Genomic DNA, 55620 nt, shown 5'->3' on the forward strand with positions numbered 1-55620 from the left:
GGTGTCCGGGTCGGCCTTGAGCAGGGTCGAGCGCACCACCGTCTTGCGATCTTCGCTGAACAGGCCGACGGTCCAGTTGAGCGGGCCATCCCCGGTCGAACTCAGGCGGATTTCGTTGAGCCAGTTCTTGACCGATTGCGGCTGGTACAGGCTGGACGACAGCAAGGCGCGGGTGTCGGACAGATAATCGGCCAGCACGTCGGCGGAGCAGGCCGCGCCATTGCCGCGATAGGTCTGGCAGCGGGCGGCGGTGTCGCGGCCGTTGAACGTATCGCTGACATCGCCGACGACGATGCGGTCGCGGTCGGTGTAAGTGGTGATGGCGGTCAGCACGACCGGGCCGAAATCATAGTTGAGCGTCGCATTATAGATGCGGTTGGTGTCGTAATTGCCCGATTCCGATCGCGCGTCGGTGGTCCAGCGCTTGCCGGTTTCGGCATACCAGCGCGGCGATTCACCGGCAGCCTTCTCGTAATTGGCGCTCAAGTCCAGCGTCAGCGCCTCGGTCGGCGTGAAGCGCAGCATGATGCGGCCGCCATAGGTGTAGGGATCGTTGATATTCTTGTAGCCATAATAGCTGTTGTCGACATAGCCCGCGACCTGGGTGGCGTTGCCGACGATGCGGATGGCCAGCTTGTCCTCGATCAGCGGGACGTTCAGCATCCCGTCGAAGGACGCGCCCATCGATCCGCCCTCGACCGCCGACATGGTGCTGGCAAAGGCCGCCTCAATCTTGTCGGTCTTGGGCTTGTTGAAGATGATGCGCAGCGTGCCGCCCATCGAACCGGAACCGTAGAGCGTGCCCTGGGGGCCGCGCAGCACTTCGGCGCGCTCCACGTCGAAGATGCGGAAATCGGGCGTGGCGCCGGCAGCATCGCTGGTGGTGCCGACCGATCCGGATACGGGCGCTTCGTCATAATAGACGCCGACCGTGGGTTCGCCGGCCGCCGTGACACCGCGCAGGATGACGCGGCGATTGCCGGGGCCGCCATCGACGATGCGCAGGCTGGGCGTATCGCGGGTCAGTTCGGTAAAGCTGCTGGTGCCGGCCGCTTCCAGGCTGGCGCCGGTGACTGCGGTGATGGCGATCGGCGTGTCCTGAACGCGGGTGTTGCGCTTGAGCGCGGTGACGACGATTTCGCCCTGATCCTGTTCCTGGGCCTGTGCGACGCCGCCAGCCATGGCGACCATGCAGGATAATGCACTGCCGGCCTGCAACAGCTTGAAAAGGCGACCCTTGTGAGATGACAACATAAAAACCCCCTGTTTTTATTTGTTTTCCTCGCCACATTTCTGTTCTTTTCTGGAGGAAACGGTATCAAGGGGGCGGCCGAATGTGTTTCGTAACATTTGACGATTTTGGAAATAATACGCAGATTATTCGGCGATTACGGTAAAATGCCGATAATCTTGCGAACGGGAATCGCGGACGCCGATCCGGCAACGGACATCATGGCCTGATCGCGATTTGTGCCATGACGCCCCGCCCCCGTTCAAGGGCGCAACACCCATCCGCCATCGACATGGATCGTCTGGCCTGTAATCCAGCGCCCCGCATCCGAACAGAGCAGCAGGGCCGTGCCGACCAGTTCATCCGGCTCGCCGCGCGGGCGCAGGGCACAGCTCATCTGCAGGAACTGGATGAACGGGGAATCGTCGGGCACCAGCATCTTGCCGGCATCCGACGTGACATTGCCCGGCGCGATCGCGTTGCTGGTGATATTGTCCTTGCCCAGTTGCTTTGCGAGCGTCGTCGTGAGGCCCACCAGCGCCAGCTTGGAAATGCCGTAGAGGCCCGTCGCTGGAAATGCCCCGCCCGACGTCTGGTTGATGATCCGTCCGCCACCACGCGCCCGCATCGAAGGGATCACCGCGCGGGCACAGAGCAGCGCACCATTGAGATTGACCGCAAAGGCCCGGTTCCAGGCGTCGAGGCTGACGGCTTCGATATTGTCGTAGCTGATATCGACCATCAGCGCGGCATTGTTGATGAGGATGTCGACGCCGCCAAAGGCATCACTGGCCGCCGTCGCCATGGCCAGCGTTGATGCCTCATCAGCCACATCGACCTTGACGGCAATGGCGCGGCTGCCGCTGGCGATGATCTCGTCAGCCACCGCCTGGGCGCCTTCCCCATTGAGGTCAGCAACGACGATGGCGGCACCGGCCGCCGCCAGCCCCAGTGCATAGGCCCGGCCGATGGAATTGCCGCGTCCGCCGGCGCCCGTGACGATCGCGACTTTATCGTCGAGGCGGAACTGGTCGAGAGTGAAGGACATGGATCGGTCTCCTGAAAAGTCAGTCGCCGCAGGCGGCGGAGAGAAGGGGCGTGGCGGCGCGGGACAAGGCTTCGGCACTGGCATCATCAGGCAGGCTGGCCATCAGCAGACCGACATCCTTGCGCAGCAGCGGCGCGCCATGGGCAAAGGCGCCGGGCGTCGGCAGGCGGGCATAAACCTCGAAACCGAAGCTGCGGCCGCTGCTCGCCTTGATGAGGTCGCGCAGGGCCGTGCCATCCAGATCCAGCGCCCTGCCCGCCTCCATCGCGGCGTGGGCCAGACCCATATTGGCCGCCATCAGCGCATTGTTGACGATCTTGGCGCGCTGCCCCGCGCCGACATCACCCATTCGCACGATCAGGCCGCCAAAGCTTTCCAGCACCGGCCGGGCCGCCTTGAAGACATCGACCGCACCGCCACACATCAGGGTCAAGGTGCCGGCCGCCGCGGCCGGGCCACCGCCACTGACCGGCGCATCGAGGAAGGCAATGCCGCGTTCCCCGCAGCGTTCGGCCAATGCGACGCATTGGTCGGGCAATATCGTCGAATGGATGACGATCCGGCTGCCCGGTCGCATCGCCGGCAGCAATTGCCCGACGATCTCGGCCACGCCGGCGTCATCGACGACGCAGATGCCGACATGATCGCAGGTCGCCCCCAAAGTCGCGATGTCCGGCGCTGCCGTGGCGCCCTTTTCGAGGAAGGGCGCCAGCGCATCCGCACGGCGGGCCCAGAGCATGAGCGGATAGCCAGCGGCAGCGATCCGTTCAGCCATGGGACCACCCTGGCTACCCAGGCCGATGAAGCCGATCCGTTCCATCCCGCTCATCCTGCGGTGATCCCGGCATCGATCGAGATGCAATTGCCGTGGAAGCCACGCCCGGCCGGCGAGGCGAGCAGCGCGACCATGTCGGCGACATCATCGACCTCGACCGTGCCGCGCATCCCGGAAAAACGCTTGAGCAATTCGAAGTCGCAACCTGCGGGCGGCCGGAAATTGGTGGCGATATTGGTCATCATGCCACCGGGCGCAACGGCGTTGATGCGGATCGGCTGCTTCTGATACTCCATCGCCATGGCCTTGGTGAGGTTGAGAAGGCCGGCTTTCGACGCGCAATAGGCGGCGGCATAGGCCTCGCCGATGAACGCGGCCGAAGAGACGACATTCACGATCGCGCCATTGACCTTCAGCAGATGCGGGATTGCCGCCTGTGACAGCAGGAAGGGCGCGGTAAGGTTGACCGCCAGCGTCTTGTCCCAAAGCAGCCGGGGCATGTCGGGCGAATTGGCGAGATAGATGAGGCCAGCGACATTGCACAGCGCATCGAGCTGGCTGAAATGGGCGACAGCCGCATCGACGGTGGCACGGCAAGCGTCAGGATCGGCCAGATCGACAACCGCCGTCTGATGCTCGCCCTCAGCAAGCAGGCTCAGCGTTTCGGCCAACCCTTGTGCATTGACGTCTACCAAACACAGCCCGGCGCCGGCCTGTGCCAGTTTCACCGCCGTCGCGCGGCCAAGGCCTGAAGCCGCGCCAGTCACCAACGCCACCTTGCCGCGCATGTCGATCGCGATGCTCATCGCCCTTCCTCCCGCGCGTTCCAGGCCAGGCCCTTGGCGACCTTCCCGGCCATTTCCAGCACCACGCCCTGGATCACCGACGCCTTGGGCCAGCCGGCATGGACCGCATATTGGAGGACGAATTCGTTGAGTTCGGCGGCGGTGCAATTGCCGCTCGCCATGGCTGCGTGGAAATGGCTGGCGATCGGCACGGTGGCCGCGGAATCTGCGACGCCCACCAGCGTGAGGAAGCGGCGCGACCGCTGATCGATGCCTGGCCGGCACCACATTTCGCCGAACACGAAGTTCAATATGCCATCCTGCAGATAGGGGAGGCCATTGCCGACGCGCGGGCCGTCAAAAGTCATCACCGCACGAAATTCAGCAAAGCCCTGCTCCATGCGCTGCTGCGCATCCCAGGGTTCGGCCCGGATCGGTGCCAGCAGAACCGGCGCCAGCCCCTGCTCCGCTTCGACCCGATCGATCGCAGCATCGATCGCGCCCCCTTTATCCCAGCCGGAATAGACCGCGACATGCAGCGCCGCCTCGCGCAATTCGGCCTGGGTCAGCGCGCCGGTCGCCAGTGCCCCACGGACATAGCCGTCCAGCCGGTCGGCGGGCGCATCGGCGCCGGCCGCCGAAGCCAGCGCGATCAGGAAGCGCGCGCGTCGATCGAGCCCCGGACGAGACCAGATTTCGGCATAGATGAAATCGCGCCAGCTCTCCGCCACCGGTGATTGCGGCGCGGGATCATCCCGCCCCGTCAGTTCCGTCTGAAGCCCGCTGCCGAGAGCGCTGCGCGCTGCGGGATCACACAGGCTCATTGCCCACCCTCCGGCGCGGCCATGCTCATCCAGACATTCTTGGGCTGGAGGAACTCATGCAGCCCCTCGACCCCGCCCAGCCGGCCATGCCCGCTCTGCTTGAAGCCGCCGAACGGGCAATTGGGCTGCATCGCCTCACCCGAACCGTTCACATGGATCATGCCCGCCTGCAGCTCGCGCGCCATATGATGGGCGCAGCGCAAATTCTGGGTGTGGACATAGGCACCCAGGCCATAGTCGGTGCCGTTGGCGAGCGCGATCGCCTCCTCCTCATCCTCGAACGGCGTCACGACCAGCACCGGCCCGAACACCTCATTCTGGGCGATCTCGCACTGGTCGGGCACGTCCGCCAGGATCGTCACCGGCAGGAAGAAGCCATCGGAAAAATCCCCGCCCAGCCGCTGGCCGCCCGCGATGATGCGGCCGCCATCGGCGACGCCGCGCGCCACCATGCCGCTGATCCGGTCGAGCGCATTCTGGCTGATCACCGGACCCAGCACCGTTGCGGGATCGAACGGGTCGCCTGACTGGACATGGCCCGCCATCGCCCCGATCAGGTCGAGATAGCGGTCGTAAATGCCGCGCTGGACAAGCAGGCGCGTGCCATTGATGCACCCCTGCCCATTGGAGGAAATCGCCCCGGTCAGCCCCTTCTTCGCCGCGAGCATCAGGTCGGCATCATCGAACACGACCACGGCCGACTTGCCGCCCAGTTCCAGGCCGACGGGCTTGAGCGACTGGGCCGCATTGGCCAGCACCTGACGCGCGGTCGCGCCCGATCCGATGAACTCGATCTTGTCGATGCCGGGATGGCTGACCATCGCCGCCCCGACATCGGCGCCGCCCGTGACCAGATTGACGACGCCATCGGGCAGGCCCGCCTCATGCAGCAGTTCGACCAGTTGCATGACGCTGTAGGGGGCAAGTTCGGGCGCCTTGATGACCACGCAATTGCCCGCTGCCAGCACCGGCGCCAGCACCATGGTCGCGGCGAAAAGCGGCCCGTTCCACGGCACGATGATGCCGATCACGCCATAGGGATCATAGCTGACATAATCATGGGCCGGCGCGCCCCACATCGGAATGGTGCGCCCGTGCAGCTTGTCGCACCAGCCGCCGAAATAGCGGAATTTCTGGGCGGCATCATAACCCATATAGGGCGCCACCATCGCCACCGATCCATTTTCGGCGATCAGGCTGGGCGCGAAATCCGCCGACTTCGCCTCCAGCAGCGCGGCGATGCGGAACATCAGGTCGCGCCTCTTGTCGCCCGGCATCGCGCGCCATGCGGGGAAAGCCTTGCGCGCGGCGGCGGTGGCCCGGTCGACATCCTCGGCGTCCGCCAGGGCCAGTTCCTGCGTCACCTTGCCGGTGCCGGGATAGACATGGACGTGGCGCGCCGGGCCGTTCGGCACTTCGCGCTGTCCGCCGATAATGACGGGGTGACGCGGCAATGCGTCGATCACGGGATCCCTGAATGCCATGGCTCTCTCCTTCCGGCGCGGCAAGCGCAGCGGCACCGCTCCAGAACCGAGCGGCGTCTCTTGGGATCGATATTAATGTGCATATTATTAGATCATCAAGGCGATCTCATTCAGTATCGCCCTTGCGAAATTTCTATCAACATGCATATTAACTCATATGAGCCTCATGCAGCAAAATGACCTGACCGAACCGGCGGCCGGCAAGCGGCAGATCGTCCGCCATACCGCCGACGCCCTGCGCCGGCGCATCCTCGCTGCACCGGCCGGCGAGCAGATTGGTTCGCTGCAAACCCTTGCCCGCGAGTTGGAGGTCGGCATCGTCACGGTCCAGCAGGCAGCACGCATCCTGGAGCATGAGGGCTTGCTGGAGGTCCGGCGCGGGCCAGGCGGCGGCTATTATGGCCGGCGACCGCAAATGGCCGATCTGGAACGGATGCTGGGCGCCTATCTGTGCGGCGAACCGGGTTCCTGGCGCGAGATACTCGACATCACCTCGCTGTTGTTCAACCGGCTCTGCGCCGCTGCCGCGCGATGCGACGACCAGGCCCTTCACAGGGAATTACTCGATCTGCGCAGTCAGATCGATGCATGCGATAGCATGGACGGGCTCGGCCAGTTGGAAGGCCGGCTGCAGGACATATTGTTCAAAATGGTCAGCCAGCCCCTGTTCGAGCTGTTGACCCGTGTCGCGCTGGGGAGCGCGCGCGATGTGGAGCGCGACGGCACCGGGGCCGACATGTTCGACCTCGGCATATGGCGCCACGGTCGTCTGCGCATCATCGACGCGATCGCCGATCGCGACCCTGCCCTCGCCCATTTCGAGGCCGACCGCCAAAATCGGCAGGTTTTGGCCGCCTTGTGCGCATTCGACCGCGTATGAAGCGACATCGCACGCGATAAAGCAATGCCTTCGGGTGCCACTGACAGGCACGCGCCGCTGATGGGCCGTTATGATCCATATGTTGGCCATTTAGCCACTTTTCCGACTGTGCGACTTTTACATCATTTAGCAAAAAAGCATCGTCGAACAGATATCCACTCGCAATAGCATTGACAATGCGAATAGGTCGCAATAGCAGCCCCTGCAACAATCGAAAGGGGTTCTGAAACAATGGCGAAATATGGAAACACTCCATCCTTCCTTGCACTGAGCTGCGTCGGCGCAATGGCCTTCGCATCCGGCGCACACGCGCAGGATAATGGCCAGGGCCAGGCACTGGGTGGCGTCACGGTCACCGACACGGCGATCGACGACAGTTCCATCAAGGTGGAAAAGCCCGAATCGCCCAAATATGTTCGCCCCCTGCTCGACACGCCGCAGACCATCACGGTGATCGGCAACCAGACCATCCAGAAGCAGAACCTCCTCACCCTGCGCGACGTGCTGTCCACCGTTCCGGGCATCACCTTCGGCGCGGGCGAAGGCGGCGGCGGCTATGGCGACAGCATCAACCTGCGTGGCCAGAGCGCCAACACCGACATCAGCATCGATGGCGTGCGCGACAGCGCCCAATATAGCCGCACCGACCCGTTCAACCTGGAGCAGATCGAGGTCACCAACGGCGCCAACTCCGTCTATGGTGGTTCGGGCGCGATCGGCGGCAACATCAACCTGGTGACCAAGCGCCCCAAGGCCGACAGCGAAACGCTGGTGCAGGGCGGCATCGGCACGTCCGATTATTATCGCGCGACCATCGACAGCAATGTCCGCGTCAACGAGCAAATCGCCGTGCGCCTCAACGCCATGTATCATGAAAATGACGTCGCCCGGCGCGATGTCGACAGCTACAAGCGCTGGGGCGTGGCCCCCTCGGTCAAGCTGGGCGTGGAAGGGCCGACCTCGCTGACCCTGCTCTACACCCATCAGGAAGACGAGAATACGCCGCTTTACGGCATCCCCTATTACAAGAATGCGATCTATGACGGGCCACTGCCCGGCGTGCCCTATAGCGGCTATTATGGCTACAAGAATCTCGACAAGCAGGATCAGACGATCGACCAGGCGACGGCGATCTTCGACCATCGTTTCAGCGACCTGCTGTCGGTCCGCAACCTGTCGCGCTGGCAGCGCGTCGAGCAAAATCTGGTCGTCAACCCGCCACAGGGCGCCTATTGCCTCGCCAACGGCACACTGCCGACCGGTGCGGCCTGCGCCGCCGGCCAGGTGCCGGGCATGTATTATCCCAGCGGCCCGCGTGGCGGCTTCCGGGACTCGGTCAACCAGACGCTCTACAATCAGCTCGACCTGACCTTCAACATTCCGGGCGGCCATACGCTGGTCATCGGCACCTCTATGCTGCAGGAAGATTACACGCTGGACAATGGCAACGTCCTGCGCAACGCCAACGGCGCCACGCCGAACCCCACGCTCGATCCGATCAGCATCAGCGATCCGAACGGCATCTATACCGGCCCGGTCAACAAGATCCGGTCCGGCCACCAGATGGGCGACCTGTTCAACATCGCGACCTATGCCTTTGCTGCGGCCAAGATCGTCGATGGGCTCGAACTGAATGGCGGCGTCCGCTGGGAGCATAACCGCGCCCGCTTCCGCTCCGACACGATCGCGACCCTCGCCACCGGGGGCGCCTACACCACCGGCCCGCAGCAGAATGCGAGCGACGATCTCTTCTCCTACCGCATCGGCCTGGTCTACAAGCCGGCCGACAATGCCAGCCTCTATGTCGCCTATTCCAACAGCAAGACGCCGACGGCCACCACGGTGCGATCGGGCTGCGGCCTGATCATCACCGGAACCAACGGCTCCAACGACGCCTGCGACGCCAATCCGGAACAAGCAGTCAATTACGAGATCGGCGGCAAGATCGACCTGTTCGATGGCGGCCTTCAGTTGACCGCCGCCCTGTTCCGCAACGAGCGCAAAAATTATCGCGTCACCAGCAATGATCCGTTTGTCGGCACGCTGCCCGTCAATGATGGCCGCAACCGCGTGAACGGTGTCACCCTGGGCGCCAGCGGCAACATCACCGAAGCCTGGACGATCTTCGCAAACTACACCTATCTCGAAAGCAAGGTCATCCAGAGCGTGTCCAATGCATGCCTTGCGAGCCCGTGGACGGGCACTGCATCCGGGATCGGATCGGCTACGTCCAACCCGTGCGGCAACAATGTTCTGATCCCCGATGTGCAGAAGGGTCAGGACATGACCAATACGCCCAAGCATTCGGGCAGCCTGTTCACCACCTATACCCTGCCCTTCGGGCTGCAACTGGGCTATGGCCTGACCTACCAGGGCAGCTTCGCGCTCAACAATCGTGCCCTGGTCACGCCGCTGGTGGCCGGCAGCACGACGATCGTCCCGATCTATCACTCGGACGATTATCTCGTTCACCGGGCGATGCTGTCCTACACCTTCGACGAGAAGCTAACGGCGCAGCTCAACGTCCAGAACTTCACCAACGAAAAATATTATACCAGCATCCGTAACAATGGCTGGGCCAATCCGGGCGAAGGCCGCTCCTGGGTGCTGACCCTGGGCTACAAGCTCTAACCCCCCTCTCCCCGCCGGGCCGGCCATGCCCTCCTCGACATGGCCCGGTCTGGCGAACGGAACGCCCGCAGCCCGCTGCGGGCGTTCTTTTTTTGCCTGACGGGCATGGCGACGGCAGCGCCGCCTGCTAAGGGAAGCGCCATGACCGCCACCGCCGATCTTGCCATCCGCCTGCGCCGCGCCAGCTTCAACCGGGCGCTCGCCGATGCCGACCTGGCCGCCATCGGGCCGATCCTGGCGCAGGATGTGGTGATGGTGACCGGCACCGACAGCGGCGTCATCGCCGGGCGCAAGGCGCAGCTGATGGCCTGGAAGCGCGAATTTGCCGCGCCCGATCGCAGCATCTACACCCGCACGCCCGACACGATCCTCGTCTCGCCCGTCGAACCGATCGCCTTCGAACATGGCCAGTGGCAGGGCGCCGCCGCATCGTCCGGCATCCTCATCGCCTCGGGCGCCTACACCGCCAAATGGCGGCAGATTGGCAGCGAGTGGCTGATCGAGGCGGAACTTTACCTGACCCTGGCCTGAAAAGTCCGCACCTTCCCTCGCCAAGACGAGCTGCCACGCTCTTCGTGCAATAGTTAATAAAATATTGCCGCACTGGTCCGACAGGACTATGGCGCCCCCACCCTGTCCTTGGCGCTCCGGCGTCGGAGTCGGGGCCGACAATCCAGAGAGCGGAAGGGGGGGACTTCGCCACGCGTCACGCAATCCATTGTGACGACATGCGAAGACTTGGCGTTATCTATTATGAAAAAGACCGGTTTCATGGTTTCGGCGTCGCTGGCGCTGCTGGCTGCCGCCCCCGCTCATGCCTCACCCGTAACCGGCACCGACGCGCTGCGCGAATGGAATCTGATCGTGCTGGGCGACCTCAGTTCCTCTTCCGAAGTGGAGGGCCGCACCTTCGTTGGCGGCGACCTCACCGGCACATCCTCCAGCTACCAGATCAGCACCCCCGCCACGTCCACGACCGGACAGGCGGGCCTCACCGTGGTCGGCAATGTCACCGGCGGCATCAAGAATTTGAACAACGGGTCGGGCGCGCTGGTCGGCGGTAATGTCGAAAGCGGCTTCAACCTCAATGGCGCGGCCCAGACGGTGAAGGTCGGCGGCACCATCAGCAACACCAATATCAACCAGAATAGCGTCCAGTCCGGCCTGGCCACGTCGGACCCCGGCTTCGCATCCAGCCTGGCGACGCAGGGCACGGTACTGGCCGGCAGCATGAAGCAATTGTCGACCAACCTGTCGGGCCTGGCCGCCAACAGCGACATGGTGATCAGCGGCAATCGCGCAACCTTCAACGCCAGCCCCGACGCCAACGGCCTGGCCGTCTTCTCGATCAGCGCCGCCGATCTCGACAAGGTGGGCGAGATCGCCTTCAACCTGAACGGCGCCGACACCGCGATCGTCAATGTCAGCGGCAGCGCGGTCAGCCTCAACGACAATTTCCTGGGCGGCACCGCCAATCTTGGCGAACATGTGATCTGGAATTTCGGCGACGCCCAGTCGCTCGACCTCACCAATAGCTGGGGCGGATCGCTGCTCGCGCCCTGGGCCGATGCGACCACCGCCAACTATATCCAGGGATCGGCCGTGTTCGGCAACCTGACCCAGAATGGCGAGATGCATCTGGGCACCTATACGGGCGGCTATACCCCGCCGATCGATCCGCCGACCGGCAGCAGCTCGGGCGGCACGCCGGTGCCCGAAGCGCCGGGCTGGACCCTGTTCCTGCTCGGCATCGTCGGCGTGCTGCTGGGGCGCCGCCTGATCCGCAAGACCGCCTGAACCGCCCTTTATCGCGCTTTTCCGTCCCTTCAGCCTCGGCCAGACGCGGGAAACGGACGGACTGGCGCAGCGCCCTTCTGATCGCCGCCGGGCGGCGGCACAGGGAGCCATTGTTTCACAATCTTTGCAGATCGCCGCTTTCCCATGAAAATGCCCCGCTTCTTCTCCTCGACCGCCTGCGACATGGCGATCGATCTTGGCACCGTGAATACCGTCATCCACGCCCGCGACCGCGGCATCGTGCTGAACGAACCCTCCGTCATCGCGATCGAGACCATTCGTGGCATCCGCAAGGTCAAGGTGGTGGGCAATGAAGCCAAGCTGATGATGGGCAAGACCCCGGCCAATATCCAGGCGATCCGCCCGCTGCGCGACGGCGTGATCGCCGACATCGACGTGGCCGAACAGATGATCAAGCATTTCGTCGAAAAGGCGCAGGATGGCGGGCGTTTCGGCCGCCGCTATGATGTGGTGATCTGCGTGCCGACCGGCTCCACCATGGTCGAGCGCCGGGCGCTGCGCGATGCGGCTTCCAACGCCGGCGCGGCGCGGGTGCAGTTGATCGAGGAGCCGATGGCCGCGGCGATCGGCGCCGGCCTGCCCGTCACCGAACCGCGCGGCGCGATGGTGGTCGATATCGGCGGCGGCACGACCGAAGTGGCCGTGCTGTCGCTCAACGGCATCGCCTACAGCAATTCGGCGCGCGTCGGCGGCGACAAGCTGGACGACGCGATCGCCTCGCACATCCGCCGCGTCCATAATCTGATGATCGGCGAAGCCACCGCCGAACGGGTCAAATGCGCGATCGGCTGCGCCACCCCGCCCGATGGCGAGGGCGAGCGGATCATCGTCAAGGGCCGCGACCTGGTAAATGGTCGCCCGGCCGAAATGACCATCAGCGAAGCGGAAATCTGCGACGCCCTGTCCGAACCGGTCGGTCAGATCGTGATGGCGGTGATGACTGCGCTGGAACAGACCGCGCCCGAACTCTCGTCGGACATCATCGACGAGGGCATCACCCTGACCGGCGGCGGCGCGCTGCTGCGCCGGCTGGATGAGGCGTTGTCCGAAGCCACCGGCCTGCCCGTGCGGATCGCCGACACGCCCCTGATGTGCGTCGCCATGGGCGCCGGCAAGGCGCTGGAAGACCGTGCCTATGAAGGCGTTCTGACCATGTCCTGACCGGCGCGCACCGCCCCGACGATGGTTGGCGGGCATCGCTTGCCCGCCCCGCCACATCGGCGCTTGCCAGCATCGCCAAATGCCGCCAAGCAAAGCCCCGGATAAAAGAGGATGAGCGGGCGGATGAGCTATTATGACGTTCTGATCGTGGGGGCCGGCCATGCCGGCGCGCAGGCGGCGATCTCGCTGCGGCAGCACGGTTTCGAAGGCTCGGTCGGCATGATCGGCGACGAGAAGGATCCGCCCTATGAGCGCCCGCCTTTGTCCAAGGAATATTTCGCCGGCGACAAGAGCTTCGACCGTATCCTGATCCGCCCCGCCGCCTTCTGGGACGAGCGCAAGATCGACATGTTGCTGGGCAAGCGGGTCAAGAGCGTCGATCCGGTCGGCAAGTTCGTCACCGTCGGCGAGGCGGAAATCGGCTATGACAAGCTGATCTGGTGTACCGGCGGCAGCCCCCGGATGCTGACCTGCAGCGGCGCTGAAGCCGCCAATGTCCATGCCGTGCGCCGCCGCGACGATGTCGACGCGATGATGGCGAAGATCGACAGCGTGAACCATGTCACCATCATCGGCGGCGGCTATATCGGGCTGGAGGCGGCCGCCGTCCTCTCCAAATTCGGCAAGACCGTCGTCCTGCTCGAAGCGCTCGACCGGGTGCTGGCCCGCGTCGCGGGTGAGGATCTCTCGCGCTTCTACGAGGCGGAGCATCGCGCCCATGGCGTCGATCTGCGCACCGGCGCGAAGATGGACTGTATCGCGGTCGAGGATGGCCGGGCCACCGCGGTGCTGATGCAGGATGGCGAGCGGATCGAAACCGACATGGTGATCGTAGGCATCGGCATCGTGCCCGAAACCGGCCCGCTGATCGCGGCCGGCGCGGCCGGCGGCAATGGCGTCGATGTCGACGAATATTGCCGAACCTCGCTGCCCGATATCTATGCCGTGGGCGATTGTGCATCCCATGCCAACCGCTTTGCCGGCGGCGCGCAGATGCGCCTCGAATCCGTCCAGAACGCCAATGACCAGGCCAAGACCGCCGTGGCCCATATCCTCGGCAAGGAAGAGGCCTATGACGCCGTGCCCTGGTTCTGGTCGAACCAATATGATCTCAAGCTCCAGACGGTGGGCCTCTCGACCGGCTTCGACCAGACCGTGCTGCGCGGCGATCCCGCCACCCGCAGCTTCTCGGTCGTCTATTTGAAGGGCGGCAAGCTGATCGCGCTCGATTGCGTCAATGCGGTCAAGGACTATGTCCAGGGCCGCGCCCATGTGCTGTCGGGCGCCCATCTCGACCCGGCGCAACTGGCCGATGCCGGCATTCCGCTCAAGGAAGTGGGCCTCGCCTGACCGGTCGGCGACGACGCGACAGTCGGATTTTCCTACGAAGTTCACAGTGTCGTCGCCCCGTTTTGCGCCATTTTCCCGGCATAGGGTCATCGGTAAGCGACGGCAGCGCGACAATCGCGCGCCTGTGAAGCGACACCGACGCGCCAGCGAAGCGACGATCAGGCGACCATGATGCGACAGACTTGTTGCGGCAGGACGCTGCAGCAAGGTCGATATCGGGGCAATAGGAGCGGCCAATTCCATCCCACAGGGTGGACCAGAAAAATGCCGAGTAGGAAAGACGGGCGGGAAGCGAGCGAACCCCGCCATTGCAAGCGTAGCGAAGCAATGACGATATCGGGTTTTGACGGCTGACGACCAATTGTTGCCGGAAATCGGTGCTGGGCGTTTCGCCGAAAGCAGACAATAATCACCGTTCCGTGAAAATGCTAACCACCGCCCGACCAACGACCGTTAGGGATGCACTGACCGTAGCGATAAAAGAAAGCACCATTAGGCTTTCATCGCCGTCTTGAAGTCCCATTGTCATTGTTATCGGTTGGATCGCCGAACGGATGACTAAGGGGCCAAATCGTGAGCATAGCGCCAGCAACAGCATGACTGTCGATAACGCAAAAATGATAGTGGCAAAGAATGTTGCTCGCCTAACCGCAGCTCGGCCCTGATTGAACGTAGGAAGCACACTAAATCCTTATCCGGGAATGGCTGCTTTTTCGCATTGTGCCGCATTGGCAGACTGTCCGCAAACCACCCAAATCCCCTACCCGCGAAACCGGGTCTCGCTTGCCAGTTCCCATGGTCCGCCGCGATAGTGCCAGGCGGCCAGGCCCGCGATCGCCAGCGGACGGGGATGGAAATCGGCGCGCAATCGGTCGGCCAGCGCCCGCGCGACCCTGGGCTCCACCTTGTTCTGCACGGTCAGATGCGGGCGAAAGCCGGCCTGGTCCTGCGGCGTCAGCAGGCCTGTGAAGGCGTCCGCCAATTCGCCACGCAACGCCGCCAGATCGGGACTGTCGATGCGGTAGGCCACCCCCTGCCCCAACAGCAGCACATCGCCCAGCCGCGCCCGTGGCGCCGGGCCGGCGCATATCTGTTTCATCCGCATCCTGAGTTCCGGCAGCAGCGAAGGCGGCAGATGATGGAACAGGGTGACATGCGCCGGCACCTGATTGCGTTCGGGCGGAAAATGGGCGCGGCGCAAGCCATCCGCCCAGGCGAAATCGGCGGCGCCCAGCAGCGCGGTGACAATGATCGGATCAGCCAGGACCGCCTCCCTGCAACGCGATGGCGGACTTTCGCCCGGCCGGGACAGGCTATATGATGACAGATGCCGCGCCCGGCAAGCAGGCGCGGCCCAGGAGGGGAAGCATCATGCGCGCACCGGCATCCTTCGTCATCATCGCCGTCATCCTGCTGCTATGGAACCTGATGGGGGTCGCTGCCTTCGTCATGCAATATGGCGCCGACCTCGGCGAACTCGCCAAAACCGATCCCGACACCGCCCGCGCCTTTGCCCAGATGCCCGGCTGGGCCTGGGCCGTCTATGCGGTGGCGGTGGGCGCTGGCACGCTGGGCGCGATCGCCCTGCTGCTGCGCCGCCGCGTCGCGGTGCCGCTGTTCCTGCTGTCGCTGCTCGCGGTGATCGTCCAGTTCGGACACACGTTCCTTGGCACCGACCTGCTGGCGGTGAAGGGCGCGGGCGCAGCGATCTTCCCGGCCGTCATCATCCTGATCGGCATCGGCCAGTGGCTCTACGCCCGCAGTCAGGCGGCCAAGGGCCTGCTGCGCTGATCGGCGCCGATCAGGCCGCGCTCTGCAATATCTCCTGGCCGATCATGTCCACGTCGAACGGCGCGGTCTGGTAGAGATCGTTGATCCAGTTGCCGAACAGCAGATGGGCATGGCTGCGCCAGCGATTTTCCGGCGGGCGGGTCGGGTCGTCGTCGGGGAAATAATGGGCCGGCATCTGGCGGCCGCCGTCGCGCGCATATTCGTCGCCCAGTGTGCGCGTGTCATATTCGACATGGTTGAACATGTGCAGGAAGCCATGGCGCGGATCATGGACCAGGCAAGGCCCGGTCTCCGCGCTGTCGGCCAGCAATTGCAGCCCGCGATCGACCGGCAGCGATTCCCGCCGCACTTCCGACCAGCGCGACACCGGGATCGAGAAATCGTCCGAAAAGCCCCGCAGATAGGGCGAGGCCGGGGCATGGTTGCGATGGCGGAACACGCCGAACGCCTTGCGCTCCAGCGCATGTTTCTCGACCCCGTGGAAATGATGGAGCGCCGCCTGCGCCGCCCAGCAGATGCTGAGCGAACGATGCACATGGGTCTGGGTCCAGTCGAAGATGGCGCGCAGTTCCTGCCAGTAGCTCACCTCCTCGAACGGCAGATGCTCGACCGGCGCGCCGGTGATCAGGAAGCCGTCGAACCGCTCGTCGCGCACATCGGTCCAGGCGCGATAGAAGGACTGCATATGATCGGCCGAGGTGTTGCGCGACACATGGTCGCTGATCCGCACCAGCGTCAGTTCCACCTGCAACGGCGAGGCGCCAAGCAGCCGCGCAAGCTGCGTCTCGGTATCGATCTTGTTGGGCATCAGGTTCAGCAGCGCGATCCGCAGCGGGCGGATATCCTGCCGCACCGCATCCGCCTCGCCCATCACGGCAACGCCCTCGGCTTCCAGCGTGCGGCGGGCGGGCAGGTCATCGGCAATCTTGATCGGCACGTCTCGTCAGTCCTTCCTGGCGGGGCGACGATCGGTGGCTGAGGTCCGCTTTGTTGCCGGATCGGCCACATCCTCCCGGATCGGGAGTGCCACCTTGCCCGGAACGGCAGGTTGGCGTTGGGCGTCGCCCCAACTCTTGATGCTGGACTATCCCTAGCGCGCGCCGGACCATGTGGCAAGCCCGGCTATATATCGGCCAAGCCGGGCTTTACAGCTCGCCCCGCGCGCGGCGGATCTCGAACCACTTCCGCACATTCTCATTATGCTGCTGATAGGTGTCGGCAAAGATATGGCCGCCCTTCCCGTCCGCGACGAAATAGAGCGCATTCGTCTCCGCCGGGTGGAGCACCGCCAGGATCGACAGCCGGCCCGGATTGGCGATCGGCCCCTTGGGCAGGCCGGTCATCGCATAGGTGTTGTAGTCGTTGACGTCGGCGATCTCGGACTTCTTGATCCGGCGGCCGAGCGGCTTGCCCCTGGTGATCGGATAGATGATCGTCGGATCGGCCTGCAGCATCATGTTCTTGCGCAGGCGGTTGCTGTAGACGCCCGCGACCATCGGCCGCTCCTTGGCGATCGCGGTTTCCTTCTCGACGATCGAGGCGAGGATGATCGCCTCCTGGGGCGACTTGGCGATCGTATTGGGCGCGCGTTCGGCCCAGAGCTTCGCCAGCGCCTTGTCCATCGCCGCCTGCATCCGCTTCAGCACGGCGGCGCGCGGCTCGCCCTTGTCGAAGGCATAGCTGTCGGGCAGCACGCTGCCCTCTTGCGGCACCGCGACATCGCCGGTCAGCTCGTCATTGGCCATCAGCCGTTCCTGCACCAGGATCGACGGCATGCCTTCGGGGATGGTGACCAGCCGGGTCAGCGTCTTGCCGCCCTGCAGGATCGACAATATCTCGCGGTTGCTGGCGCCCTTGGGCACCACGAACTCGCCGGCCTTGATTGGCTTGGCGCCGCCAAAGACCTTCGCGCGGGTCAGGAAGGCATCGGCCGAACGCACAGCGCCAGCCGATTTCAGCAGCACCGCGGCATCGGACAGGGTCGATCCCTCCGGCACGACGATGCTGATATCCTGGGTGGCCGGCCCCGTCTCGGTCCAGCCATGGACGAAGCGGAAACCGACAAAGGCGACAACGGCCAGGCCGATCAGAAGGATGATGCAGCCCAGTCGCCGCACCGGATTTGCGCCGGATCGTCTTGCCATCATCCCAACTGCCCTATCCGCAGCAATTAACAAATCCGCCCCTGACAAGGGGAGGTGGCAGGGCGAGGCCCTGACGGAGGGGTGTCGCCTTCATGATGGCGTGACACCCCTCCACCATTCGCTTCGCGAACGGTCCCCCTCCCCTTTGCAGGGGAGGATCAGGCGTATCAGATCGCCTTCATGATGAGCGAGGCGTTGGTGCCGCCGAAGCCGAACGAGTTGTTCAGCACCGCGCGCACCTTGCGTTCCTTGGCGACGTGCGGGACCAGGTCCACGCCCTTGCAGCTTTCGCTCGGCTCGTCGAGGTTGAGCGTCGGCGGCACGATCTGGTCGCGCATGGCGAGGATGCAGAAGATGCTCTCCACCGCGCCCGCGCCGCCCAGCAGGTGGCCGATCGCCGACTTGGTCGACGACATCGACATGCTGCCCAGATGATCGCCGAACAGACGCTTGACTGCGCCCAGTTCCAGTTCGTCGCCCAGCGGGGTCGAGGTGCCATGCGCGTTCACATAGTCGATATCTTCCAGGCTGAGGCCCGAGCGCTTGAGCGCCATCTGCATCGAACGGAAACCGCCATTGCCTTCCGGGTGCGGCGCGGTGACATGATAGGCGTCGCCGGTCAGGCCATAGCCGATGACTTCGGCATAGATTTTCGCGCCGCGCGCCTTGGCCCGCTCATATTCTTCCAGCACGACCACGCCCGCGCCTTCGCCCATGACGAAGCCGTCACGGTTGACGTCATAGGGACGCGACGCCTTTTCCGGCGTGTCGTTGAAGCCGGTCGACAGCGCACGCGCCTGGGCGAAGCCGGCGATGCCGATCGGGCAGATCGCGCTTTCCGCGCCACCCGCCAGCATCACGTCAGCATCGTCCATCGCGATCATGCGCGCAGCGTCGCCGATCGAGTGGGCGCCGGTCGAGCAGGCGGTGACGACGGCATGGTTCGGACCCATCAGTCCGTATTTGATCGAGACCTGGCCCGAGATCAGGTTGATCAGGCGGCCATGGACGAAGTGCGGCGAAACCCGGTTGGGGCCCTTGTTGGCCAGCACCAGCGATTCGCTTTCGATGCCCGGCAGGCCGCCGATGCCCGAACCGATCGAGCAGCCGGCGCGCAGGCGCTCTTCTTCCGACATATTGTCCAGGCCCGCGTCGCGCAGCGCCTGGCTGGCGGCGGAAATGCCATAGACGATGAACGGATCGACCTGGCGCTGGATCTTGTGGTCGACGTCCAGCGAGGCGTCATAGCCATATTCATGATCCGCCGGCTTCACTTCGCAGGCGATGCGGCACTTGTAATCGGTGGCGTCGAAGCGGGTGATCGTCGCCGCGCCGGATTTCGACGCGATGATGTTCTTCCAGGTGGTTTCGACATCCCCGCCAAGCGGGCTTACCATGCCAAGGCCGGTTACGACGACGCGACGCATATGCTTGCTCCGAAATTCCAATTTTTGGTTCCGTGCCGCTCATCTAGGCGTTCCACACGCACTTGTGAACGGCAGGCCAGATACGAAAAGGCTCCCCAAGCTCCGGGATCACCGGACAGGAGGAGCCAATCCTTGTGCAAGGAGGGCGGCCCGCCACTGAGGGCAGGCCGCGAAGCCCTTAGGCCTTGCTGTCGATATAGTCGATCGCGTCCTTGACGGTGGCGATCTTCTCAGCCGCATCGTCCGGGATTTCGACGCCGAATTCTTCTTCGAACGCCATCACCAGTTCAACGATGTCCAGGCTGTCTGCGCCCAGATCGTCGATGAAGCTGGCGTCCTCGGTCACCTTCTCGGCTTCGACGCCCAGATGCTCGACGACGATTTTCTTTACGCGATCCGCGGTCTCACTCATGAGTGGTCCTTCTTACTGGGTATCGTTGGTGGTTCTGAATAACCGTTAAGGCATTGCCCTAGTGCCAAGCCCCGATAGAGGCAAGAGGGAAGGCCGCCAAGCCCCTAGATGGAGGGACAGGTGCGTTTCGGCAATAAAAAGCCGGAAAAAACCCGGAAACAACGGGTTGTTTACCAAAATTTCAGCCGCTTGTGCCAGTCAACAGCGATGATCGACCGCCTGTGCCCCGACCAGTTCATCACCCCCGAACGGGTCCGAATGACCGCCTGGCTGATGCTGGCTGCGACGCTGATCGGCCTCGCCTACCTGTTCGCGACGGCGCATGGCACGGTAGATTCGCTCGGCCGGCCGCTTGGCACGGACTTCTCCAACGTCTGGACGGCGGGATGGATGGCCGATCAGGGTCAGGCCGCGCAGGCATGGAACTGGCCCGCCCATTATGAAGTGCAGAAGGCGATCCATCATGATCCCGCCATCCCCTTCTATGGCTGGCACTATCCCCCGCCCTTCCTGATCCTGGCCACGTTGCTGGCGCAAATCCCCTACGTCCCCGCCCTGATCCTGTGGCAGGGATTGACGCTTGGCGGAGCATTGATGGTCATCCGTCATGTCCTGCCGGATCAACGCGACGCGCTGCTCATCGCACTCGGCGCACCTGTGGTAATGGTGTGCCTGGGCCACGGCCAGAATGCCTTCATGACCGCCGGCCTGCTGGGTGGTGGCATGGCCCTGCTCGACCGACGCCCTTGGATCGCCGGCATGCTGCTGGGCGCGCTCGTCTACAAACCGCAATTTGCGGTGCTGATCCCTGTGCTAATCATCGCACGCGGCAATGCCCGCGCCTACCTGGCCGCCGGTCTGACCTCGGCCGGCCTGTGCCTGCTGACATTGCTGATCTGGGGCTGGCCGGTGTGGCAGGCGTTCATCGATTCTCTGCCCCTGACGCAGCATATCATCATCGAAAATGGTGCCACCGGCTGGGAAAAGATCCAAAGCCCCTTTGCCGCCATTCGCCAATGGGGCGGCAGCATTCCAGCCGCCTATGTGGTGCAGGGCCTGGTGACAGCCATCGCCATCGGCATCGCCGCGCTGGTCGCCCGCCGTGGGACGATGGAAGTGCGGGGCGCCGCTGCGCTCAGCGCCGCCCTGCTCTGCACACCCTATGTGCTCGATTATGACTATGTGCTGCTGGGGATGGCGATCGCCTTCGTCGCCGCCGACATGGGCAAGCGCGGCGTGCTTGGCTGGGAACGAAGCTGGCTGGCCTATGCCTGGATGGCGCCTTTGTTCGGCCGGGCCGTGTCGGAATGGACCCATGTGCCGGTCAACCTGATCGCCGCGATCGCGGTGCTGGCGCTGGCGATGCGACGCGCCATCCTGCTGGACGGCGCGCTCGCTTATAGTCTGCCCGGCCGGACGAAGATCGCCTGACCGGGCGATCGATCAGATCATCGCCATGCCGCCGTTGACGTGCAGGGTCTGGCCGTTGACATAGCCTGCTTCCTTGCTCGCCAGATAGGCGACTGCTGCGCCGATATCGTCGCCATCGCCCAGATCGCCAGCGGGGATCTTGGCCAGGATCGTGCCCTTCTGCGCATCGTTCAGCGCATCGGTCATGGCCGACCGGATGAAGCCGGGGGCCACGCAGTTCACGGTTATGCCGCGGCTCGCCAGTTCCTGGCCCAGCGACTTCGACATGCCGATGATGCCGGCCTTCGACGCGCAATAGTTGGACTGGCCCGGATTGCCGGTGACGCCCACGACCGAGGTGATCGAGATGATGCGGCCAAAGCGCGCCTTCATCATCGGCTTGGCGGCGGCGCGGCACAGGCGGAAGGCGGCTTCCAGATTGACCGCGATCACCTGCGACCATTCCTCGTCCTTCATGCGCAGGATCAAATTGTCGCGGGTGATGCCGGCATTGTTGACCAGGATGTCGATCTTGCCGCCCAGCGCTTCCACCGCCTGCGGCACCAGCGCGTCGACGGCGGCCGGGTCGGACAGATTGCAAACCAAGGTCTTGTGGTCGCCGCCCAGTTCGGCCGCAAAGGCCTTGAGCTTTTCCTCATTGCTGCCCGACAGCGCCAGCGTGGCGCCCTGCGCGGCCAGCGCCTTGGCGATGGAGGAACCGATGCCCCCCGAAGCGCCAGTCACCAGCGCGGTCATTCCCGTCAGATCGAACATTCTAGTCTCCCTTGAAGTGTGGCGGCCGGCGGTCGAAGAAGGCGGTGATCGCCTCGTCATGATCCGCGGTCGCGTGGGCCAGCGCCTGCATGGCGCCCGCCATTTCCAAAATTTGCGAAAGTTCGGCCGTCTGCGCCGCACGCAGCAACCGTTTGGTCATCCGCGTCGCATGCGGCGGATTGGCGGCGATCGCATCAGCCTGCGCCCGCGCCACCGTCATAAGGTCCGCGTTGGGCACCACATCGCCGACCAGCCCGATCCGCAGTGCCTCGCCCGCGTCGATCGTCTCGCCGGTCAGCGAGAGTTGCGACGCCTTGGAAAAGCCGATGATGCGCGGCAGCAACCAGGCCCCGCCATCACCGGAGACGAGGCCAAGCTTCACGAAGCTTTCGGCAAAGCGCGCGCCTTGCCCCGCGATGCGCAGGTCGCACATGCAGGCCAGGTCCAGCCCCGCGCCGATCGCAGGGCCATTGACCGCCGCGATCACCGGCAGCTCGATCGCCTGGAACAGCAGAGGCAGGCGCTGGATGCCCGCGCGATAATTGCGCCGCGTCTGCGCCGGCAGGCTGGCGCGCAGCCCGCCGGCATCGGGCCGCATCGCGTTGAGATCGCCGCCCGAGGAGAAGGCACTGCCCGCCCCGGTCAGGATCGCGACATGGATGCTCGCGTCCCGGTCCGCCGCCTCGAACACGTCGCACAGCGCATCCACCATCGCCGGATCGGAGATGGGGTTGCGCCGGTCGGGCAGGTTCAGCGTGACCGTCAGGACGGCCCCGTCGCGGTGGCTAAGGACCGGGCTCTCGCTCACAGCGCGCCCAGCACCGCCTCGATATCGTCCATCGTCACCACGCTGCGCACGGTGGCGTCGGGCGCGATGCGCTTGACCATCGGGCCAAGCACCTTGCCGCCCAGTTCGACGAAATCGGTGACGCCCGCGTCCCACATCGCGCCGATCGACTCGCGCCAGCGGACGCGGCCGGTGACCTGCTCGACCAGACGCTCGCGAATGTCGGTCGTGTCGCTGATCGGCGCGGCCAGCACATTGGCATAGACCGGCAGCAGCGGCGCGTTGATCGTCGCTTTCGCCAGCGCTTCCGCCATAGCATCGGCGGCCGGCTGCATCAGCGGACAGTGGAAGGGCGCCGACACCGGCAGCAGCACGCCGCGCTTGATGCCATAATCCTTGACCAGCGCGACCGCGCGCTCGATTGCGCCCTTGTGGCCGGAAATGACGACCTGGCTGGGATCATTGTCGTTGGCGACGGTGCAGACTTCGCCCTCGGCCGCGGCATCGGCCAGCGCCTGCGCCTTTTCGATGTCGGCGCCCAACAGCGCGGCCATCGCGCCCTCGCCCACCGGCACGGCGGCCTGCATCGCCTGACCGCGCAGCTTGAGCAGGCGGGCGGTGGTGCCAAGGTCGAACGCCTCGACCGCGCAGAGCGCGCTATATTCACCCAGCGAGTGGCCCGCGACATAATCACCCTTGTCAGCCAGGCTGAAGCCGCCTTCCTTCTGCATCACGCGCAGCGTGGCGAGCGCGTTGGCCATGATCGCCGGCTGGGCGTTCTCGGTCAGGGTCAGGTCGCTCTCGGGGCCTTCCACCATGATGCGGAACAGATGCTGCGACAGGGCGTCATCGACTTCCTGGAACAGTTCCTTTGCCGCCGGGCTTGCCTCGGCCAGCGCCTTGCCCATGCCGACCGACTGGCTACCCTGGCCCGGGAAAAGAAATGCCCTCATCTTCCATCCTCTGATCTACTGGTGTCTTTCCTGGGAAAAACACGGGAATTCACGCACGTTACACTTTGAGACATATATGGCATTGAGGCGTACATTGCTTTTCGGCACGTAACGACCTGACATACCTGCCCCCTGTCTCTCCGGGGGAATATTGCTGGCCCCTTTAACGACGACGGAGTGCAAGGAAAAGGTGCGATATCGCATTGCATGGCTCACGGGATCGGTGCTTGCCCTGTCCGCCTGCGCGGCGGGACCGAACTATCACGCGCCGCAATCCGCCGCGCTGGGCGTGCCTGCCGGCTATAGCCAGGGCAGCGGCGCCGCGCTGGACGACGCCACCCTCGCCACCTGGTGGACGCGGCTCAACGATCCGACGCTGACCGGCCTGATCGATCAGGCGATCGCCGGCAACCTGGACATCGTCCAGGCGCAGGCACGGCTGCGGCAGGCGCGGGAATCCCTGCGCCAGGCCAATGCCGCCTTCCTGCCGCAGGTGAACGGATCGGCCAGCGGCGGCAAGAATTACCGCAGCCAGGCCGGCGGCACCCGTGTCGACGACAGCGGCAACGTCATCTCCACCGGCGCCAGCAACTGGTCCAGCAGCTATTCGGCCGGCGCCAATGCCAGCTGGCAGATCGACCTGTTCGGCGAATTGTCGCGATCGGCCGAAGCCGCGCGGGCCGATCTTGCCGCGTCCGGCTATGACCTCGCCAATGTGCGGATGACCATCATTTCCGAACTGGTCACCAACTATGTCCAGGCGCGCGCATCACAGGAACAGCTGCGCATCGCCCGCGAGACGCAGAAGGTGCAGCAGGACAATTACGACATCGCCCGCTGGCGGTTGCAGGCCGGGCTGGTCTCCTCGCTCGACGAGCAGCAGGCCAGAGCCCAGCTCGCCCAGACCAACGCCACCATCCCCCAGCTCGAAGCCAGCCTGAAGGGCAGCCTCAACCGCATCGCCGTGCTGACCGGCCAGGCGCCGGGCGACGCGACCCGCGCGCTCGAAACGCCGGCACCGATCCCCACCGCCGCAACCGACATCGCCACCGGCATTCCGGCTGATACGCTGCGCCAGCGGCCCGATGTGCGGTCCGCCGAACGGGCGCTGGCCGCCGCCACCGCACGGATCGGCGTCGCCCAAGCGCAGCTCTATCCCTCGCTCGGCATCAGCGGCAACATCGGCACCACGTCGAACGCCTTCAAGGATTTGTTCGACCTCATCACCGGCGGCGTCTTTGCCAATGTCGCCCAGACCATCTTCGATGGTGGCCGCCTCGCCTCGCAGGTTCGCGCGCAGAAGGCGGCGACCGACGGCGCCTTCGCCGCCTACAAGCAGAGCGTCCTCGGCGCGCTGGAGGATGTCGAAAATGGCATGGCCTCGCTCGACAGCGCCCGCCGGCGCAAGATCGAGTTCGCCACCGCTTACGAAGCGTCGAACAATGCCGCAATCCTGGCGCGCAGCCAGTATCAGTCCGGCCTGATCGACTTCCAGACCCTGTCCAGCAGCGAAACCACGTTGCTGAACGCCCGCAACAGCCTTGCCAGCGCCCAATCGGACGAGATCCTGGCCATCGCCCAGCTCTATAATGCGCTGGGTGGCGGCTGGCAGAATATGGATGACCGCCCCCATGAGCAATGACGCCAGCCCCGATCAGGATCTCAACGACTTTCTGGGCGCCAAGCCGGAAAAGCCGCATCGCAAATGGCTTATCCGCGGCGCCATCGGCGTCGTGCTGCTGATCCTCGTCCTGCTTGTCGCCCGCTGCTTTGCCGGCGATGACAAGCCCAATTATGCGACCCGCGAGGCGCGCCAGGGCGACCTGACGGTCAGCGTGTCGGCGACCGGCAACCTCAAGCCGATCAACCAGGTCGATGTGGGGTCCGAACAGTCGGGCAAGATCACCGCCGTCTATGTCGACGTCAATGATCGCGTGACCAAGGGGCAGAAGCTCGCCGAGCTGGACACCCGCCGCCTGGTCGACACGATCAACCAGACGCAGGCCCAGGTCGCCTCCTCCCAGGCCGGTGTCGCCCAGGCACAGGCGCAGGTCGCGCTGGCCAAGGCAACACTGGATCGCCAGCTCAACGTCTATCAGCTTTCCGGCGGCAAGGTGCCGGCCAAGACCGAGCTGGATTCGGCCCGCGCCGACTATAATGGCGCGCTTGCCAACCTTCGTTCGGCCCAGGCGCAGGTGAATGTCTCGCGCGCCCAGCTGTCGACCGCCCAGACCAACCTGTCGATCGCCCAGATCGTCTCGCCGGTCACCGGCGTGGTGCTGTCGCGCGACATCGAGCCGGGCCAGACCGTCGCCGCCTCGCTCAATGCGCCGGTGCTGTTCACCATCGCCGAGGATCTCACCAAGATGGAGGTCGAGGTGTCGGTGGACGAAGCCGATGTCGGCCAGGTCAAGGAAGGGCAGACCGCCAATTTCGCCGTCGACGCCTTTCCCGGCCGCACCTTCCCGGCAAAGGTCACGCGGGTGAATGTCGGATCGAACAGCTCCAGCAGCAGTTCGTCTTCCTCGTCCTCGACCAGCACAACCAGCAGCTCGACCGGCACGGTCGTCGCCTATACCGCCGTGCTGTCGGTCGATAATGCGGACGAAACCCTGCGTCCGGGCATGACCGCGACCGCCGACATCGTGACCCAGGAACTGCATGATGTGCTGCTCGTCCCCAACAGCGCGCTCCGATTCAAGCCCAGCAGCGGCGCCGGATCGGGCGGCGGCATCACCAGCGTCCTGCCCGGCCCCGGCCGCATGCGCCGCAGCGGTGCCAACCGCCAGGTCAATTTCGGCGCGGGTAGCAGCCAGACCCTCTATGTCCTCGACGAAAAGGGCGATCCCAAGGCGATCCAGGTGACCGTCGGCGCCAGCGACGGATCGCGCACCGTCATCACCGGCGGCGACCTGAAGCCCGGCATGAAGGTCATCACCGGCCAGCTCGCCGCTGGGGCGCAGCAGCCCGCCGAGGACCAGAAGGCAGACCCCGCCGCTGGCGACACGAAGGACCGCCCGCGCAATCCCGCCGCCGACGGCAGCCCCGCCAGCGTCAAGTCGCTGGGCAATTCGGGCGACGCCGCGCCCCAGACCGCCCCGGTCGCCCCGACGCCCGCCGCCCCCCAGGGCGGCAACGGCGCGGAAAGCCGAGGCACCGGCCGGCAGAGCGGAACCTGATCCCATGGCCGCCGATCCCATCATCTCGCTGCGGGGGATCACCAAGATCTTCGGCAGCGGCCCCACCGCCTTTCAGGCCTTGAAGGGCATCGACCTCGACATCGAGCAGGGTGATTTCGTCGCCGTCATGGGGCCTTCAGGCTCGGGCAAGTCGACCACGATGAACATATTGGGCTGCCTCGACGTGCCATCGGGCGGGCAGTTCCTGTTCAAGGGCCGCCACGTCGAGACGCTGGACCGCGATCAGCGCGCGCTGCTGCGCCGCCGCTATCTCGGCTTTGTCTTCCAGGGCTTCAACCTGCTCGCCCGCACCAGTGCGCTCGAAAATGTCGAGTTGCCCCTGCTCTATCGCGGCGAGGACAAGAAGACCCGCTATGACATGGGCATGGCCGCGCTCGACAAGGTGGGCCTGAAGGACTGGTGGGACCATACGCCCGCCGAATTGTCCGGCGGCCAGCAACAGCGCGTCGCGATCGCCCGCGCCATCGTCACCCAGCCCGACGTGTTGCTGGCGGACGAACCGACCGGCAATCTCGATTCGGAGCGGTCGGTGGAGATCATGGAATTGCTGACCGACCTCAACCAGAATAGCGGCATCACCGTGCTGATGGTAACGCACGAACCCGACATGGCCGAATTTGCCCATACCATCGTCCATTTCAAGGATGGGCTGGTGGAGCGGATCGAAAAGGGCATGGGCGGACCGCAGAAGGGAGCCGTGGGCTGATGCTGGGCACCACCGTCATCCTCGCCTTCCGGGCGATCAACCGGCACAAGATGCGCAGCTTCCTCACGACGCTCGGCATCATCATCGGCGTTGCCGCCGTCGTCACCATGGTGACGCTGGGCAATGGCGCGACCGCCGCCGTGCGCGAACAGATCAGCTCGCTGGGCGCCAATGTGCTGCAACTGCGCCCCGGCCAGGGCTTTGGCCGTGGCGGCGGCGGGCCGCGCCCGCCCAATTTCAAGGAAGCGGACCTGACCGCGATCGAGAACCAGCTGACCGGCGTGCGCGCCGTGGCGCCGGTGGTCCAGTCGAGCGGCACCGCCATCTATGAAGGCAATAACTGGTCGACCACTGTCTATGGCACGACCTCCGCCTATTCGCAGGTCCAGTCCTGGAATGTGTCGGAAGGCCGGCTGTTCATGCCGGACGAGGAAGAGGCCGGCAAATCGGTCTGCATCATCGGCAATACGGTGCGCACCAACCTGTTCCAGGGCAATGACCCGATCGGCAAGCGGATGCGGATCAAGGGCGTCAGCTGTCAGGTGGTGGGCGTGCTTGCGACCCGCGGCCAGGGCGGCTTTGGCGACCAGGACGATGTCGTCGTCATGCCGATCAAGTTTGTCCAGCGCCGCTTCACCGGCGATCGCGACATCAGCCAGATCATGGTCGCGGTCGACGACGCCTATGACAGCGCGACCGTGCAGGACAGCCTGGAGCAGCTGATGCGCGAGCGCCGCAAGATCAAGGCTGGCGCGGAGGATAATTTCAACGTCTTCGACACCAAGCAGATCAGCGACACGCTGACCGGCACCACTACCATCCTGACCCAGATCGTCGCGGCGGTGGCCGCCATATCTCTGCTGGTCGGCGGCATCGGCATCATGAACATCATGCTGGTGTCGGTGACCGAACGCACCCGCGAGATCGGCATCCGCCTCGCCATCGGCGCGGTCGCGCGCGAAGTGCTGATGCAGTTTCTGGTGGAGGCGATCGTGCTGTCGTGCATGGGCGGCCTAATCGGCCTGGTCATTGCGCTCATCGCATCGGTCGGCATCGCGCCGCTGATGAAGGTGCCCTTCACTTTCGATCCGCAGGTCAATCTGATCGCCTTCCTCTTTTCGGCGGCGATCGGCGTGGTGTTCGGCTATTTCCCCGCCCGCCGGGCGGCCAGCCTCAACCCGATCGACGCGCTGCGGCACGAATAGGCTGATACATTTTCCGACAAAAGGGCGGTTATCCGGCATAATGCTGCGACATCTTCTGCCTAATCCCTCCTTCCATGGCGCCGCTCCGGCGCCGTGGAAGGAATGCCTCCATGAAGATGATCGCCGCCAGCCTCATCAGCAGTGCTCTGCTGCTCGGGGTCAGCCTCACCCCCTTAGCCGACGCGCAGGCACCGCAAACGGCGCAATTGCTGGAGGGCAAGGATCATCCCATCCTGCTCGCCCGCATGACCGTCACCGCCACGCCCCTGCCCCCCGTCTCTCTGCCCGCCTCCGCCGACTGAGCCGCCGCCGCGCGCCGGAGCGGTGCGCATGAACGGCGTCATCGGCCTGCTCGGCACGCTGGCGCTATTGCTGGCCGCAGGCGGCGCGATCGGCCTGATCGATCGGCGCGGCTTTCGGCCCGGCTGGCTGCTGGTTGCCGCCGCCCTGGTCGGCGCCAATGACGCGCTGCTGACCCGTGCCTATCGCCATATCCCCGATCTCATCCCCGCCGCCGACTGGAACTGGCAGGGCAAGCTGCTGGCCCTTGCTCTCACGCTGCTGATCGCCGCCCTGCCCGCCTTCGGCTGGAAGCGGGTCGGCCTTACCCTCCGGCAAGCGCGCGGCAGCCTGACCGCTGCCCTGCCCGTCGCCCTCCTCTATTGCGCCTTCTTCACGGCGCTCGCCCTTTATTTCCCCGACGATCCGAGCAGCGCGGAGGAAATCGCCTTCCAGCTCACCATGCCGGGGCTGGAGGAAGAACCTTTCTATCGCGGCATCCTGCTCTTCGCGCTCGATCGCGCCTTCACCCGGCGGGTCCGCTTCCTGGGCGTCGACTGGGGCTGGGGCGCCCTGCTCTCCTGCGGCCTGTTCGGCCTCGCCCATGCGTTCGGCTATTCGGACGGCCATTTCAGCTTCGATCCGGTCGTGATGGCGCTTACCACCATCCCCTCGCTGCTGGCCGTCTGGCTGCGCCTGCGTACCGGCAGCCTGCTGCTGCCGATCCTGCTGCACAATTTCGGCAATGCCATCTCGCTGATGCTGTGAGTCGAACAAGGCATTGAAAAAGCGCCATTTATGAACCGATATTCAGCTTGAATCGGGTTTTGATACAATTTCCGACAAAACTGCCCCACCCTTGGGACAGGCTTGCGACAAGCGCGGCCTATCTCTGTCTTCGACGCCGGAAGCGGCGCCCTCGATTGAAACAAGAGGAGTGAAGACATGTTCAAGAAGATCATCCTGGCCCTGACCGCCACCGCCGTTGCCGCCAGCCCGATCGTCACCGCCCAGGCCCAGGCCGCGCCCCATCGCGAGACCGTCCGGGTCGTGAAGGAAGGTCCGCACCGCACCGTCGTCCAGAAGAAGACCGTCGTGCGCAACGACCGCCGCTGGGCCAAGGGCCAGCGCTTCGATCGCCGCTATGCGACCAACTATCGGGTCGTCGACAATTATCGCGGCTATCGCCTGTCGGCCCCGCCGCGCGGTTACCACTGGGTCCGCTCGGGCAATGACGCAGTGCTGGTCGCCCTCACCAGCGGGATCATCGGCGCGGTCGTCGCCGGCGCCATCCGCTAAGCGCCCCACTTCCTGAAAAGCGCCTTGGAGCCACCGCTCCGGGGCGCTTTCGCATTCACACCAGCCCGGTCAGATAATAGACCGCGATCACGACGAAGACGGTCATCGTCTTGATGAGCGTCAGCGCGAATATGTCCTTATAGGCTTGGCGATGGGTGAGGCCCGTCACCGCCAGCAGGGTGATGACCGCGCCATTATGCGGCAGGCTGTCCATGCCCCCCGATGCCATCGACGCGACCCGGTGCAGCACTTCGCGCGGTATACCCGCCGCATCGCCCGCCGCCACGAACTGGTCCGCCATCGCCGCCAGCGCGATCGACAGCCCACCCGACGCCGATCCCGTGATGCCGGCCAGCGTCGTCACCGTAATCGCTTCGTTGATCAGCGGATTGGGCACCGCCTTCAGCGCGTCCTTGACGACCAGGAAGCCGGGCAGCGCCGCGATCACCCCGCCAAAGCCATATTCGACCGCCGTGTTCATCCCCGCCAGCAAGGCGCCGCCGACCGCCGCCTTCGACCCTTCCGCAAAGCGCCGCGCCACGGTCGGGAAAGCGAACAGCAGGATGGTGGCGATGCCCATCAGCAACGCCCCCTCCACCGCCCACAGCGCCGCCTGTTGTGTCACTTTCGCTGTCACCGGATCGGGCAGCCCCGCCAGCCGAATGCTCACCTCTTCCGCCCCGCCGGTGATGCGCGGGATCAGCAGCGTCAACGCCAGATTGCCCAGCCCCACTACCAGCAGCGGCAGCAGGGCGACCAGCGGGTGGACGGTGGCCGCCTCTTCCTGCCGATCGGGTTCGTTGACCAGCGTTTCGGGCGCGCCATAGCCCTCCCCCGCGGCCGCCATCGCCCGGCGCCGCCAATTGAGATAGACAAGGCCCGCCGCCGCGATCACCACCGACCCGATCACGCCCAGCACCGGCGCCGCCCAGGCAGTGGTGCCAAAGAAGCTTGCCGGAATGACATTCTGGATCTGCGGCGTGCCGGGCAGCGCATCCATGGTGAAGGTCAGCGCGCCAAGGCCGATGGTCGCGGGCACCAGCCGCTTGGGAATATCGGCGCGGCGGAACATCTCGGCGGCGAAGGGATAGACGGCGAACACCGCCACGAAGACCGAGACCCCGCCATAGGTCAGCAGCGCCGTCACGATCATGATCGCCGGGATCGCCCGCCCCGCGCCGACGAAACCGATCACCGCCGTCACGATCGCGCGGGAAAAGCCCGATATCTCGACCAGCTTGCCGAACAGCGCCCCCAGCAGGAAGACCGGAAAATAGAGTTTCAGGAAAGTGGCGACCTTGTCCATGAACAGGCCGGAAAAGGCGGTGGGCACTGCCGCCGGATCGGTCAGGAACACCGCCAGCATGGCGAGCAACGGCGCCATCAATATGACGCTCATGCCGCGATAGGCCGCCAGCATCAGCAAGATCAGCGCCAGTGCCGCGATCGCGACCGCCATCCGTCTCTCCTTCTCTTTTTCTGAAGGGCAGGATAGAGACAGGTGAAGCCTGACTGCAAGCAGGGCCGCTGCCGCCCATGGCTGCACCGATGCCGCTTGCCTTTCTCCCCCTTTTCCGTCATAGGCGCGCCTTCGCTCGGCCCCGGATTCGGACGTCGGACGATTTCGAATGCTTGAGACGACAGCCGGAGGGGCGTTCCACATGGGGTGGGCGTCAGCGATCGGCCAACAGATGAGGCAATACCCATGGCTCTTTACGAGCATGTGTTCCTTGCGCGCCAGGATCTGGCACAGGCGCAGGTGGACGCTCTGGCGGAAACCGCCACCAAGATCGTCGAGGAAAATGAAGGCAAGGTGACCAAGGTCGAGACCTGGGGCCTGCGTTCGCTCGCGTACAAGATCGCCAAGAACCGCAAGGCGCACTACGTCATGCTGAACATCGACGCACCGGGCAACGTGATTGCCGAGCTGGAGCGTCAGACCCAGATCAACGAAGACATCATCCGCTACATGACCATCAAGGTCGAAGAGCTGGAAGCCGGTCCGTCGGTGATGATGCGCAAGCAGGAACGCGCCGAACGCGGCGACCGTGCCCCCCGTGGTGACCGTGGCCCGCGCCGTGAGCGCGAAGAAGCCCCGGCTGCCGAATAAGGAGATCTGAAACATGGCACGCCCGTTTTTCCGCCGCCGCAAGAGCTGCCCCTTCGCCGCCAAGGATGCGCCGAAGATCGATTACAAGGACGTCCGTCTGCTGCAGGGCTTCGTGTCCGAGCGCGGCAAGATCGTCCCCAGCCGCATCACCGCGGTGTCCGCCAAGAAGCAGCGTGAGCTGGCCCAGGCCATCAAGCGCGCCCGTCACCTGGGCCTGCTGCCCTACATCGTGAAGTAAGGGAGAAAGACCCATGGAAATCATTCTCCTTGAGCGCATCGAAAAGCTGGGCGCGATCGGCGACGTCGTCACCGTGAAGGATGGTTACGCTCGTAACTTCCTGCTGCCCAACAAGAAGGCTCTTCGTTCGAACGCCGCCAACAAGGCTGTGTTCGAAGCCAACCGCGCGAAGATCGAAGCCGACAACGCCGCTCGTCGTTCGGACGCCGAAAAGGCGGCCGAAGGCGTCAACGGCAAGCAGATCGTCCTGATCCGCCAGTCGTCGAACGCCGGCCACCTGTACGGCTCGGTCGCCGTCCGTGACGTCGTCGACGCGCTGCACGCCGATGGCGTGACCAACGTCTCCAAGGCGATGGTCGTGCTGGAGCGTCCGATCAAGACCCTGGGCGTCTTCGACGTCAAGGTCGCGCTGCACCCGGAAGTGGCCGTCACCATCACGGTGAACGTTGCCCGCTCGCCGGAAGAAGCCGAACTGCAGGCGCAGGGCGTCGACGTGATGGCCGACCTGTTCGAGAAGGACGAAGCCGGCTTCACCGAGGATTACGATCCGAACGCCGAGCCGGGCGAAATCGCCGTCGAGGCGGAAGAAGCCCCGGCCGAAGAAGCCTGAGCCTCTTCGCTCTGATAAACGAGAAAGCCGCCCGTCACCGGGCGGCTTTTTTGTTGCCTTGGGCGGCTGATCGAACGCTCACCGAGCTTGGCCTGTCGGTCCATGAGCAGTGCCGCATCGCCGTCACCGCCCCATTGCCCGATTTCCTGACGCTCTATCCCAAGGGCCACGTCCAGATCGTCGCGCTCGGGCGCCCTGGCGCTGCCGTTCCCGGAATGGCAGGCACAGGAGGGGATCATCCACCTCGTCTTCACCACCCGCACCGGGCTGCCGCCGCTTGTCCGCGCCTGGATCAATCATCTCGCTGCCCATTTCAGCAACGGCGATATCTTCTCGCCCTGATTTCAGCCCTGCGCCCGGCGGCGGCGGGTTTCCCACCCCTTCTTTGCCGCGGCCGATCGATCGGCCGCCTTGCGCCGTTCGGCGGCATGGCTGTCGGGCTTGCCCCGCCCCGATCCCGACAGGTTGCCCCCGCCCGAATCCTTGTTCACGGTCGCCCAGGCCCGCGCCTCCGCCTCGTCATGCGAAACGCCACGCTCTTCATAGCTTTGCGCGATATGCGCGGCCTTGCGCTTCTGCTTGCCAGTGTAACGATCCTTGTCGCCTCTGGGCATGTCTGCCTCCTTTTTTCGTCCCATATCGGTTCAAATACCGAGAGGCATTTCCCGAGGATTGCCATTAAGTTGCATGGCTAGAAAATGAGGAACGGAGAGTCGCCATGAACGTTCCGGACATCATGGAGCAACGCACCCTGCTTGAGCGCCTCGCCCGGCATCTCGCCGCCGGGGCGACGCATAACTGGCCCTATTGGGTCGAGGATGCCGCCAGCATATTGGCGATGCTCAAGGAGCCCGATCCCGCCATGCGCGAGACGGGCGACGTGACCGCCTGGCAGGCGATGATCGATACCGCCCTGCAACAGCGCTGGACCATCTTTCCGCCCGGCATGACCGGCGCCGACGAGGATCATGCCGGCAGCGCGGACGAAGAGGGCGAAATTCGCCTCTCGCCCGAGGCTATCGACCAGGACGCCGCCAAGTGGGTCCATCTCCACAGTGGGCCGAAGGAGACACCATGAAGGGATTGTTGAAGCTGGCCTTTCTGACCGGCCTGGGCGCCGTTGCCTGGAAGAGCCTGAAGGAACGGGCCGGCAAGGATGATGGTGCCGCCACCGATGATCCGGACGATCGCGGCCCGGTCGGCTCGTCCGGCATCGTCCGCGACGCCGGACCGCAGGCGGACGACAGCGATTGGGACATGGTCGATGAACAGTCCGACGAATCCTTTCCCGCCAGCGATCCGCCCGGCAATTACTGATATCGCCGACGCCCGGTCACGAACCGGCAATCATCGCTCCATTGCCCCCACCCTGCCCGCGCATTAAGAAGCGCGCACGGATGATATCCATCCGTTTCAACAGGGGAATTATTTAACCATGCCTTCGGGTCTGATCGCGCTGCTCGACGATGTTGCCGGTATCGCCAAGATGGCGGCCACGTCGCTGGACGATGTCGCCGCTGCTGCCGGCAAGGCCGGCACGAAGGCCGCCGGCGTCGTCATCGACGATACTGCCGTGACACCCAATTATGTCATGGGCCTGTCGCCCGACCGCGAACTGCCGATCATCTGGAAGATCGCGCGCGGATCGCTGCGCAACAAATTGCTGTTCCTGCTGCCGGCCGCGCTGGCGCTCAGCGCCTTTGCTCCCTGGCTGCTGCCGCCGCTGCTGATGCTCGGCGGCGCCTTCCTGTGCTTCGAGGCGGCAGAAAAGCTGCTGGAGGCGATCCAGGGCGGCCATGACGAGGTGGCGGATGCCGCCGCAACCCTCACCTCCAAGGAACTGGAGGACCAGAAGGTCTCCAGCGCTATCCGCACCGACTTCATCCTGTCGGGCGAGATCATGGCGATTGCGCTCGGCACTGTCGCCAGCGAGCCGATCTGGGAACAGGCGATCATCCTGGTCGTCGTCGCCATCGCGATCACCGCCGGCGTCTATGGCGTGGTCGGCTTCATCGTGAAGATGGACGATATCGGCCTGCACCTCGCCCAACGCAGTGGCGCGGCGACGCGCGCCATCGGGCGCGGCCTGGTAAAGGCGATGCCGGTCGTGATGAGCGTGCTGGGCGTGGTCGGCACGGCGGCGATGTTGTGGGTGGGCGGTGGCCTGATCGTCCATGGCCTGCACGAATTTCACTGGGATCTGATCCCCGGCACGATCCATCATCTGGCGCAAGGCGCCGCCCAAGCCGTGCCCGCGATCGGTCCGGTGATCGACTGGCTGGTGAATGCGATCGGCGCGGGCATTGTCGGGCTGGTGATCGGCGGCATCATCGTTGCCATGCTGCATCTGTTCAAGAAGCACTGAGGCGATTAAGGGGAGCGCCCGCGCCTTTGCCGGCGTTCCCTCGCTCCGGACCTTCCAAGTGACCCAATCTTCCCCCTGGCGCATCGAGGCACGCGCGCTCGTCACGCTCGCCATTCCCATGATCGCGGGCAATGTCGCCTGGTCGGGGATCGCCGCGACCGATCTGCTGCTCGTGGGCCGGCTGGGCGCGGAAGCGGTCGCCGCCGGGGCGCTGGCGATCAATCTCTTCAACGCGCTGCTGATCTTCGGCCTCGGCCTTGTCACCGCCGCCGCGCCGCTGATCGCCAGTGAGCGCGGCCGTCGCCGCCATTCGGTGCGCGACGTGCGTCGCACCGTCCACCAGACGCTGCGCGCCGCCGCCTTCTTCGTGCTGCCCGCCTGGCTGATCCTGTGGCATTGCGAGGCGATATTGCGCGCCATGGGCCAGGAGCCCGATCTGGCGCGCGAGGCCGGTCATCTGATGCGCGGCATGCAATGGGCGCTGCTGCCCTTCCTCTGTTTCACCACGCTGCGCAACTTCATCTCGGCACTGGAGCGCCCGCTCTGGGGCCTCATCATCATGCTGCTCGCCATCCCGTTCAACGTGCTGGTCGGCTGGGCGCTGATCTTCGGTCATCTCGGCCTGCCCGCGCTCGGCCTGCTGGGTGCCGGCATCGCCAGCACCCTGTCCTCGACCTTCCTGTTCCTGGGCCTGCTGACCGTCATCCTGGTCGATCGCCGCTTCCGCCGCTATCGGCTGATGGGCCGCTTCTGGACGCGCGACCGCGACCGGCAGCGGGCGGTCTGGACGCTGGGCCTGCCGATCGCAATCACGCTGGGGCTGGAAGTCACGGTGTTCAATGCCTCGGCTTTCCTGATGGGGCTGATCGACCGGGAATCGCTCGCCGCCCATGCCGTGGCGATCCAGATCGCCTCGCTGGTCTTCATGGTGCCGATGGGCATCGGCCAGGCCGCGACCGTGCGCGTCGGTGTCGCCTATGGCCGGGCCGATCCCGCCGCGATCGGCCGAGCCGGCTGGCTGGCGCTGATCGTCGGCACCGGCTTCGCCATGGCGGCCGCGCTGATGCTGGTCCTGATCCCGCGACCGCTGGTGTCGATCTTCCTCGACGTCCATGATCCGGCCAATCTCGCCACTGCCAATCTGGCCGTCAGCTTCCTGGCGGTCGCCGCGCTGTTCCAGTTGGTCGACGCTGCCCAGGCCGTCGGCGCCGGCGTGCTGCGCGGCATCCAGGATACCAAGGTGCCAATGATCTTCGCCCTGTTCGGCTACTGGATCATCGGTATCGGCATCGGCGCCCTGCTCGCTTTCCCGATGGGGCTGCATGGCGTGGGCATCTGGTTCGGCCTGGCTGCGGGCCTCGGCACGGTGGCGATCCTCCTGATCGCGCGCTGGTCGCTGCGCGACCGGCTGGGCCTGGTTCTGCGCTAGGAAAACGGCCGCACAATTCGTCTTGAAAATCCGGCTGGTTGCACGGCAGACACATGGTGCGACGCACAAAGCAATTGAAACGGGGCCGTGTTTCTTGATATGGGCGGCCCATCATGGACTCTCCGACCCCTATCTTCGAAGCGATCGCGCTTCAGAAGTGCCTCAAGGCGACCTATAACAAGATGGTCGTCACGTTGGCCCCGCACATCCTCTACACGCGCCATGACGAGATGTTCATGGACGCCGTGACCACGGACCGCGACGGCCGCCCGCCGCGCGAGCTGAAGCTGGGCACGTTCAAGCTGGCGGGCCTGAGCGACGTCGAGATTCTGGACGAGACGTTCGAGGCGATGCACGGCCTCTATGACCAGGGCGACGACAAATATAAGGGTGTGACCCTGTTCGCGGTCGATCCGCAGAGCGCCGCCGCCTGACCGGCACTGGCATCGCATCGACCGGAATGAAGAAGGGCGGCCAATGGCCGCCCTTTTCTTTTATCGTTACTTCTTGAGCCGATAGCCGGTGCGGAACACCCAAGCGATGATGCCGAGGCACAGCGCCAGCATGCCGCCCACGAACAGCAGGCTGAACTCGATCCCGACATCGCCCTTGCCGAAGAAGGTCCAGCGGAAGCCCGAGATCAGATAAACGATCGGATTGAACAGGGTGATGGTGCGCCACGGCTCGGCCAGCATGTGGATCGAGTAGAAGGCGCCGCCCAGGAAGGTCATCGGCGTGATGATCAGCAGCGGGATCACCTGCAACTGCTCGAACCCCTGCGCCCAGATGCCCAGGATGAAGCCGAACAGGCAGAAGCTCACCGCGATCAACAGCATGAAGCCGACCATGGCGAAGGGATGGGCGACCGGCAGGTCGACGAACAGATGGGCCGTGGCAAAGATGATGAAGCCGACGATCAACGCCTTGGTCGCCGCCGCCCCGACATAGGCGATCACCGTCTCCATCGCCGACACCGGTGCCGACAGCAGTTCGTAGATGGTGCCGGTGAACTTGGGCATGTAGATGCCGAAGCTGGCGTTGAAGATGCTCTCCGTGAACATCGACATCATGATGAGGCCCGGCACGATGAAAGCGGCATAGGGAATGCCGTCTATCTCGGTCATGCGCGAGCCGATCGCCCCGCCGAACACGATGAAATAGAGCGATGTGGTGATGACCGGCACCAGCAGGCCGGTCAGCCAGGTGCGCCGGAACCGGTGCAGCTCGAACTTGTAGATGGCGGCGACCGCGCGCAGATTGGGGCCGTTCATGCCGCTTTCTCCTGATGGACCAGGCTCACGAAAATATCCTCCAGGCTGCTCTGCCGCGTGTTGAGATCCTTGTATCCGATGCCGAGATCGCCCAGCTTGCGTAGCAACGCAGAGACGCCGGTGCGTTCGGCGCGGGTGTCGAACAGATATTCGATCTCCTGCCCCTGCGCCTTGAGCGCCACATCCCATTCGGCCAGTTCGGGCGGCAGCGCCTCGATCGGCTCGGCCAGCATGATCGACAGCGTCTTCTTGCCCAGCTTCTCCATCAGCGCGGTCTTGTCCTCGACCAGCATCAACTGGCCATGGTTGATGACGCCCACCCGGTCAGCCATTTCCTCGGCCTCCTCGATATAATGGGTGGTTAGGATGATGGTGACGCCGGTCTGGCGCAGTTCGCCGATCAGCTTCCACATGTCACGGCGCAGTTCGACGTCGACGCCGGCGGTCGGCTCGTCCAGGAACAGCACGCGCGGTTCGTGGCTCAGCGCCTTGGCGATCATCACGCGGCGCTTCATGCCACCGGAAAGCTCGCGGATCTTGTTGTGGCGCTTGTCCCATAGCGACAGGTCGCGCAGCACCTTTTCGACATAGGCGTCGTTGCGCGGCTTGCCAAAGAGGCCCCGGCTGAAGGTGACGGTGTCGATCACCCGCTCGAACTGATCGGTATTGAGTTCCTGCGGCACCAGGCCGATCGCAGCGCGCGCGCCGCGATAGTCGCGGATGATGTCATGGCCGGCGACCGTCACGGTGCCGCCAGAGGGGCGGACATTGGCGCAGATGATCGAGATCATCGTCGTCTTGCCCGCGCCATTGGGGCCGAGCAGCGCGAAAATCTCGCCCTCCTCGATATTCAGGTCGACGCCCTTGAGCGCCTGAAAGCCCGACGCATAGCTTTTCGTCAGGCCCTTGATTTCGATGATGGATGCCATGCGGCAGCGCCCCCTTTCCTTGTGTCGGCAAGATAGGAGGCGGACCGCGCCATGCAACCGGCAGCGCGGCAAATAGCGAAGCAGGGCAACATATTGGAAAAAGATTGAAGCCGGTAATGAGCGGGCATAGGCTTGACGCCCCACCATGTGGAGAAGGCTATGAAAAAGGCAATTCTCTATCTGTCGATCGCGTTGATCGTCGTTCCCGATATCGCCATTGCCCAGCAGGGCGGCCGACCACCATCAGGCGGCGGCGCTCGACCATCTCCGTCCACGCGCCCTGCCCCCGCCCCCTCACGCCCCGGCGGATCAGTGCAGCCTTCCCGCCCCGGCGGTCCGTCGACACAGCCGTCCCGGCCCGGTGCTTCTCGCCCGCAACCGCCCCGCCCCGGACAGCCTTCGCCCGGTCCGGGCCAGCCAGGTGGACCGGCAGTTCAACCACCCCGTCCGGGTGGCCCTTCGCCCCAGCCGCCCCGTCCCGGTGGTCCCGGCGTCCAGCCACCACGGCCAGGCCAGCCGCATCGCCCCGGCGCCGGCCGTCCGCCCAATTTCCGGCCGATCCCCGGCCCGGCCTTCCGCTATCCCCATGGCTATCGCTATCGGCGCTGGACGGTCGGCCTGTTCCTGCCGGCGGTCTTCTTCTCCAGCTATTATTATTACAACGACTATTGGCGCCTGGGCCTGGGCGCGCCGCCCTATGGCTATCGCTGGATCCGCTATGGCCCCGACCTGCTGCTGGTCGAGGTCCGGTCACGCCGCGTGGTCGATGTCGTCTATGGCGCCTTCTACTGAGGCAGAAACAGGAAGGGCCGCATCATCCGATGCGGCCCTTTTCTCTTGCCCCGATCATTCACCCCGTCGGGTGAAGCGGAAGACCGTCGCTGGCGGGAAATTGCGCACCGTATGGCCGGCGCGGACAACTTCCAGGCCTAGCTGGTCCAGCACCGCACGGCTGACCGGCGGTCGCGTTGAATAGGTGAACTGCACCAGGCTACCGCCCGGCTTCAGCATGCGGAAGGCTTCGGACAATATGTCGATGTGCATCGCGCGGTCCATCGCCAGCAGCGGCAGGCCGCTGACCACGGTCTGATAGTCGCCGGGGCCACCGGCGGCGGCGACCGAGACGATCTGCGCCGGCGTCTCCAGGATCGAGACATGCGGGAAATGACGCCGCAGTCCGCGCGCGAAGGCGGGGTTGATCTCCACCACCTCCAGCCGGTCGGCCGGCAGGCCGGTCTCCAGAATGGCGCGGGTGAAGACGCCCGTGCCCCCGCCCAGTTCCAGCACGCGGCCGCCCTGCGGATCGATGTCGGCCACCATCAGCCGCGCCAGATAGCGACTGCTGGGCACGACAGAGGCGGTCTGCCGGGGCTTCTTCACCCAGGCGGCAAGGAAATCGAGATATTCGGTGGCGCGGGCGCGAAACTCGCTGTTCGGCAGGGCGATTGCCCGGCTGCGCTTCGGCTTGTGCTGCATGGGCGAAATGCGACCGCTCCTTTCTGGTGCCGACTCCCCTTAGCGGGCCGGAACGCCCCCGTCGATTGGCTTAACAAGATTTCATGCCGGACCAGCAACGGCCGGTCCGGCACAAGCCCTTATTTCTGCTTGCCCGCTTCAGCCGCGGCCAGCACGCGCAACACATTGCCGGACCAGATTTTCTGTACGTCAGCCTCGCTATAGCCGGCCTTCAGCAGCGCGTCGGTGATCTTGGGCAGATCAACCACATCCTCCATGCCGACGACACCGCCGCCACCGTCCCAATCCAGGCCGATGCCGACATGATCGGGGCCGACGACCTTCAGCGCATGCAGCATATGCGCCATGAAATCGTCGAAGGTCGGCCGGTCGGTGTCGGGATAGAGTCGGTCGATCTCCTGCCGCTTGGCGAGCATCGCGGCCCGCGCCTCGGGCGAAACCTTGGCGTCCTCCCGCATCTGGCTGTAGAGTGCCATCAGCGCCTTCTGCCGTTCCGGATTGGGCTTGGACGCGCGTAGATAGGCGCCATAGGCATTCATCTGGATCACGCCGCCCTTGGCCGCCAGCGCCTTCAGATAATCGTCATCGATGTTGCGGGGATGGTCATAGACCGCCTTGCAGCCCGAATGGGTCAGCAGCACCGGCGTGGTCGACAGCGCCAGCAGATCGTCCAGCACCTGGTCTGAGCTGTGCGAGGCGTCGGGGACGATGCCGAGGCGATTCATTTCCTTCAGCAATTCCTTGCCGAGCGGGCTGAGGCCGCCATAGCGCGGCTTCTTCGACGGATCGGTCGAGCTGTCGGCGAACTGGTTATGCGCGAAATGGGCAAAGCCCGACACGCGCACGCCCATGTCGTAGAATGTCTTGATCAGCGAGACATCCTCGCCGAGCGGATAGGCATTTTCGATCGACATATAGACGATACGCTTGCCCGCCGCGGCGATTGGCGCCGCGTCCTTCGCCTCCAGCGCCAGCGTGAAATTGTCCGGGTCGGCCGCCACCATCGATCGGATCGACATGCCACGCAACAACGCGAAATCGCGCGCCTTGCGAAAGCCCTCGATCGTCAGCGGCCCCTGGCCGGTGTAGATCGCCCAGAAGCCGCCATCCAGGCCGCCCTTCTTCATCCGCGGCAGGTCGACCTGGGTGTAGTCGCTATGGACGCCATGCTCCTCGTCGATCGACCAGTCCGGCAGGTCGAGCGAGGCCGGGGTATCGAGATGGCTGTCGAGCGTGATCAGCTTCTGGTGCAGCTGATAGACCTGTTTCGACACGGTTTTTGGCTGGGCCTGCGCCGCAATCGGGAGCAGCGCGACCAGCGCTGCCCCCATCAGATAAGCATTCCGCATCAGATCTCGCCCGAAATGGTGAACTGGAAGGTGCGTGGGGACAACGGCCGGAAGGAACCGTCGCCCGTCACCGAGGAGGAGATGTAGGACAGCGTGTCCTTGTCGAAGATATTGTCGACGTTGAAGCGCGCCTTGATGCTCTTCACCGGGCCGAAGCTCCAGCCGTCGCCAATATCCACATAACCGCTGAACACGGTGTAAGCCGGTACGCTGGAGCCTGCCGTGTTGGTAAAGGTCGACCAGCGCTTCGACGTATATTTGCCGCTGATGTTCGCAACCAGCCAGCTTGCAGGCTCGATCGTGACGCCACCGCTGACGATCCACTTGGCGCTGTCCGGGATATATTTGCCGGAGGTCGCATAGGTGACCGACGCGACGATATCATCCTGGAACTTGGCGTTATTGTAGGTGACGTTGGCGTTGGCATAGGCCAGGCCGTTGAGGAAGGCCGGCTTGTAGGTGCCACTGGCTTCCACGCCGTAGGATTCGACACGGCCGACATTCTGGTAGAAGGTTTCGGTGGTGCTGCCGCCGCCTTCCTGGAAAGTGGTGATCGACTGGATGCGGTTCTTGAACTTGGTGTAGTAGCCCGCGATCGAGGCGTAGAGCTGCCCCTGGTTGGTACGGAAGCCGATTTCCATATTCTGCGCGCGTTCCGCCTTGGGCTGGGGCACCAGCGCCGACGTGCCGGTGCGCGTCACGGCATAAATGTCATCCATGCCCTTGGGCAGTGCCATCGTCTCGGCATAGGAGGCGAAGATCTGGCTGCGCTCGTTGATCTTGAACAGCAGGCCCGCCATCGGGAGGAACATGTCGCGATAATGGGCCGTATTATACTGCGCCCCCCAGCCTGCGACCGCCGTGCCGCCCACGACACGATAATAGTCGTCGAAATCGCGATAGCCGCCCAGGCTGTAGTCCAGCATCAGCCCCTTGAAGCCGGCATCCAGAATCAGCCGGTCATCCATCAGCTTGAGCGTGTCCTTCAGGAAGATCTGCAGCGTGTCGCGCTTGGACCGATAGTCGCGGCGCAGATAGACCAGTTCGTCCAGATTGGGCTCGCCATCGGGGGCGCCATCCATCGTGTTGTAGCGCGCCTGGGTACGGTGATATTTGTCGACTTCAGCCCAGATGCCGCCTTCCACGACATTATTGCCGCTTTCCCAATGCAGCTCGGTGGTCACGCCATAGCGATCGCCGCCGACGCCCGAACGGCCATATTGCACGCCCTTGGGGGCGGTGACGTCCAGCCCCGCAGCCGCTTGTGCCGTGTAGCGGGTCAGCGAGTTGGAATAGCTGTCGGGCGAGACGCCATAGCCATTCTTGTCTTCATAATAGAGGGTCGATTCCGCCCACACGCCGTCGGCGATACCCAGGTGGAAGGTGCCGCCATAGAGCTTGTCCTTCCGCACGTTGATCGCGAGGTTGTAGACATTGGTGTAGTTGGAATTGGAATAATAGACGCCCGCCGCCGTCGGCGCGAAGCCGGTCGTGGTATTGGGCACATTCTCGATATAGGCGAAGTCGCGGCCGCAGGCGCCGACCACGCTGGTGGCGGTGCAATTATACTGGGCGCGGGTGATCGTCGGCGAGTCATAGTCGAAGAAGTCGTTCGACACGAACTTGAAGCGCGCCCAGCTGTCGCCGCCCAGATCGGCATGGATCTGGCCTTCCCAATGTTCGCGATCGACCGAACCGGGGCCGCGCCACAGGTCGCTGTCCAGCTTGGTGCGGCTGACATAGGCCCGGAACGGCCCCACCCGGCCCGTGCTGGCGCGGATGAAGGTGCGCTTCATATTATTGTCGCCAAAGCTCTGCGACACGAACAGGCCCATCTCCTCCTGCGGGGCGATGCTGTTATACTGCACCACCGGGCCGAGGCTGGAATAGCTGGGCAGGCCGACATCGGCGGCGCCGACGGAGGCTTCCACCACGCCCAGATTTTCATTGTCGACATAGCGGAAGACAGGGCTGCCACCGAAGGCGTCGCTGCGGCCGGTCGGAATGCCGTCGACCACGAAGCCGATCTGGTCGAGGTTGAAGGCGCGGGTCTGGACGCTGTTGCCGAATTCATAGAGGCCCAGTGCACCGTCGGTCTGGACGTTGAAGCCGGGCAGTTGCTCCAGCATCTTCAGGCCCGAAATACCCGACGGCGCCGACAGCAGCGCCTCGCGCGTGACGGCGACGACATTGTTGATCTTGTCTTCGCCGATCGCTTCCGACGATTGCGAGATACGACGACCGGTCACCGTGATGCTGTCATTTTCGTCCGTTGGAGCAGCCTCCTGCGCCCAGGCAGCAGAGGATAAGGCACCCGCGCAGCAGGCAAGCAGCAGCGCAGCGCGAGACACGCGACGAACAGACGAAATCGAAGGCATAGAGGCTCCCTGTAGGCCCTGCAAAAGGGCAGTTCGCGCCAATCAGGAGCGCCCGCCCCTTCGGGCTATCGCGCCGTTCCTCCCCGGACCCTGGCCTGTCGATCGCCGCTTGAGGCGAGCGCAGCCATGTCATCCATTTGTCATCTGAAACGAGCCCTACGGGAAAATCCACCACACGCTTATGATGATTTCTCAAGCGGAACGAGGTGCCTCAAAGCATTGAGATTTCGCAATCAATGCCCGCTTCCTCGCACGCGCGCACAAAAAATCCTCCCCAGGTCAAGCCTGGAGAGGATCACAAAATCGCCTGCCCTCTCTTCGTCGGAGAGGATCGTTCCTGAAGGCCTTATCGCCCCTTCCAGACGCCCGGACGCTTCTCGACGAAGGCGGTCATGCCTTCCTTCTTGTCTTCGGTTGCAGTCAGGATCTGGAACAGGCGGCGCTCGGTCAAAATGCCCTGCGCCAGGTTGGTCTCGAACGCGATATTGACCATTTCCTTGTTCACCATCGCCGCCATCGGCGGCATCGCGGCGATCGCGGCGGCGGTCTTGAGCGCATCGTCCAGCAGTTCAGCGGCCGGCACGATCCGCGCGACCAGGCCAGCGCGCTCGGCCTCCTCGGCGCCCATCATCCGGCCGGTCAGGCACATTTCCATCGCCTTGGCCTTGCCCACGGCGCGGGTCAGCCGCTGCGACCCGCCCATGCCCGGCGCCACGCCCAGCTTCACCTCGGGCTGACCGAACTTGGCGGTGTCGGCTGCCAGGATGAAGTCCGCCATCATCGCCAGTTCGCAGCCACCGCCCAGCGCAAAGCCGGCAACCGCCGCGATCCACGGCTTGCGAGTGGCGACCACCTTGGTCTGCCAGTCGGAGAAGAAATCCTGCAGGAAGAAATCGGCCGCTTCCTTGTCGACCATCTCCTTGATGTCGGCGCCGGCGGCAAAGGCCTTTTCGCTGCCGGTCAGCACCGCACAATGCTGGGTCGGGTCGGCATCATAGGCGGCAAAGGCCGCGCCCAGATCCGCGAGCACCTGGCTGTTGAGCGCATTGAGCGCCTGCGGCCGGTTGAGCGTGATGAGCGTCACCGCGCCCTGCTGTTCCACCAGGATCGTTTCATATGCCATTGCCGTCTCCCTAAGCTGTCAGCGCCGATCTATGTCGGCCAAAAACGGATCGCCAGCCTTTGCGGGGCGGCGATTTTACCGATCCTATCGGCAAAGATGCATGAAATCCTGATCATAGCTGCGCATATGGGCGCCGCCATCGACATAGAGGGTCTGGCCCGTCACCGCCGTCGCGCCGGCGAGATAGAGAACGGCCTGCGCGATCTGCTCCGCCTGCGGCAGGCGACCGAGCGGCATCAGTTGCTCCAGCCGCGCCATCTGCTCCGCATCATAGTCGGGCGTGGCGATGGTAAGGCCGGGCGCCACCGCATTGACCCGCACCTGCGGCGCCAGGCTGCTGGCCGCCGTCTTCGTCAGGCCGGCCAGCGCCAGCTTGGACAGCGTATAGGCCAGCTGATCGCCATGGGGATGGTCGATCCGCTGGTCGAGGATATTGACGATGCAGCGATCGCCGGTCCCGGCCGGCACCGTCGCGAACGCCTTAGTCAGCATCGCGGGCGCCGCGCAATTGACCGCATAATGGCGCATCAGATCGTCGGCGGTGACGCTGTCGATCCGGTCCTGGCCGAAGATCGCCGCACTGTTGACCAGCAGGTCGGGCGGCCGGCCGAAGCGTTCGGCAACCTGCGCGACCAGTTCCTCGGCAGCTTCGGGATCGGCGAAGTCGACGACGAAACCTTCCCACTCGGCGCCGTTCTCCTCCAGCGCGATCGCCAGATGAGAGTCCAGCCGCGTGTCATGGCTGCCATGGATGGCGAGCGAATAGCCGGCCTGCGCCAGCGCCGCCGAAATGATGCCGCCCAGCCGGCGATGGCCGCCGGTCACGAGCGCCAGCCGGCGCGAGGCCAGCGGCAAGGGGCCGGTCGGCCCGGCATCCTTCTTCGCGCCGCCGATCGGGCGATAGGCGGGCTCGGCGCCCTCCCCCTCTCCGGTCACATCATTCACGAGGCGATGAGCTTCAGCACTTCCTCGCGCGACTTTTCATCGTCGCGGAAGACGCCGAGCATGCGGCTGGTCTTCATGATGACATTGGGGGTGCGCACGCCGCGGCCGGTCATGCAGCCATGGGTCGCCTCGATCACCACGGCGACGCCCTGGGGCTTGAGATTTTCCCAGATGCAGTTGGCGACTTCGGAGGTCAGCCGTTCCTGCACCTGCAGCCGGTTGGCATAGGCGTGCAGCACGCGAGCCAGCTTGGAAATGCCGACCACATAATCGCCGGGCAGATAGGCGATGTGCGCGCGCCCGACGATCGGCGCCATATGATGTTCGCAATGCGACTGGAACGGAATGTCCTTCAGCAGCACGACATCGTCATAGCCGCCCACCTCATGGAAGATGCGCGAGAGATGATAGGCCGGATCATCATTATAGCCGCGGCAATATTCGCGCCAGGCGCGGGCCACCCGCTCGGGCGTTTCCACCAGCCCCTCGCGCTCAGGCGCATCGCCCGACCAACGGATGAGGGTGCGGATCGCCTCCGACACTTCGGCCGGGACCGGCTCCTTCGAGCCTTCGCCTACGGTTTCCGCATCGGGATCATATGCCATGAACTGGGCCACTCCATAATTGTTGGCCCCGGCATATGGCGACTGCGTGCCCGTCTGACCAGCCCTTTTGCCCCGGCTGGACACAACATCGCTGTGGTGGCAAATCACAGTCTAACGGGAACGCACCACATAAAAATGTCATTACAATCGCAAGATCATGCGCACTGAACGCATCGCCGCCGTCCTTCTGGCAGCCGGCATGTCGACCCGCTTCGGCGAGGAAGACAAGCTGATGGCTGACCTGCGCGGCAAGCCGGTTGCCGCGCACACGCTGGAAACCATCGCCTCCATGGCCTTTGCCGAACTGGTCGCCGTCGTGCGGCCCATCGAATTTGCACCGATATTGCATCGCAAGCTCGACCGGCGCGGCTTCGATATCGTCGTCAACGAGCATCCCGAGGAAGGCCTGTCGAGCAGCATCCGGCTCGCGGTCGAACATGTTATGGACAAGCGCAAGGTGCGCGGCATCCTGATCTGCCTGGCCGACATGCCCGACGTGCCGCAGACCCATTATAACCATCTTTGTATGGCGGCCGAGGACATAAGATCGGTCGTCGCCAGCACCGACGGCTTCTCTTCCTCCCCGCCCGCCTTCATTGGCCGCAAGCATTTCCCCGAACTGCTGACACTTAAAGGGGATCAGGGCGCCCGCGCGCTGCTGAGCCACGGCATCCAGATCGAGACGATCGGCAATGTGCTGCACGACATCGATACGCCGGAGGATCTTGGCCGCCCCCCGGTGACACCGACCTGAGGCCCCAAAGGGGCAGGCGAAGCCGCTTTGCCTTGCCCCGCTTCAGGTCGATCGCGTCGGATCGGTCAGACCGTCGCCCATTTCCCGCGGATCAGGGGCACGACTGAGCGGCAGCGAGCCGGTCTGGCGTTCCAGCATGCGATGCACCACTGGCGGCTTGCCACCGCTGTGCAGCGCGTGGATCGTGTCGCTGTTGGTGATGTCGGCGATGGTGCGCCGCTGGTTATGGCGGACATAGTCGAGCCAGGTCGACACATGATAGCGTTCGACCCAGAGTTCCGGATCGCCCAGGTCGCGCATCAGCGACCAGCCATGCGCGCCATCGCGCTTGCGAATGCGGCGGCGCTCGCTCATCGCGCTGAGGAAGGGGACGACCGATCCCACCGGGATGCGATATTCGATGGTGATGACCACCGGGCCGCTGCGCGGCTCGACCGGCACCGCCGTCTCCGGCTCGCGCCAGCGGTTCTGGAGATCGAGATTGTCATCGCCGATCTGCGGCAGCGGACGAACGAAGCCGATCAGCGCGGCGACCAGTTGCACCGCGGCGGAGGCATAGAGGGCGTCCACCACGCCATGATCCTCGGCCAGATTGCCGAACAGCCAGGCGCCGATCGCCATGCCGCCGAACGCGGTCATCTGATAGATGGCGACGGCGCGGGCGACGACCCAGCGCGGCGCCGACATCTGGACCGACACGTTGAAGGTCGACAGCGCCATGACCCAGCCCGCCCCGGCGAGCAGATAGCCGAGCAGCGCCAGCGCCAGATAGCCCGACATGGCCGTGATCGCCGTTCCCGCCGCAAGCGACAGGGCGGCGGACCGCACGATCGCCTCGATCGAGAAGCGCGCGCGCAACCGCCGGGTGGAGAGCGCCCCGGCCACCGCGCCGACGCCGAAGGCACCGCTGGTAAGGCCGAAGGTCAGCGCGCCGCCGCCCAGCACATCGCGCGCCACCAGCGGCATCAGCGCCGACACCGCACTGGCGCCGATGCCGAAGGCGCCGCCGCGCAGCAGCACGAGTTGGATCTTTGGCGACATCGAGACATAGCTGACACCGGCCCACATCGCGACGCCCAGCCGCTCACGCGGCAGCAGTTTGGGCGGCAATTCCGGTCGCCACCGCGCCAGCACCGCGACCAGGCCGATATAGCTGACCGCATTGGCAAGGAACGCCGCCGCCGCGCCCGCCGCCGCGACGATCACGCCGCCCAGCGCCGGGCCGGTGCTGCGGGCGAGGTTGAAGCCCATGCTGTTCATCGCGACGGCACTGGGCAGCACGCTGCGCGGCACCATGTCGCCGACCGATGCCTGCCAGGCGGGGCCGTTCACCGCCGTCGCGCAGCCGATCAGGAAGGTGAATCCCAGCAATGTCCAGGGCGTCAGCGCACCAAGCCAGGCGACCAGTGCAAGGGCCGTGGACACCAGCAGCATGAACAGCTGGCAGGCCATCATCACCTTGCGCCGATCCAGATTGTCGGCGACCGCGCCGGCCCAGAGCGAGAACAGCATGATCGGCAGCGTCGTCGACGCCGGCACCAGCGCGACCAGCACCGGCGAGGCGGACAGCGAAGTCATCATCCAGGCCGCACCGACCGACTGGATCAGCCCGCCGAAATTGGACGCCAGGCTCGCGATCCAGATCGCGCGGAAGATGGGAATGGCAAAGGGCGAGGAAGGCTGGGGGGACTCGGTGTCAGGCACGAAAACCATCAAGCGGATTTAGGAACGTCGGTCAAACCCGCGACTCGGCCTTTGGTTCACATCCGTCCGGTACGCAGCGCCCGGCCCCAGTCGGGCCGGCCGCGAGCATCGGCCGTGGCGGCCGCGCGTTCGACATCATAGGCGACCAGCATGATCTCCGCGTACCAGCCGTCGGCCATCCGCTCGACCAATGCATAACGGGCATCGGGCGATCCGGTCTCCACCTTGTGCGGCGAGGGTCGATCATCCTCATAGGCCGGCAGGCCGACGCTGCCCGGATTGACGATCAGCCTGCCATCGACGCGACGATGGATGCGCGGCACATGGGTATGGCCGCACAGGATCAACGGCGCGACAACGTCCCCTGCCCGCGCCTCGACCTCCACCTCAGTCGCGGCGCGCAAGCCGGTCGGTTCGACCGTTTCCAGCCAATAGTCGATGTCGCTGTCCGGCGTGCCATGGACCATCAATATCTCATCCGTCAGCCACAGCGTCTCGGGCAATCCAGCGATCCAGTCGCGATGGCGCGGCGCCAGCAGATCATGGGTCGCCCGGTCCGACGCGCCCATCCGGTCGGGCGCCAGTGTCAGCAATTGCCGCTCATGATTGCCTCGGATCGTCGGCATATCCAACGCCATCAGCCGATCGGCGGTCTCGCAGGGAAACAACGGCCCCGACAAGATGTCACCGAGATTGACACATAGATCGACATTGCGCGCAGCCACGTCCGCCAGCACGGCGTTAAGCGCATCGATATTGCCGTGGATGTCGGAAAGAACCGCAATCTTCACCTGGCGCTTGTCCCGCTGCAATCACGCCCCACATCAGGCCCGCACCTGACCTTACGGCAAGGCCATGTCGGCGGAAACCGACCAATTGAGGCTTGCACTTTACGTAAACGTAAATACATTCAGGGCCACTTCCGGTGCGCCAAAAGCCGCCAACGGAGAGGGAAAAGGAACCATGGAAGCCTATATTTACGACGCCGTCCGCACGCCCCGTGGCCGGGGCAAGAGCGACGGTTCGCTCCACGACATCACCCCCATCCAGCTTGCGACGCAGATGCTCGAAGCGGTGCGCGACCGCACCCAGATCGACACCGCAGACGTCGATGACGTGATCCTGGGCTGCGTCAGCCCGGTGGGCGAACAGGGCGCGGACATCGCGCGCGTCGCCGTGCTCAACGCCGACTATGCCCAGACCGTGCCGGGCGTGCAGATCAACCGTTTCTGCGCATCGGGCCTGGAAGCGGTCAACATGGCCGCGGCCAAGGTCTATTCGGGCGAGGCGATGTTCGCGATCGGCGGCGGCGTCGAATCGATGAGCCGCGTGCCGATGGCATCGGACGGCGGCGCCTGGGCGATGGACCCGGCGGTCGCCTACAAGACGTATTTCGCGCCCCAGGGCATCGGCGCCGACGTGATCGCCACCAAGTTCGGCATCAGCCGCGACGATGTCGACGCCTATGCCGTCGAGAGCCAGCGCCGCGCCAAGGCCGCCTGGGACGAAGGCCGTTTCAAGAAGTCGATCGTGCCGGTCCGCGACGTGATCGGCGGCATCGCGCTCGACCATGACGAACATATGCGCCCCGACGCGACGATGCAGTCGCTCGGCAGCCTGAAGCCCAGCTTCCAGGCACTGGGTGAGGACATGCCCGGCTTCGATACCGTCGCCCTGCTGCGCTATCCCGAGCTGGAAAAGGTCAACCATGTCCATCACGCCGGCAACAGCAGCGGCATCGTCGATGGCGCCGCCGCGGTTCTCGTCGGCAACAAGGAAATCGGCGAGAAATACGGCCTGAAGCCGCGTGCGAAGATCAAGGCGATGGCCTCGATCGGTTCGGAACCGCTGATCATGCTGACCGGCCCGGAATTTGTCGCCGGTAAGCTGCTGGCCCGTGCTGGCATGACCACCGCCGACATCGACCTGTGGGAACTGAACGAAGCCTTCGCCTCGGTCGTGCTGCGCTACATGCAGGCGATGAACCTCGATCACAGCAAGATCAACGTCAATGGCGGCGCGATCGCCATGGGCCATCCGCTGGGCGCCACCGGTGCCATGGTGCTGGGCACCGCGCTCGACGAGTTGGAACGCTCGGGCAAGGGCACCGCGCTCATCAATCTGTGCGTCGGCGCAGGCATGGGCACCGGCATCATCATCGAGCGCGTGTAAGCGGCGGACGCAAGGAGAGACACACATGGAAACCATCCGCTTCGACATCGATGCCGACGGCATCGCCACCCTGACGATCGACGTGCCCGGCCAGTCGATGAACGTCATCGGCCCCGACTTCCTGGCTGACCTCGACGCCGCCATCACCCGCATCGCGTCGGAAGAGGGCATCAAGGGCGCGGTCATCGCATCGGGCAAGGACAGCGGCTTCATGGCCGGCATGGACCTGAAATATTTCGGGTCGATGCTCGCCAGCGCTGATGGACAGCGCCCCGCCCCCACCGCGATCTTCGACAATGTGTTCGTGCTGAACCAGTTGTTCCGTCGCCTGGAAACCGCCGGCAAGCCGGTCGCCTGCGCGATCGAGGGCACCTGCGTCGGCGGCGGCTTCGAACTGGCGCTGGCCTGCCATCGCCGCTTCGTCGGCGACAGCCCCAAGACCCAGCTCGGCCTGCCCGAAATCCTGATCGGCCTGTTCCCCGGCGGCGGCGGATCGCAGCGCCTGCCGCGCATCATGGGCGTGCAGGCGTCGCTGATGTACATGCTGCAGGGCAAGCTGTTCCGCCCGGCCGAAGCCGCGATGCTGAAGGTCGTCGACACCGTGGTGCCGCAGGGCACGGCGCTTGCCGCCGCCAAGGACTGGGTCAAGGCGAACCCGACCGCCAATACCCAGCCCTGGGACGTCAAGGGCTTCAAGGTTCCAGGCGGCGCGGGCGGCTTCAACCCCGCCTTCGTCCAGACCATGGCCGGCGCCCTGCCGATGACGCTCAAGCAGACCCAGCGCAACATGAACGCGCCGATCGCTTTGCTGTCGGCGGTCTATGAGGGCATCACCCTGCCGATGGACCGGGCGATCCGGATCGAGAGCAAATATTTCGCGAAGGTCGCTGCCGATCCGCAGGCGTCGAACATGATCCGCACCCTGTTCGTCAACAAGCAGGCGGCCGAGCGCGGCGCGCGTCGTCCCAAGGACGAGCCCAAGGCGCCGACCACCAAGCTCGCCATGCTGGGCGCCGGCATGATGGGCGCGGGCATCGCCACCGTCGCGGCGCAGGCCGGCATGGACGTGGTGCTGTTCGACCGCGACCAGGCCTATGCCGAGAAGGGCAAGGCCCATGTCGAAGCGGTGCTGGCCAAGCGCCTGGGCCGTGGCATGACGCCCGAGAAGATGGCCGCCACCCTGGCCCGCGTGACGCCCACCACCGACTATGCAGCACTCGCCGGCGCCGACTTCGTGATCGAGGCGGTGTTCGAGGATGTGAGCATCAAGGCGGAAGTGACCAAGCAGGTCGAAGCCGTGCTGGGCGCCGACACCATCTTCGGTTCCAACACCTCGACCCTGCCGATCACCAAGCTGGCCAATGCCTGGTCCAAGCCCGAGAATTTCATCGGCGTCCACTTCTTCTCGCCGGTCGAGAAGATGCCGCTGGTCGAGATCATCCTGGGTGAAAAGACCGGCCCGGCCGCGATCGCCAAGGCGCTCGACTTCGTTGCCCAGATCAAGAAGACGCCGATCGTTGTCCATGACAGCCGCGGCTTCTACACCTCGCGCAGCTTCGGCACCTATGTGCAGGAAGGCGCGGAACTGGTCGGCGAAGGCATCAATCCGGCGCTCATCGAAAATGCCGGCAAGCAGCTTGGCATGCCGACCGGCCCGCTGGCGGTCAGCGATGAAGTGTCGATCGAACTGGGCGTCAAGATCATGACCGCCGCCAAGAAGGAACTGGGCGACGCCTATGTTCCCCAGGGGTCGGACGACATCATGCTCAAGATGGTCGAGGCCGATCGCCTGGGCCGCAAGAATGGCAAGGGCTGGTACGACTATCCCGAAGGCGGCAAGAAGCATCTCTCGCCGGTGCTGGGCGATCTGTTCCCGCGCGCCGACGCCCAGCCGGATGTCGAGGAAGTCAAGGAACGCCTCCTCTATCGCCAGCTGATCGAATGCGCCCGCTGCTTCGAGGAAGGCGTGCTGGAAACGCCGGAAGATGGCGACATCGGCGCGATCTTCGGCTGGGGCTTCGCGCCTTACACCGGCGGTCCGTTCAGCCATATGGACACGGTCGGCATCGCCCATGTCGTGGCCGTGCTGGACCGGCTAGCCGCCGCCCATGGCCCGCGCTTCGCCCCCACGGCGCAGTTGCGGGAAATGGCCGCCAACGGCGCGACCTTCTATCGCCCCGTTCCGTCTCGCGCTGCAGCATGAGCGATTTGTAAATCGTAACGCTTCTGTATTAGGTCTCCCCGGACATATTCGGGGAGACCTTTTTCTTATGAGCAAGCCAACGGTTCTGGTCACGGGCGGCGCCGGCTATATCGGCAGCCATGCGGTGCTGGCGCTGAAGGATGCCGGCTATGGCGTGGTGGTGATCGACAATCTGGTCACCGGCTTCCGCTGGGCCGTGCCGCAGGACGTCCCCTTCGTGCAGGGCGACATTGCCGACCAGCCGCTGGTACAGGCGACGCTGCGCGAACATGGCGTTCAGGCGATCATGCATTTCGCCGGATCGGTGGTGGTGCCGGAATCGGTCGAGAACCCGCTCAAATATTATAACAATAATAGCGCCAAGACCCGCGACCTGCTGGAGAGCGTGGTCGCCGTCGGCGTGCCCCATTTCATCTTCTCCTCGACCGCCGCCACCTATGGCATCCCGGAGGAAAGCCCGGTCAGGGAAACGACGCCGCAGCGGCCGATCAATCCCTATGGTATGTCGAAGCTGATGACGGAGTATATGCTGCGCGACGTCGCCGCCGCCCACGCCATGAACTTCTGCGCACTGCGCTATTTCAACGTCGCCGGCGCCGATCCGCAGGGCCGCACCGGCCAGTCGACGGCTGGCGCCACTCACCTGATCAAGGTCGCGGTCGAGGCGGCACTGGGCAAGCGCAGCCATGTCAGCGTCTTCGGCACGGATTTCGCCACGCCCGACGGCACCGGCGTGCGCGACTATATCCATGTCAGCGATCTCGCCGCCGCCCATGTGCTGGCGCTCGAAGCGCTGATCGCCCACCCCGATCGCAATTACATGCTCAATTGCGGCTATGGCCGGGGCTTCTCCGTGCTCGAAGTGCTGGACGCGGTCGACCGGGTCACGAACATGACGATCGAGCGCCGGTTGGAAGGGCGCCGTGCGGGCGATCCCGATGCGCTGATTTCCGACAATAGCGCGCTGATGGCGGAATTTCCCTGGCAGCCGCGCTATGCCGACCTCGGCCAGATCGTCGACCATGCGCTCGCCTGGGAACGCAAGCTCAGCGATATCCAGAAGGCATGAGCGAAGCCAGCGTCCGCGCCTTCTTCGCCGCGCAGGCGCCCGATGTGGCGATCATCGACCAGGGCGTCAGCACTGCAACGGTGATCGAGGCGGCCGCCGCGCTGGGCGTCGAACCGGCGCGCATCGCCAAGACCCTGTCGCTGCGCGTCGGCGAGACGGTGGTGCTGGTCTGCGCGCGCGGCGACGCCCGCCTGTCCAATGGCAAGGCGAAGGCGGCGCTGGGCGCCAAGCCGCGCATGCTGGGCGCGCATGAGGTGGAGGAGATTACCGGCCATCCGGTCGGCGGCGTCTGCCCCTTCGGTCTCGCCAGTGCCCTGCCCGTCTATTGCGATGTCTCGTTGCAGGCGTTCGGCACCGTGTTTCCGGCGGCGGGATCGCGCACCGCCTCGGTCGAACTGACGCCCGAACGGCTTGCCGCCTTGACCGGGGCGCAATGGATCGACATCTGCACCCTTCCCGAAATCGTCGAGTGAGAGCCATGCCGACCGAACATCTTTTCGCCACCGGTGCGCAGGC

General features: G+C 64.8%; 57 protein-coding genes and 1 riboswitch (2 of these 58 running past the window's edge). Of the genes, 30 read left to right on the forward strand and 27 right to left on the reverse strand.

Annotation, left to right across the window (positions count from 1 at the left end):
• The 6 genes from ACUCV3_RS11150 to ACUCV3_RS11175 all read right to left on the reverse strand — a co-directional run.
• Nucleotides 1–1254, reverse strand: partial view of a TonB-dependent receptor gene (locus tag ACUCV3_RS11150; RefSeq protein ID WP_482240628.1) — the 5' portion only. Its footprint begins 1032 nt before the window's first position; only the first 1254 of its 2286 coding nucleotides appear in the window; the start codon lies at nt 1252–1254; its stop codon lies off the left edge, out of view.
• 239 nt (nt 1255–1493) lie between these two features.
• Nucleotides 1494–2279 (reverse strand): SDR family oxidoreductase, encoded by a 786-nt coding sequence (locus ACUCV3_RS11155; protein ID WP_048936991.1) that lies wholly within the window; start codon nt 2277–2279, stop codon nt 1494–1496.
• Between the two features lie 19 nt (nt 2280–2298).
• A complete protein-coding gene (locus ACUCV3_RS11160) occupies nt 2299–3108 on the reverse strand; it encodes an NAD(P)-dependent oxidoreductase (protein WP_279731418.1) in 810 nt (269 codons plus the stop codon).
• Nucleotides 3105–3860 (reverse strand): SDR family NAD(P)-dependent oxidoreductase, encoded by a 756-nt coding sequence (locus ACUCV3_RS11165; protein ID WP_279731416.1) that lies wholly within the window; start codon nt 3858–3860, stop codon nt 3105–3107. The genes ACUCV3_RS11160 and ACUCV3_RS11165 overlap by 4 nt, the downstream gene beginning before the upstream one ends.
• Complete coding sequence (locus tag ACUCV3_RS11170; RefSeq protein WP_279776237.1) at nt 3857–4663, reverse strand: carboxymuconolactone decarboxylase family protein; 807 nt, start codon at nt 4661–4663, stop codon at nt 3857–3859. Before ACUCV3_RS11170 ends, ACUCV3_RS11165 begins: the two co-directional genes overlap by 4 nt.
• Entirely contained in the window at nt 4660–6147 is a 1488-nt protein-coding gene (locus ACUCV3_RS11175) for an aldehyde dehydrogenase family protein (protein ID WP_279731658.1), read from the reverse strand. Before ACUCV3_RS11175 ends, ACUCV3_RS11170 begins: the two co-directional genes overlap by 4 nt.
• Nucleotides 6148–6304: 157 nt before the next feature.
• Between ACUCV3_RS11175 and ACUCV3_RS11180 the strand changes: the two genes are divergently transcribed.
• From ACUCV3_RS11180 to ACUCV3_RS11205, 6 genes are all read left to right on the forward strand, one after another.
• Nucleotides 6305–7027, forward strand: coding sequence for a GntR family transcriptional regulator (locus ACUCV3_RS11180; protein ID WP_279731659.1), 723 nt, complete (start codon nt 6305–6307; stop codon nt 7025–7027).
• Between the two features lie 231 nt (nt 7028–7258).
• Nucleotides 7259–9658 carry a TonB-dependent receptor gene (locus ACUCV3_RS11185; RefSeq protein WP_279776236.1) on the forward strand — a complete coding sequence of 800 codons (2400 nt, stop codon included), beginning with the start codon at nt 7259–7261 and terminating at the stop codon, nt 9656–9658.
• Nucleotides 9659–9799: 141 nt separating this feature from the next.
• A complete protein-coding gene (locus ACUCV3_RS11190) occupies nt 9800–10189 on the forward strand; it encodes a DUF4440 domain-containing protein (RefSeq protein ID WP_048937052.1) in 390 nt (129 codons plus the stop codon).
• A gap of 222 nt (nt 10190–10411) precedes the next feature.
• Nucleotides 10412–11455: a choice-of-anchor A family protein gene (locus ACUCV3_RS11195; protein WP_048936998.1), complete on the forward strand. Its 1044-nt coding sequence runs from the start codon at nt 10412–10414 to the stop codon at nt 11453–11455.
• A gap of 144 nt (nt 11456–11599) precedes the next feature.
• A complete protein-coding gene (locus ACUCV3_RS11200) occupies nt 11600–12637 on the forward strand; it encodes a rod shape-determining protein (protein ID WP_004212110.1) in 1038 nt (345 codons plus the stop codon).
• A gap of 123 nt (nt 12638–12760) precedes the next feature.
• Complete coding sequence (locus ACUCV3_RS11205; RefSeq protein ID WP_048937000.1) at nt 12761–13987, forward strand: NAD(P)/FAD-dependent oxidoreductase; 1227 nt, start codon at nt 12761–12763, stop codon at nt 13985–13987.
• A gap of 760 nt (nt 13988–14747) precedes the next feature.
• Here the strand turns inward: ACUCV3_RS11205 and ACUCV3_RS11210 are convergent.
• Nucleotides 14748–15251, reverse strand: coding sequence for a 2'-5' RNA ligase family protein (locus ACUCV3_RS11210; protein WP_279728551.1), 504 nt, complete (start codon nt 15249–15251; stop codon nt 14748–14750).
• Between the two features lie 107 nt (nt 15252–15358).
• Between ACUCV3_RS11210 and ACUCV3_RS11215 the strand changes: the two genes are divergently transcribed.
• The gene (locus ACUCV3_RS11215; protein WP_048937053.1) at nt 15359–15778 is read left to right on the forward strand and encodes a hypothetical protein; all 420 of its coding nucleotides are present in this window, start codon (nt 15359–15361) and stop codon (nt 15776–15778) included.
• Nucleotides 15779–15788: 10 nt separating this feature from the next.
• On the opposite strand, the gene ACUCV3_RS11220 is transcribed toward ACUCV3_RS11215, so the two are convergent.
• From ACUCV3_RS11220 to ACUCV3_RS11235, 4 genes are all read right to left on the reverse strand, one after another.
• Nucleotides 15789–16715, reverse strand: coding sequence for a homoserine O-succinyltransferase (locus tag ACUCV3_RS11220; protein WP_004212101.1), 927 nt, complete (start codon nt 16713–16715; stop codon nt 15789–15791).
• Nucleotides 16716–16754: 39 nt separating this feature from the next.
• A riboswitch (SAM-I-IV-variant riboswitch) is annotated at nt 16755–16863 on the reverse strand.
• 60 nt (nt 16864–16923) lie between these two features.
• Nucleotides 16924–17895 (reverse strand): endolytic transglycosylase MltG, encoded by a 972-nt coding sequence (gene mltG, locus ACUCV3_RS11225; RefSeq protein WP_010335409.1) that lies wholly within the window; start codon nt 17893–17895, stop codon nt 16924–16926.
• 194 nt (nt 17896–18089) lie between these two features.
• Entirely contained in the window at nt 18090–19349 is a 1260-nt protein-coding gene (gene fabF, locus ACUCV3_RS11230; protein WP_004212097.1) for a beta-ketoacyl-ACP synthase II, read from the reverse strand.
• Nucleotides 19350–19527: 178 nt separating this feature from the next.
• A complete protein-coding gene (locus ACUCV3_RS11235; RefSeq protein WP_004212096.1) occupies nt 19528–19761 on the reverse strand; it encodes an acyl carrier protein in 234 nt (77 codons plus the stop codon).
• 207 nt (nt 19762–19968) lie between these two features.
• On the opposite strand from ACUCV3_RS11235, the gene ACUCV3_RS11240 reads away from it, so the two are divergent.
• Nucleotides 19969–21192, forward strand: coding sequence for a glycosyltransferase family 87 protein (locus ACUCV3_RS11240; RefSeq protein ID WP_482240629.1), 1224 nt, complete (start codon nt 19969–19971; stop codon nt 21190–21192).
• Nucleotides 21193–21204: 12 nt separating this feature from the next.
• Here the strand turns inward: ACUCV3_RS11240 and fabG are convergent, their stop codons facing one another.
• Genes fabG through fabD form a run of 3 tightly spaced genes read right to left on the reverse strand, consistent with a single transcriptional unit; the run spans nt 21205 to nt 23685 of the window.
• On the reverse strand, nt 21205–21945 hold the full coding sequence (gene fabG, locus ACUCV3_RS11245) for a 3-oxoacyl-[acyl-carrier-protein] reductase (protein ID WP_004212094.1): 741 nt from the start codon (nt 21943–21945) through the stop codon (nt 21205–21207).
• 1 nt (nt 21946) lies between these two features.
• Nucleotides 21947–22753, reverse strand: coding sequence for a crotonase/enoyl-CoA hydratase family protein (locus ACUCV3_RS11250; protein ID WP_279728546.1), 807 nt, complete (start codon nt 22751–22753; stop codon nt 21947–21949).
• Nucleotides 22750–23685: an ACP S-malonyltransferase gene (gene fabD, locus ACUCV3_RS11255; RefSeq protein WP_026109186.1), complete on the reverse strand. Its 936-nt coding sequence runs from the start codon at nt 23683–23685 to the stop codon at nt 22750–22752. Before fabD ends, ACUCV3_RS11250 begins: the two co-directional genes overlap by 4 nt.
• Nucleotides 23686–23875: 190 nt before the next feature.
• On the opposite strand from fabD, the gene ACUCV3_RS11260 reads away from it, so the two are divergent.
• The 7 genes from ACUCV3_RS11260 to ACUCV3_RS11290 all read left to right on the forward strand — a co-directional run bounded on the left by ACUCV3_RS11260 (nt 23876) and on the right by ACUCV3_RS11290 (nt 30374).
• Nucleotides 23876–25327, forward strand: coding sequence for an efflux transporter outer membrane subunit (locus ACUCV3_RS11260; RefSeq protein WP_048937006.1), 1452 nt, complete (start codon nt 23876–23878; stop codon nt 25325–25327).
• The gene (locus tag ACUCV3_RS11265; protein ID WP_279728545.1) at nt 25317–26864 is read left to right on the forward strand and encodes an efflux RND transporter periplasmic adaptor subunit; all 1548 of its coding nucleotides are present in this window, start codon (nt 25317–25319) and stop codon (nt 26862–26864) included. Before ACUCV3_RS11260 ends, ACUCV3_RS11265 begins: the two co-directional genes overlap by 11 nt.
• A 4-nt stretch (nt 26865–26868) precedes the next feature.
• Complete coding sequence (locus ACUCV3_RS11270) at nt 26869–27591, forward strand: ABC transporter ATP-binding protein (RefSeq protein ID WP_279728544.1); 723 nt, start codon at nt 26869–26871, stop codon at nt 27589–27591.
• Nucleotides 27591–28796: an ABC transporter permease gene (locus ACUCV3_RS11275; RefSeq protein WP_004212085.1), complete on the forward strand. Its 1206-nt coding sequence runs from the start codon at nt 27591–27593 to the stop codon at nt 28794–28796. Before ACUCV3_RS11270 ends, ACUCV3_RS11275 begins: the two co-directional genes overlap by 1 nt.
• Before the next feature lie 110 nt (nt 28797–28906).
• On the forward strand, nt 28907–29098 hold the full coding sequence (locus tag ACUCV3_RS11280; RefSeq protein WP_279728543.1) for a hypothetical protein: 192 nt from the start codon (nt 28907–28909) through the stop codon (nt 29096–29098).
• 28 nt (nt 29099–29126) lie between these two features.
• Nucleotides 29127–29843: a CPBP family intramembrane glutamic endopeptidase, BDIM_20840 family gene (locus ACUCV3_RS11285; RefSeq protein ID WP_482240630.1), complete on the forward strand. Its 717-nt coding sequence runs from the start codon at nt 29127–29129 to the stop codon at nt 29841–29843.
• A gap of 177 nt (nt 29844–30020) precedes the next feature.
• The gene (locus ACUCV3_RS11290; RefSeq protein ID WP_279728541.1) at nt 30021–30374 is read left to right on the forward strand and encodes an RcnB family protein; all 354 of its coding nucleotides are present in this window, start codon (nt 30021–30023) and stop codon (nt 30372–30374) included.
• Between the two features lie 55 nt (nt 30375–30429).
• Here the strand turns inward: ACUCV3_RS11290 and ACUCV3_RS11295 are convergent, their stop codons facing one another.
• Nucleotides 30430–31833 carry a GntP family permease gene (locus ACUCV3_RS11295; RefSeq protein WP_279728540.1) on the reverse strand — a complete coding sequence of 468 codons (1404 nt, stop codon included), beginning with the start codon at nt 31831–31833 and terminating at the stop codon, nt 30430–30432.
• A gap of 246 nt (nt 31834–32079) precedes the next feature.
• Between ACUCV3_RS11295 and rpsF the strand changes: the two genes are divergently transcribed.
• The 3 genes from rpsF to rplI are packed head-to-tail and all read left to right on the forward strand — an operon-like array spanning nt 32080 to nt 33332.
• A complete protein-coding gene (gene rpsF, locus ACUCV3_RS11300; protein ID WP_004212077.1) occupies nt 32080–32484 on the forward strand; it encodes a 30S ribosomal protein S6 in 405 nt (134 codons plus the stop codon).
• A gap of 13 nt (nt 32485–32497) precedes the next feature.
• Nucleotides 32498–32722, forward strand: coding sequence for a 30S ribosomal protein S18 (gene rpsR / locus ACUCV3_RS11305; RefSeq protein ID WP_004212076.1), 225 nt, complete (start codon nt 32498–32500; stop codon nt 32720–32722).
• Between the two features lie 13 nt (nt 32723–32735).
• The gene (rplI, locus tag ACUCV3_RS11310; protein ID WP_004212072.1) at nt 32736–33332 is read left to right on the forward strand and encodes a 50S ribosomal protein L9; all 597 of its coding nucleotides are present in this window, start codon (nt 32736–32738) and stop codon (nt 33330–33332) included.
• On the opposite strand, the gene ACUCV3_RS11315 is transcribed toward rplI, so the two are convergent.
• Together ACUCV3_RS11315 and ACUCV3_RS11320 are read right to left on the reverse strand one after the other, a co-directional pair.
• Nucleotides 33263–33628 carry a hypothetical protein gene (locus tag ACUCV3_RS11315; protein ID WP_279728538.1) on the reverse strand — a complete coding sequence of 122 codons (366 nt, stop codon included), beginning with the start codon at nt 33626–33628 and terminating at the stop codon, nt 33263–33265. The genes rplI and ACUCV3_RS11315 overlap by 70 nt on opposite strands.
• 48 nt (nt 33629–33676) lie before the next feature.
• The gene (locus tag ACUCV3_RS11320) at nt 33677–33946 is read right to left on the reverse strand and encodes a hypothetical protein (RefSeq protein ID WP_004212071.1); all 270 of its coding nucleotides are present in this window, start codon (nt 33944–33946) and stop codon (nt 33677–33679) included.
• Nucleotides 33947–34050: 104 nt separating this feature from the next.
• On the opposite strand from ACUCV3_RS11320, the gene ACUCV3_RS11325 reads away from it, so the two are divergent.
• From ACUCV3_RS11325 to ACUCV3_RS11345, 5 genes are all read left to right on the forward strand, one after another.
• On the forward strand, nt 34051–34410 hold the full coding sequence (locus ACUCV3_RS11325) for a hypothetical protein (RefSeq protein ID WP_279728537.1): 360 nt from the start codon (nt 34051–34053) through the stop codon (nt 34408–34410).
• Nucleotides 34407–34649 carry a hypothetical protein gene (locus ACUCV3_RS11330; protein WP_279728536.1) on the forward strand — a complete coding sequence of 81 codons (243 nt, stop codon included), beginning with the start codon at nt 34407–34409 and terminating at the stop codon, nt 34647–34649. The genes ACUCV3_RS11325 and ACUCV3_RS11330 overlap by 4 nt, the downstream gene beginning before the upstream one ends.
• 118 nt (nt 34650–34767) lie before the next feature.
• A complete protein-coding gene (locus ACUCV3_RS11335) occupies nt 34768–35697 on the forward strand; it encodes a DUF808 domain-containing protein (RefSeq protein ID WP_279728535.1) in 930 nt (309 codons plus the stop codon).
• Between the two features lie 118 nt (nt 35698–35815).
• On the forward strand, nt 35816–37126 hold the full coding sequence (locus tag ACUCV3_RS11340; RefSeq protein ID WP_279728550.1) for an MATE family efflux transporter: 1311 nt from the start codon (nt 35816–35818) through the stop codon (nt 37124–37126).
• A gap of 113 nt (nt 37127–37239) precedes the next feature.
• Nucleotides 37240–37560 (forward strand): WYL domain-containing protein, encoded by a 321-nt coding sequence (locus ACUCV3_RS11345; protein ID WP_004212065.1) that lies wholly within the window; start codon nt 37240–37242, stop codon nt 37558–37560.
• A gap of 66 nt (nt 37561–37626) precedes the next feature.
• Here ACUCV3_RS11345 and ACUCV3_RS11350 read toward each other — a convergent pair whose 3' ends face one another.
• Both ACUCV3_RS11350 and ACUCV3_RS11355 read right to left on the reverse strand, forming a co-directional pair.
• The gene (locus ACUCV3_RS11350) at nt 37627–38397 is read right to left on the reverse strand and encodes an ABC transporter permease (RefSeq protein WP_159366546.1); all 771 of its coding nucleotides are present in this window, start codon (nt 38395–38397) and stop codon (nt 37627–37629) included.
• On the reverse strand, nt 38394–39326 hold the full coding sequence (locus ACUCV3_RS11355) for an ABC transporter ATP-binding protein (RefSeq protein WP_279728534.1): 933 nt from the start codon (nt 39324–39326) through the stop codon (nt 38394–38396). Before ACUCV3_RS11355 ends, ACUCV3_RS11350 begins: the two co-directional genes overlap by 4 nt.
• A 159-nt stretch (nt 39327–39485) precedes the next feature.
• On the opposite strand from ACUCV3_RS11355, the gene ACUCV3_RS11360 reads away from it, so the two are divergent.
• Nucleotides 39486–40118 (forward strand): RcnB family protein, encoded by a 633-nt coding sequence (locus ACUCV3_RS11360; protein WP_279728533.1) that lies wholly within the window; start codon nt 39486–39488, stop codon nt 40116–40118.
• A 54-nt stretch (nt 40119–40172) separates the two neighbouring features.
• Here ACUCV3_RS11360 and ACUCV3_RS11365 read toward each other — a convergent pair whose 3' ends face one another.
• From ACUCV3_RS11365 to folE, 6 genes are all read right to left on the reverse strand, one after another.
• Nucleotides 40173–40802 (reverse strand): class I SAM-dependent methyltransferase, encoded by a 630-nt coding sequence (locus ACUCV3_RS11365; protein ID WP_004212060.1) that lies wholly within the window; start codon nt 40800–40802, stop codon nt 40173–40175.
• A 119-nt stretch (nt 40803–40921) separates the two neighbouring features.
• Nucleotides 40922–42151: a dipeptidase gene (locus ACUCV3_RS11370; RefSeq protein WP_482240631.1), complete on the reverse strand. Its 1230-nt coding sequence runs from the start codon at nt 42149–42151 to the stop codon at nt 40922–40924.
• Complete coding sequence (locus ACUCV3_RS11375; protein ID WP_482240632.1) at nt 42151–44529, reverse strand: TonB-dependent receptor; 2379 nt, start codon at nt 44527–44529, stop codon at nt 42151–42153. The genes ACUCV3_RS11370 and ACUCV3_RS11375 overlap by 1 nt, the downstream gene beginning before the upstream one ends.
• 346 nt (nt 44530–44875) lie before the next feature.
• Nucleotides 44876–45652, reverse strand: coding sequence for an enoyl-CoA hydratase-related protein (locus tag ACUCV3_RS11380; protein ID WP_048937020.1), 777 nt, complete (start codon nt 45650–45652; stop codon nt 44876–44878).
• An 84-nt stretch (nt 45653–45736) separates the two neighbouring features.
• Nucleotides 45737–46597, reverse strand: coding sequence for an SDR family oxidoreductase (locus tag ACUCV3_RS11385; protein ID WP_010335387.1), 861 nt, complete (start codon nt 46595–46597; stop codon nt 45737–45739).
• Entirely contained in the window at nt 46594–47202 is a 609-nt protein-coding gene (folE, locus tag ACUCV3_RS11390; RefSeq protein WP_037507879.1) for a GTP cyclohydrolase I FolE, read from the reverse strand. Before folE ends, ACUCV3_RS11385 begins: the two co-directional genes overlap by 4 nt.
• Nucleotides 47203–47359: 157 nt before the next feature.
• Between folE and ACUCV3_RS11395 the strand changes: the two genes are divergently transcribed.
• Complete coding sequence (locus ACUCV3_RS11395; protein WP_482240633.1) at nt 47360–47956, forward strand: nucleotidyltransferase family protein; 597 nt, start codon at nt 47360–47362, stop codon at nt 47954–47956.
• A 42-nt stretch (nt 47957–47998) separates the two neighbouring features.
• On the opposite strand, the gene ACUCV3_RS11400 is transcribed toward ACUCV3_RS11395, so the two are convergent.
• Nucleotides 47999–49669: an MFS transporter gene (locus tag ACUCV3_RS11400; protein WP_004212052.1), complete on the reverse strand. Its 1671-nt coding sequence runs from the start codon at nt 49667–49669 to the stop codon at nt 47999–48001.
• Between the two features lie 47 nt (nt 49670–49716).
• Nucleotides 49717–50472, reverse strand: coding sequence for a metallophosphoesterase family protein (locus tag ACUCV3_RS11405; RefSeq protein WP_279728528.1), 756 nt, complete (start codon nt 50470–50472; stop codon nt 49717–49719).
• Nucleotides 50473–50623: 151 nt separating this feature from the next.
• Here ACUCV3_RS11405 and ACUCV3_RS11410 point away from each other — a divergent pair, with 151 nt between their 5' ends.
• From ACUCV3_RS11410 to pgl, 5 genes are all read left to right on the forward strand, one after another.
• The gene (locus ACUCV3_RS11410) at nt 50624–51832 is read left to right on the forward strand and encodes an acetyl-CoA C-acetyltransferase (RefSeq protein WP_037507876.1); all 1209 of its coding nucleotides are present in this window, start codon (nt 50624–50626) and stop codon (nt 51830–51832) included.
• 25 nt (nt 51833–51857) lie between these two features.
• On the forward strand, nt 51858–54035 hold the full coding sequence (locus tag ACUCV3_RS11415) for a 3-hydroxyacyl-CoA dehydrogenase NAD-binding domain-containing protein (RefSeq protein WP_279728527.1): 2178 nt from the start codon (nt 51858–51860) through the stop codon (nt 54033–54035).
• Between the two features lie 67 nt (nt 54036–54102).
• Complete coding sequence (galE, locus tag ACUCV3_RS11420; RefSeq protein WP_017503447.1) at nt 54103–55104, forward strand: UDP-glucose 4-epimerase GalE; 1002 nt, start codon at nt 54103–54105, stop codon at nt 55102–55104.
• Nucleotides 55101–55577, forward strand: coding sequence for a YbaK/EbsC family protein (locus ACUCV3_RS11425; protein ID WP_279728526.1), 477 nt, complete (start codon nt 55101–55103; stop codon nt 55575–55577). The genes galE and ACUCV3_RS11425 overlap by 4 nt, the downstream gene beginning before the upstream one ends.
• Nucleotides 55578–55582: 5 nt before the next feature.
• On the forward strand, nt 55583–55620 hold the start of the coding sequence (gene pgl / locus ACUCV3_RS11430) for a 6-phosphogluconolactonase (protein ID WP_279728525.1). Its footprint extends 655 nt past the window's final position; only the first 38 of its 693 coding nucleotides appear in the window; its start codon is at nt 55583–55585; its stop codon lies beyond the right edge, outside the window.

It is taken from the genome of Sphingobium sp. VMM (genome assembly GCF_056790315.1).

Bases quoted from the DNA above. Each gene is read 5' to 3' on its own strand.
- ACUCV3_RS11330 (WP_279728536.1), top strand. From the start codon at position 34,407: ATGAAGGGATTGTTGAAGCTGGCCTTTCTGACCGGCCTGGGCGCCGTT.
- fabF (WP_004212097.1), bottom strand. From the start codon at position 19,349: ATGCGTCGCGTCGTCGTAACCGGCCTTGGCATGGTAAGCCCGCTTGGC.
- ACUCV3_RS11380 (WP_048937020.1), bottom strand. From the start codon at position 45,652: ATGGCATATGAAACGATCCTGGTGGAACAGCAGGGCGCGGTGACGCTC.
- ACUCV3_RS11195 (WP_048936998.1), top strand. From the start codon at position 10,412: ATGAAAAAGACCGGTTTCATGGTTTCGGCGTCGCTGGCGCTGCTGGCT.
- ACUCV3_RS11190 (WP_048937052.1), top strand. From the start codon at position 9,800: ATGACCGCCACCGCCGATCTTGCCATCCGCCTGCGCCGCGCCAGCTTC.
- ACUCV3_RS11235 (WP_004212096.1), bottom strand. From the start codon at position 19,761: ATGAGTGAGACCGCGGATCGCGTAAAGAAAATCGTCGTCGAGCATCTG.
- ACUCV3_RS11345 (WP_004212065.1), top strand. From the start codon at position 37,240: ATGGACTCTCCGACCCCTATCTTCGAAGCGATCGCGCTTCAGAAGTGC.
- ACUCV3_RS11290 (WP_279728541.1), top strand. From the start codon at position 30,021: ATGTTCAAGAAGATCATCCTGGCCCTGACCGCCACCGCCGTTGCCGCC.
- ACUCV3_RS11320 (WP_004212071.1), bottom strand. From the start codon at position 33,946: ATGCCCAGAGGCGACAAGGATCGTTACACTGGCAAGCAGAAGCGCAAG.
- ACUCV3_RS11240 (WP_482240629.1), top strand. From the start codon at position 19,969: ATGATCGACCGCCTGTGCCCCGACCAGTTCATCACCCCCGAACGGGTC.
- ACUCV3_RS11325 (WP_279728537.1), top strand. From the start codon at position 34,051: ATGAACGTTCCGGACATCATGGAGCAACGCACCCTGCTTGAGCGCCTC.
- rpsF (WP_004212077.1), top strand. From the start codon at position 32,080: ATGGCTCTTTACGAGCATGTGTTCCTTGCGCGCCAGGATCTGGCACAG.
- ACUCV3_RS11270 (WP_279728544.1), top strand. From the start codon at position 26,869: ATGGCCGCCGATCCCATCATCTCGCTGCGGGGGATCACCAAGATCTTC.
- galE (WP_017503447.1), top strand. From the start codon at position 54,103: ATGAGCAAGCCAACGGTTCTGGTCACGGGCGGCGCCGGCTATATCGGC.
- ACUCV3_RS11170 (WP_279776237.1), bottom strand. From the start codon at position 4,663: ATGAGCCTGTGTGATCCCGCAGCGCGCAGCGCTCTCGGCAGCGGGCTT.
- ACUCV3_RS11375 (WP_482240632.1), bottom strand. From the start codon at position 44,529: ATGCCTTCGATTTCGTCTGTTCGTCGCGTGTCTCGCGCTGCGCTGCTG.
- ACUCV3_RS11395 (WP_482240633.1), top strand. From the start codon at position 47,360: ATGCGCACTGAACGCATCGCCGCCGTCCTTCTGGCAGCCGGCATGTCG.
- folE (WP_037507879.1), bottom strand. From the start codon at position 47,202: ATGGCATATGATCCCGATGCGGAAACCGTAGGCGAAGGCTCGAAGGAG.
- ACUCV3_RS11215 (WP_048937053.1), top strand. From the start codon at position 15,359: ATGCGCGCACCGGCATCCTTCGTCATCATCGCCGTCATCCTGCTGCTA.
- ACUCV3_RS11335 (WP_279728535.1), top strand. From the start codon at position 34,768: ATGCCTTCGGGTCTGATCGCGCTGCTCGACGATGTTGCCGGTATCGCC.
- ACUCV3_RS11415 (WP_279728527.1), top strand. From the start codon at position 51,858: ATGGAAACCATCCGCTTCGACATCGATGCCGACGGCATCGCCACCCTG.
- ACUCV3_RS11280 (WP_279728543.1), top strand. From the start codon at position 28,907: ATGAAGATGATCGCCGCCAGCCTCATCAGCAGTGCTCTGCTGCTCGGG.
- rplI (WP_004212072.1), top strand. From the start codon at position 32,736: ATGGAAATCATTCTCCTTGAGCGCATCGAAAAGCTGGGCGCGATCGGC.
- ACUCV3_RS11175 (WP_279731658.1), bottom strand. From the start codon at position 6,147: ATGGCATTCAGGGATCCCGTGATCGACGCATTGCCGCGTCACCCCGTC.
- ACUCV3_RS11410 (WP_037507876.1), top strand. From the start codon at position 50,624: ATGGAAGCCTATATTTACGACGCCGTCCGCACGCCCCGTGGCCGGGGC.
- ACUCV3_RS11165 (WP_279731416.1), bottom strand. From the start codon at position 3,860: ATGAGCATCGCGATCGACATGCGCGGCAAGGTGGCGTTGGTGACTGGC.
- rpsR (WP_004212076.1), top strand. From the start codon at position 32,498: ATGGCACGCCCGTTTTTCCGCCGCCGCAAGAGCTGCCCCTTCGCCGCC.
- ACUCV3_RS11350 (WP_159366546.1), bottom strand. From the start codon at position 38,397: ATGAACGGCCCCAATCTGCGCGCGGTCGCCGCCATCTACAAGTTCGAG.
- ACUCV3_RS11360 (WP_279728533.1), top strand. From the start codon at position 39,486: ATGAAAAAGGCAATTCTCTATCTGTCGATCGCGTTGATCGTCGTTCCC.
- ACUCV3_RS11355 (WP_279728534.1), bottom strand. From the start codon at position 39,326: ATGGCATCCATCATCGAAATCAAGGGCCTGACGAAAAGCTATGCGTCG.
- ACUCV3_RS11295 (WP_279728540.1), bottom strand. From the start codon at position 31,833: ATGGCGGTCGCGATCGCGGCACTGGCGCTGATCTTGCTGATGCTGGCG.
- ACUCV3_RS11155 (WP_048936991.1), bottom strand. From the start codon at position 2,279: ATGTCCTTCACTCTCGACCAGTTCCGCCTCGACGATAAAGTCGCGATC.
- ACUCV3_RS11265 (WP_279728545.1), top strand. From the start codon at position 25,317: ATGAGCAATGACGCCAGCCCCGATCAGGATCTCAACGACTTTCTGGGC.
- ACUCV3_RS11160 (WP_279731418.1), bottom strand. From the start codon at position 3,108: ATGAGCGGGATGGAACGGATCGGCTTCATCGGCCTGGGTAGCCAGGGT.
- ACUCV3_RS11200 (WP_004212110.1), top strand. From the start codon at position 11,600: ATGAAAATGCCCCGCTTCTTCTCCTCGACCGCCTGCGACATGGCGATC.
- fabD (WP_026109186.1), bottom strand. From the start codon at position 23,685: ATGAGGGCATTTCTTTTCCCGGGCCAGGGTAGCCAGTCGGTCGGCATG.
- ACUCV3_RS11370 (WP_482240631.1), bottom strand. From the start codon at position 42,151: ATGCGGAATGCTTATCTGATGGGGGCAGCGCTGGTCGCGCTGCTCCCG.
- ACUCV3_RS11275 (WP_004212085.1), top strand. From the start codon at position 27,591: ATGCTGGGCACCACCGTCATCCTCGCCTTCCGGGCGATCAACCGGCAC.
- ACUCV3_RS11205 (WP_048937000.1), top strand. From the start codon at position 12,761: ATGAGCTATTATGACGTTCTGATCGTGGGGGCCGGCCATGCCGGCGCG.
- ACUCV3_RS11425 (WP_279728526.1), top strand. From the start codon at position 55,101: ATGAGCGAAGCCAGCGTCCGCGCCTTCTTCGCCGCGCAGGCGCCCGAT.
- ACUCV3_RS11365 (WP_004212060.1), bottom strand. From the start codon at position 40,802: ATGCAGCACAAGCCGAAGCGCAGCCGGGCAATCGCCCTGCCGAACAGC.
- ACUCV3_RS11180 (WP_279731659.1), top strand. From the start codon at position 6,305: ATGAGCCTCATGCAGCAAAATGACCTGACCGAACCGGCGGCCGGCAAG.
- ACUCV3_RS11285 (WP_482240630.1), top strand. From the start codon at position 29,127: ATGAACGGCGTCATCGGCCTGCTCGGCACGCTGGCGCTATTGCTGGCC.
- ACUCV3_RS11400 (WP_004212052.1), bottom strand. From the start codon at position 49,669: ATGGTTTTCGTGCCTGACACCGAGTCCCCCCAGCCTTCCTCGCCCTTT.
- ACUCV3_RS11340 (WP_279728550.1), top strand. From the start codon at position 35,816: ATGATCGCGGGCAATGTCGCCTGGTCGGGGATCGCCGCGACCGATCTG.
- fabG (WP_004212094.1), bottom strand. From the start codon at position 21,945: ATGTTCGATCTGACGGGAATGACCGCGCTGGTGACTGGCGCTTCGGGG.
- ACUCV3_RS11185 (WP_279776236.1), top strand. From the start codon at position 7,259: ATGGCGAAATATGGAAACACTCCATCCTTCCTTGCACTGAGCTGCGTC.